The 54,867-nt window shown below is 64.7% G+C and carries 59 protein-coding genes; 27 read left to right on the top strand and 32 right to left on the bottom strand.

Annotation, left to right across the window (positions count from 1 at the left end):
* Positions 1–900: 900 nt before the first annotated feature.
* Positions 901–1,323: a GNAT family N-acetyltransferase gene (locus ACZ6DL_RS34955; protein WP_466057666.1), complete on the top strand. Its 423-nt coding sequence runs from the start codon at positions 901–903 to the stop codon at positions 1,321–1,323.
* An 865-nt stretch (positions 1,324–2,188) separates the two neighbouring features.
* Positions 2,189–3,118 (top strand): dimethylarginine dimethylaminohydrolase family protein, encoded by a 930-nt coding sequence (locus tag ACZ6DL_RS34950; protein ID WP_466057664.1) that lies wholly within the window; start codon positions 2,189–2,191, stop codon positions 3,116–3,118.
* Here ACZ6DL_RS34950 and ACZ6DL_RS34945 read toward each other — a convergent pair.
* Positions 3,047–4,189: a hypothetical protein gene (locus ACZ6DL_RS34945; RefSeq protein ID WP_466057662.1), complete on the bottom strand. Its 1,143-nt coding sequence runs from the start codon at positions 4,187–4,189 to the stop codon at positions 3,047–3,049. The genes ACZ6DL_RS34950 and ACZ6DL_RS34945 overlap by 72 nt on opposite strands.
* Positions 4,190–4,337: 148 nt before the next feature.
* On the opposite strand from ACZ6DL_RS34945, the gene ACZ6DL_RS34940 reads away from it, so the two are divergent.
* Positions 4,338–5,186, top strand: a complete 849-nt coding sequence (locus ACZ6DL_RS34940) for a TauD/TfdA dioxygenase family protein (protein WP_466057661.1) — start codon at positions 4,338–4,340, stop codon at positions 5,184–5,186.
* A gap of 47 nt (positions 5,187–5,233) precedes the next feature.
* Here ACZ6DL_RS34940 and ACZ6DL_RS34935 read toward each other — a convergent pair whose 3' ends face one another.
* The 7 genes from ACZ6DL_RS34935 to ACZ6DL_RS34905 form a co-directional block, all read right to left on the bottom strand.
* A complete protein-coding gene (locus ACZ6DL_RS34935; protein ID WP_466057660.1) occupies positions 5,234–5,617 on the bottom strand; it encodes a GFA family protein in 384 nt (127 codons plus the stop codon).
* 140 nt (positions 5,618–5,757) lie between these two features.
* On the bottom strand, positions 5,758–6,675 hold the full coding sequence (locus ACZ6DL_RS34930) for an amino acid--tRNA ligase-related protein (protein WP_466057659.1): 918 nt from the start codon (positions 6,673–6,675) through the stop codon (positions 5,758–5,760).
* Positions 6,672–7,775 (bottom strand): inosamine-phosphate amidinotransferase 1, encoded by a 1,104-nt coding sequence (locus ACZ6DL_RS34925; RefSeq protein ID WP_466057657.1) that lies wholly within the window; start codon positions 7,773–7,775, stop codon positions 6,672–6,674. Before ACZ6DL_RS34925 ends, ACZ6DL_RS34930 begins: the two co-directional genes overlap by 4 nt.
* A 56-nt stretch (positions 7,776–7,831) precedes the next feature.
* Positions 7,832–8,863, bottom strand: a complete 1,032-nt coding sequence (locus ACZ6DL_RS34920; protein ID WP_466057656.1) for a fatty acid desaturase family protein — start codon at positions 8,861–8,863, stop codon at positions 7,832–7,834.
* Positions 8,864–9,041: 178 nt separating this feature from the next.
* Entirely contained in the window at positions 9,042–9,194 is a 153-nt protein-coding gene (locus ACZ6DL_RS34915; protein WP_466057654.1) for a hypothetical protein, read from the bottom strand.
* 43 nt (positions 9,195–9,237) lie between these two features.
* A complete protein-coding gene (locus ACZ6DL_RS34910) occupies positions 9,238–10,062 on the bottom strand; it encodes a DUF3865 domain-containing protein (RefSeq protein ID WP_466057652.1) in 825 nt (274 codons plus the stop codon).
* Positions 10,059–11,363 carry a JmjC domain-containing protein gene (locus tag ACZ6DL_RS34905; RefSeq protein ID WP_466057650.1) on the bottom strand — a complete coding sequence of 435 codons (1,305 nt, stop codon included), beginning with the start codon at positions 11,361–11,363 and terminating at the stop codon, positions 10,059–10,061. Before ACZ6DL_RS34905 ends, ACZ6DL_RS34910 begins: the two co-directional genes overlap by 4 nt.
* 322 nt (positions 11,364–11,685) lie before the next feature.
* Here ACZ6DL_RS34905 and ACZ6DL_RS34900 point away from each other — a divergent pair, with 322 nt between their 5' ends.
* Complete coding sequence (locus ACZ6DL_RS34900) at positions 11,686–12,654, top strand: hypothetical protein (RefSeq protein ID WP_466057648.1); 969 nt, start codon at positions 11,686–11,688, stop codon at positions 12,652–12,654.
* 17 nt (positions 12,655–12,671) lie between these two features.
* Positions 12,672–13,553, top strand: a complete 882-nt coding sequence (locus tag ACZ6DL_RS34895) for a PfkB family carbohydrate kinase (protein WP_466057646.1) — start codon at positions 12,672–12,674, stop codon at positions 13,551–13,553.
* On the opposite strand, the gene ACZ6DL_RS34890 is transcribed toward ACZ6DL_RS34895, so the two are convergent.
* The 4 genes from ACZ6DL_RS34890 to ACZ6DL_RS34875 form a co-directional block, all read right to left on the bottom strand.
* Complete coding sequence (locus tag ACZ6DL_RS34890; RefSeq protein WP_466057644.1) at positions 13,534–14,208, bottom strand: nucleoside/nucleotide kinase family protein; 675 nt, start codon at positions 14,206–14,208, stop codon at positions 13,534–13,536. The two genes, ACZ6DL_RS34895 and ACZ6DL_RS34890, sit on opposite strands and share 20 nt — an antisense overlap.
* Before the next feature lie 493 nt (positions 14,209–14,701).
* On the bottom strand, positions 14,702–15,169 hold the full coding sequence (locus tag ACZ6DL_RS34885) for a hypothetical protein (RefSeq protein WP_466057643.1): 468 nt from the start codon (positions 15,167–15,169) through the stop codon (positions 14,702–14,704).
* A gap of 7 nt (positions 15,170–15,176) precedes the next feature.
* The gene (locus ACZ6DL_RS34880) at positions 15,177–16,001 is read right to left on the bottom strand and encodes an SAM-dependent methyltransferase (protein WP_466057641.1); all 825 of its coding nucleotides are present in this window, start codon (positions 15,999–16,001) and stop codon (positions 15,177–15,179) included.
* A 28-nt stretch (positions 16,002–16,029) separates the two neighbouring features.
* Positions 16,030–16,902, bottom strand: a complete 873-nt coding sequence (locus ACZ6DL_RS34875) for a helix-turn-helix domain-containing protein (RefSeq protein ID WP_466057639.1) — start codon at positions 16,900–16,902, stop codon at positions 16,030–16,032.
* Positions 16,903–17,221: 319 nt separating this feature from the next.
* Here ACZ6DL_RS34875 and ACZ6DL_RS34870 point away from each other — a divergent pair, with 319 nt between their 5' ends.
* The 10 genes from ACZ6DL_RS34870 to ACZ6DL_RS34825 all read left to right on the top strand — a co-directional run bounded on the left by ACZ6DL_RS34870 (position 17,222) and on the right by ACZ6DL_RS34825 (position 25,390).
* The gene (locus tag ACZ6DL_RS34870) at positions 17,222–18,706 is read left to right on the top strand and encodes a hypothetical protein (RefSeq protein WP_466057637.1); all 1,485 of its coding nucleotides are present in this window, start codon (positions 17,222–17,224) and stop codon (positions 18,704–18,706) included.
* Positions 18,707–18,710: 4 nt separating this feature from the next.
* Positions 18,711–19,616 carry an aminoglycoside phosphotransferase family protein gene (locus ACZ6DL_RS34865; protein WP_466057635.1) on the top strand — a complete coding sequence of 302 codons (906 nt, stop codon included), beginning with the start codon at positions 18,711–18,713 and terminating at the stop codon, positions 19,614–19,616.
* Between the two features lie 450 nt (positions 19,617–20,066).
* Positions 20,067–20,993, top strand: a complete 927-nt coding sequence (locus ACZ6DL_RS34860; RefSeq protein ID WP_466057633.1) for a hypothetical protein — start codon at positions 20,067–20,069, stop codon at positions 20,991–20,993.
* 71 nt (positions 20,994–21,064) lie between these two features.
* Positions 21,065–21,526, top strand: coding sequence for a hypothetical protein (locus tag ACZ6DL_RS34855; RefSeq protein WP_466057632.1), 462 nt, complete (start codon positions 21,065–21,067; stop codon positions 21,524–21,526).
* A 26-nt stretch (positions 21,527–21,552) separates the two neighbouring features.
* Positions 21,553–22,101 (top strand): hypothetical protein, encoded by a 549-nt coding sequence (locus tag ACZ6DL_RS34850; RefSeq protein WP_466057630.1) that lies wholly within the window; start codon positions 21,553–21,555, stop codon positions 22,099–22,101.
* Between the two features lie 237 nt (positions 22,102–22,338).
* Positions 22,339–23,211 carry a nucleoside hydrolase gene (locus ACZ6DL_RS34845; protein ID WP_466057628.1) on the top strand — a complete coding sequence of 291 codons (873 nt, stop codon included), beginning with the start codon at positions 22,339–22,341 and terminating at the stop codon, positions 23,209–23,211.
* Positions 23,212–23,261: 50 nt separating this feature from the next.
* Complete coding sequence (locus tag ACZ6DL_RS34840) at positions 23,262–23,432, top strand: hypothetical protein (RefSeq protein WP_466057626.1); 171 nt, start codon at positions 23,262–23,264, stop codon at positions 23,430–23,432.
* Between the two features lie 96 nt (positions 23,433–23,528).
* Positions 23,529–23,732, top strand: a complete 204-nt coding sequence (locus ACZ6DL_RS34835; protein WP_466057625.1) for a cold-shock protein — start codon at positions 23,529–23,531, stop codon at positions 23,730–23,732.
* Positions 23,729–24,343 (top strand): TetR/AcrR family transcriptional regulator, encoded by a 615-nt coding sequence (locus tag ACZ6DL_RS34830; protein WP_466057623.1) that lies wholly within the window; start codon positions 23,729–23,731, stop codon positions 24,341–24,343. The genes ACZ6DL_RS34835 and ACZ6DL_RS34830 overlap by 4 nt, the downstream gene beginning before the upstream one ends.
* 591 nt (positions 24,344–24,934) lie before the next feature.
* The gene (locus tag ACZ6DL_RS34825) at positions 24,935–25,390 is read left to right on the top strand and encodes an NUDIX domain-containing protein (RefSeq protein WP_466057621.1); all 456 of its coding nucleotides are present in this window, start codon (positions 24,935–24,937) and stop codon (positions 25,388–25,390) included.
* Between the two features lies 1 nt (position 25,391).
* Here ACZ6DL_RS34825 and ACZ6DL_RS34820 read toward each other — a convergent pair whose 3' ends face one another.
* From ACZ6DL_RS34820 to ACZ6DL_RS34780, 9 genes are all read right to left on the bottom strand, one after another.
* A complete protein-coding gene (locus ACZ6DL_RS34820) occupies positions 25,392–26,864 on the bottom strand; it encodes a B12-binding domain-containing radical SAM protein (RefSeq protein ID WP_466057619.1) in 1,473 nt (490 codons plus the stop codon).
* Positions 26,830–27,633, bottom strand: coding sequence for a DNA glycosylase family protein (locus ACZ6DL_RS34815; protein WP_466057617.1), 804 nt, complete (start codon positions 27,631–27,633; stop codon positions 26,830–26,832). The genes ACZ6DL_RS34820 and ACZ6DL_RS34815 overlap by 35 nt, the downstream gene beginning before the upstream one ends.
* Entirely contained in the window at positions 27,630–28,274 is a 645-nt protein-coding gene (tmk, locus tag ACZ6DL_RS34810) for a dTMP kinase (protein WP_466057615.1), read from the bottom strand. The genes ACZ6DL_RS34815 and tmk overlap by 4 nt, the downstream gene beginning before the upstream one ends.
* Entirely contained in the window at positions 28,271–29,389 is a 1,119-nt protein-coding gene (locus tag ACZ6DL_RS34805) for a hypothetical protein (protein WP_466057613.1), read from the bottom strand. The genes tmk and ACZ6DL_RS34805 overlap by 4 nt, the downstream gene beginning before the upstream one ends.
* 13 nt (positions 29,390–29,402) lie before the next feature.
* Positions 29,403–30,653: a cytochrome P450 family protein gene (locus tag ACZ6DL_RS34800; protein WP_466057611.1), complete on the bottom strand. Its 1,251-nt coding sequence runs from the start codon at positions 30,651–30,653 to the stop codon at positions 29,403–29,405.
* 304 nt (positions 30,654–30,957) lie between these two features.
* Positions 30,958–32,664 (bottom strand): FAD-dependent monooxygenase, encoded by a 1,707-nt coding sequence (locus ACZ6DL_RS34795; RefSeq protein WP_466057610.1) that lies wholly within the window; start codon positions 32,662–32,664, stop codon positions 30,958–30,960.
* Positions 32,665–32,975: 311 nt separating this feature from the next.
* Entirely contained in the window at positions 32,976–33,773 is a 798-nt protein-coding gene (locus tag ACZ6DL_RS34790; RefSeq protein WP_466057608.1) for an SAM-dependent methyltransferase, read from the bottom strand.
* A 70-nt stretch (positions 33,774–33,843) separates the two neighbouring features.
* Positions 33,844–34,722 carry an SAM-dependent methyltransferase gene (locus ACZ6DL_RS34785; RefSeq protein ID WP_466057606.1) on the bottom strand — a complete coding sequence of 293 codons (879 nt, stop codon included), beginning with the start codon at positions 34,720–34,722 and terminating at the stop codon, positions 33,844–33,846.
* A gap of 58 nt (positions 34,723–34,780) precedes the next feature.
* On the bottom strand, positions 34,781–35,464 hold the full coding sequence (locus tag ACZ6DL_RS34780) for a histidine phosphatase family protein (RefSeq protein ID WP_466057703.1): 684 nt from the start codon (positions 35,462–35,464) through the stop codon (positions 34,781–34,783).
* Positions 35,465–35,720: 256 nt separating this feature from the next.
* Between ACZ6DL_RS34780 and ACZ6DL_RS34775 the strand changes: the two genes are divergently transcribed.
* The 3 genes from ACZ6DL_RS34775 to ACZ6DL_RS34765 are packed head-to-tail and all read left to right on the top strand — an operon-like array spanning position 35,721 to position 37,391.
* Entirely contained in the window at positions 35,721–36,047 is a 327-nt protein-coding gene (locus ACZ6DL_RS34775) for a hypothetical protein (RefSeq protein WP_466057605.1), read from the top strand.
* Positions 36,025–36,555 carry a DUF6879 family protein gene (locus tag ACZ6DL_RS34770; protein ID WP_466057603.1) on the top strand — a complete coding sequence of 177 codons (531 nt, stop codon included), beginning with the start codon at positions 36,025–36,027 and terminating at the stop codon, positions 36,553–36,555. Before ACZ6DL_RS34775 ends, ACZ6DL_RS34770 begins: the two co-directional genes overlap by 23 nt.
* Positions 36,552–37,391, top strand: coding sequence for a helix-turn-helix domain-containing protein (locus ACZ6DL_RS34765; protein WP_466057601.1), 840 nt, complete (start codon positions 36,552–36,554; stop codon positions 37,389–37,391). The genes ACZ6DL_RS34770 and ACZ6DL_RS34765 overlap by 4 nt, the downstream gene beginning before the upstream one ends.
* Before the next feature lie 179 nt (positions 37,392–37,570).
* Here the strand turns inward: ACZ6DL_RS34765 and ACZ6DL_RS34760 are convergent, their stop codons facing one another.
* Positions 37,571–38,065, bottom strand: coding sequence for a hypothetical protein (locus tag ACZ6DL_RS34760; protein WP_466057600.1), 495 nt, complete (start codon positions 38,063–38,065; stop codon positions 37,571–37,573).
* Between the two features lie 625 nt (positions 38,066–38,690).
* On the bottom strand, positions 38,691–39,446 hold the full coding sequence (locus tag ACZ6DL_RS34755; protein WP_466057598.1) for an HD domain-containing protein: 756 nt from the start codon (positions 39,444–39,446) through the stop codon (positions 38,691–38,693).
* Between the two features lie 579 nt (positions 39,447–40,025).
* On the opposite strand from ACZ6DL_RS34755, the gene ACZ6DL_RS34750 reads away from it, so the two are divergent.
* Complete coding sequence (locus ACZ6DL_RS34750; protein WP_466057597.1) at positions 40,026–41,048, top strand: tyrosine-type recombinase/integrase; 1,023 nt, start codon at positions 40,026–40,028, stop codon at positions 41,046–41,048.
* Positions 41,049–41,246: 198 nt separating this feature from the next.
* Here ACZ6DL_RS34750 and ACZ6DL_RS34745 read toward each other — a convergent pair whose 3' ends face one another.
* Positions 41,247–41,693: a hypothetical protein gene (locus ACZ6DL_RS34745; RefSeq protein WP_466057595.1), complete on the bottom strand. Its 447-nt coding sequence runs from the start codon at positions 41,691–41,693 to the stop codon at positions 41,247–41,249.
* Between the two features lie 396 nt (positions 41,694–42,089).
* Here ACZ6DL_RS34745 and ACZ6DL_RS34740 point away from each other — a divergent pair, with 396 nt between their 5' ends.
* Positions 42,090–42,560, top strand: a complete 471-nt coding sequence (locus ACZ6DL_RS34740) for a phosphotransferase (protein WP_466057593.1) — start codon at positions 42,090–42,092, stop codon at positions 42,558–42,560.
* A gap of 38 nt (positions 42,561–42,598) precedes the next feature.
* Here the strand turns inward: ACZ6DL_RS34740 and ACZ6DL_RS34735 are convergent, their stop codons facing one another.
* Both ACZ6DL_RS34735 and ACZ6DL_RS34730 read right to left on the bottom strand, forming a co-directional pair.
* Positions 42,599–42,829 carry a hypothetical protein gene (locus ACZ6DL_RS34735; protein WP_466057591.1) on the bottom strand — a complete coding sequence of 77 codons (231 nt, stop codon included), beginning with the start codon at positions 42,827–42,829 and terminating at the stop codon, positions 42,599–42,601.
* 146 nt (positions 42,830–42,975) lie between these two features.
* A protein-coding gene (locus ACZ6DL_RS34730) for an IS5 family transposase (RefSeq protein WP_466057590.1) occupies positions 42,976–43,792 on the bottom strand; the annotation gives its coding sequence in 2 pieces (ribosomal slippage) (positions 42,976–43,630 and positions 43,629–43,792; 819 coding nt in all).
* 140 nt (positions 43,793–43,932) lie between these two features.
* Here ACZ6DL_RS34730 and ACZ6DL_RS34725 point away from each other — a divergent pair.
* On the top strand, positions 43,933–44,376 hold the full coding sequence (locus ACZ6DL_RS34725) for a hypothetical protein (RefSeq protein ID WP_466057588.1): 444 nt from the start codon (positions 43,933–43,935) through the stop codon (positions 44,374–44,376).
* 199 nt (positions 44,377–44,575) lie between these two features.
* Here ACZ6DL_RS34725 and ACZ6DL_RS34720 read toward each other — a convergent pair whose 3' ends face one another.
* Complete coding sequence (locus ACZ6DL_RS34720; protein WP_466057587.1) at positions 44,576–45,595, bottom strand: DUF6615 family protein; 1,020 nt, start codon at positions 45,593–45,595, stop codon at positions 44,576–44,578.
* A gap of 31 nt (positions 45,596–45,626) precedes the next feature.
* Entirely contained in the window at positions 45,627–46,355 is a 729-nt protein-coding gene (locus ACZ6DL_RS34715) for a trypsin-like peptidase domain-containing protein (RefSeq protein WP_466057585.1), read from the bottom strand.
* A gap of 402 nt (positions 46,356–46,757) precedes the next feature.
* Between ACZ6DL_RS34715 and ACZ6DL_RS34710 the strand changes: the two genes are divergently transcribed.
* Genes ACZ6DL_RS34710 through ACZ6DL_RS34700 form a run of 3 tightly spaced genes read left to right on the top strand, consistent with a single transcriptional unit; the run spans position 46,758 to position 47,436 of the window.
* On the top strand, positions 46,758–46,910 hold the full coding sequence (locus tag ACZ6DL_RS34710; RefSeq protein ID WP_466057583.1) for a hypothetical protein: 153 nt from the start codon (positions 46,758–46,760) through the stop codon (positions 46,908–46,910).
* Positions 46,907–47,278 (top strand): hypothetical protein, encoded by a 372-nt coding sequence (locus ACZ6DL_RS34705; protein ID WP_466057581.1) that lies wholly within the window; start codon positions 46,907–46,909, stop codon positions 47,276–47,278. The genes ACZ6DL_RS34710 and ACZ6DL_RS34705 overlap by 4 nt, the downstream gene beginning before the upstream one ends.
* On the top strand, positions 47,275–47,436 hold the full coding sequence (locus ACZ6DL_RS34700; protein ID WP_466057579.1) for a hypothetical protein: 162 nt from the start codon (positions 47,275–47,277) through the stop codon (positions 47,434–47,436). Before ACZ6DL_RS34705 ends, ACZ6DL_RS34700 begins: the two co-directional genes overlap by 4 nt.
* Positions 47,437–47,575: 139 nt before the next feature.
* On the opposite strand, the gene ACZ6DL_RS34695 is transcribed toward ACZ6DL_RS34700, so the two are convergent.
* The gene (locus tag ACZ6DL_RS34695) at positions 47,576–47,923 is read right to left on the bottom strand and encodes a hypothetical protein (protein ID WP_466057577.1); all 348 of its coding nucleotides are present in this window, start codon (positions 47,921–47,923) and stop codon (positions 47,576–47,578) included.
* Between the two features lie 454 nt (positions 47,924–48,377).
* On the opposite strand from ACZ6DL_RS34695, the gene ACZ6DL_RS34690 reads away from it, so the two are divergent.
* The 3 genes from ACZ6DL_RS34690 to ACZ6DL_RS34680 all read left to right on the top strand — a co-directional run bounded on the left by ACZ6DL_RS34690 (position 48,378) and on the right by ACZ6DL_RS34680 (position 49,805).
* Positions 48,378–48,614 (top strand): hypothetical protein, encoded by a 237-nt coding sequence (locus ACZ6DL_RS34690; RefSeq protein WP_466057575.1) that lies wholly within the window; start codon positions 48,378–48,380, stop codon positions 48,612–48,614.
* Positions 48,615–48,792: 178 nt separating this feature from the next.
* Positions 48,793–48,921, top strand: coding sequence for a hypothetical protein (locus tag ACZ6DL_RS34685; protein ID WP_466057573.1), 129 nt, complete (start codon positions 48,793–48,795; stop codon positions 48,919–48,921).
* Between the two features lie 89 nt (positions 48,922–49,010).
* Positions 49,011–49,805, top strand: coding sequence for a hypothetical protein (locus ACZ6DL_RS34680; RefSeq protein ID WP_466057571.1), 795 nt, complete (start codon positions 49,011–49,013; stop codon positions 49,803–49,805).
* 541 nt (positions 49,806–50,346) lie between these two features.
* On the opposite strand, the gene ACZ6DL_RS34675 is transcribed toward ACZ6DL_RS34680, so the two are convergent.
* The 3 genes from ACZ6DL_RS34675 to ACZ6DL_RS34665 all read right to left on the bottom strand — a co-directional run bounded on the left by ACZ6DL_RS34675 (position 50,347) and on the right by ACZ6DL_RS34665 (position 53,880).
* Entirely contained in the window at positions 50,347–52,182 is a 1,836-nt protein-coding gene (locus ACZ6DL_RS34675; protein ID WP_466057570.1) for a DUF3732 domain-containing protein, read from the bottom strand.
* 119 nt (positions 52,183–52,301) lie between these two features.
* Positions 52,302–52,784 (bottom strand): three component ABC system middle component, encoded by a 483-nt coding sequence (locus ACZ6DL_RS34670; RefSeq protein WP_466057568.1) that lies wholly within the window; start codon positions 52,782–52,784, stop codon positions 52,302–52,304.
* The gene (locus ACZ6DL_RS34665; RefSeq protein ID WP_466057567.1) at positions 52,771–53,880 is read right to left on the bottom strand and encodes an ABC-three component system protein; all 1,110 of its coding nucleotides are present in this window, start codon (positions 53,878–53,880) and stop codon (positions 52,771–52,773) included. Before ACZ6DL_RS34665 ends, ACZ6DL_RS34670 begins: the two co-directional genes overlap by 14 nt.
* Positions 53,881–54,867: the final 987 nt, after the last annotated feature.

Here is a 54,867-nt window from a genome sequence, read left to right as displayed (position 1 = left end):
ACGCCTTCCACGATGCCCCAGGCCTCCCTCACGAATTCCACTTCGTCGTCGTAGGCGATGCCGTGGGAGACATTTACCGACAGCAGCACGATCTGTCGCGGATCAGATTTCGCGGCAACGACCGTGGCGACACCGGCTCTGGGCCCTTCCGGATACCAGCCCAGCTCCCAATGAATGACTTGCTCGGTCCGCCGCGCCGGATCAACCGGTCGAGCCGGAACCACCGGTCGCAGCTTCCATCCCAGCGACGACAGCGCGGACTCGACCTCAGGAAAGCTCTATCCGCCCATTCGCAGACCAGCGAGCTGTTCCACCAGATCCCGGAAACGTCGCTCCGCCGACCAGTACCGGTACTCGTCCCGCTTCACACACGCAGGGTATCGGTCTCTGCGCACCATGCAGCGCCGCGTTCGCCTCTCGTCGCGCCGAGGTCGAATGCTGGATCGGTTGTTGGGAATGCTGGGGCAGACACCGCCTGTGGATCCTTCGGCACCGTGCGGTTACAGAGCCGCGCGTGTCGGGGCGCGACCGGGTGCGCGCGGTGCAGCTGAGCGTGCACGTCGTGCGCGGTGGACTGGAATCGACGGGCGGCTGGCGCATGGTCGTGCGCAATTGGTGCGTGTGCTGCGGCCAAACCGTGGGCGAGAAGAGAGCGGGGCGCTGTCGAGCGCACAATGCCGATATTCAGAGGGACGGGACGTGAGCTGGCGGCTTCTCTCCCTGGCAGGTGGAAAGTGGGTGGTGGAGTGGCACCGCGCGCGGTGCGCACGCTCCTCGCGCGCTGTGCGCGGGGGAGTGATCAGGGTGGGAGCTGCTGGCTGGCCGACAGGTCGGCCCCGGCGCCGCTCGTTGCTGGCGCGGTGAGATGGTCGAAGCGTGAGCGAGGATCTCCGCATCGAGGTGGTGCACGACGTATCCGAAAACGAGCTGCCGCTGCATGGGCTACTGGAACAGCTGGATCGTCGGCATCACCTGCGTGACAGCTCGTTCCTGCGATCAGCTCACCATGCCAGCACGCCGGTGCTGGCTGTTGTGGCGGCGCGGCGAGGAAAGCTGGTCGGCTGGCTGGCCGGAAACCCGTCCACTGGGCACATCGCTCTGGTGGGAGTTCTCGAAACCCGGCAAGGCGTCGGTTCCGCTCTGGTGGGCGATTTCGCCGTGCGCGCACGCCGCGCGGGCGCCGCCGAGCTGACCGTCACGGTGGACACCGAGCCTGCCGGCCGCTGGGACCGGCGGCGATTTTTCATCAGACACGGGTTCAGGCCCGTCGGTCGCAGCGCTCTGCACTTCGCGCGCCCTCTCGATAGCACTCCGTTTCGGTGACGTCTGCCGCGCCGGCGGCGGAGCCGTAGCTCGCTTACTACGGAACCGCAGCAGGTTCGGTCACCGCCACTGGCCTTGGATGTTCAGCAGAATCGCGGCGACGAGTATGCCGCTGATGACAATCGGGATAGATATCTCAGTTCTGTCCAGAATCCCCACCAGTGCCGATGCCACGACCGCCTCAGTGATACCAACAGCACCAACAGCGGCAGGTTGGAAATGACGAGCCGCGCGGACTGATACCCGACAACATCGCCATCCAGCCAAATGACGTCCTAGGCGCCGTCGAAGCGCTGTGTGCAGAGACCGACGGTCCGGTGGGTCAGGTGCGGGCCTCTTCGAGGCAGCCGACGCAGCTCTCGCTGTCTACCTCACCCGCCCGGTGTGGACAGCCGGGCAGCCTTCGTCCACGCATGGCCTGCCGTCCAAGGCTGTCTGGCGCTCCGGCGAAGCTCACGGCGCGTAGAGCCGGTGGGGGGCACGCAGGACAGATCCCCATGCCGGGAATCGGTGAGCGCCGGGGCATGGCGTCGGCCGGTCACCTCGGCATTTGCCTCAGCGCTGTTGACAGCCCAGTCGCGGGGGTGGTGCCGGTGGAAGGCGCTCGATATGGACCCGCTGGTGACCCGTCGGCACACGAGCCGCGGTAACCATCCATGGCAGCGAAACAGCGCCGCTTCGACGGAGTCGACATGGCGCTGTTTGGCGATGACTGAGGACGGCCGGGCGCCGCGATTCCGGACGGCACGCGTAACTAATAGCGCTTCGGGCGAAGTTCCTAACGGCGTAGATTCCGTCGTGTCACGAATTACGATATGCAGCAACAGCATTTGAGTGTAGGAGTGCTTACGTGAGACCAGTTGGGGTGGACACCGAGTTCGGCCAGCTGCGATCGGTGCTGATGCGCCATGCTGGACCCGTAGTGCCAGACCTGTCGGGCTCGCTGGATCCGGTGCTCACACGGCAGCTCGCGACCAGCCGGTGGGAGACCTACTCGGTCGAGCGAGTGCGCGCACAGCAATGCCGGTTCATCGACTTAATGCGCGGCCGGGGTGTAGAAGTGGTGCTCGCCGCTCAGGTGCCAGGGTGCTATGCCCAGCACTACACCCGTGACCTGGGATTCGTCGTCGATGACGTGTTCGTGGTGTCGCGGTTGAACTCGCCGCGGCGGCAGGGAGAGTTCGCAGGGTTGCGGCGGCTGTGTGAGCAGATCGATCGGGTCGCCTATCTCGATGCCGGGACAATTGAGGGTGGTGACGTGATGCTTCACGACGGGCACGTTTTGGTCGGCTTGAGCGAAGAGACCTCGCCGGCCGGGGTGGAAGCGCTGCGGTACCGGCTGGACCAGCTCGGCGTTGAGCGAGTGGTGACGCCGATCGAGTTCGTCTGCGACGGGATCGTGCACTTGGACGACCACTTCAATATCGTCGCGCCCGAGGTAGCGTTGGTTCATCGATCGGTATTCGACGAAGCCCAGATGCGCTGGTTCGGTGAGCACTTCGACCTGATTCCCGTCACCGACGAGGAAGCCCTGGCGGTAGAGGTGAATGCCTTCGCGCTCGCGCCGGGGGTGGTGGTCGTCGCTGAGCGCAGCGAGCGAATCGCGACCGAGCTTCAGGTGCGCGGGATCGAGGTGATTCCCATCGACTACTCCGAGGTGACGAAGATACCGGGGTCTTTCCGCTGCTCTACGTTGCCGCTCGCCCGCTCGAGCGCGGCGCGGTCAGGAGTCAGCCGCGGACAGCAGTTCGAAGGCGGTCTCGGCCACGCGGGTGCCGTTGATCTGGATGTGTAACCGGCTGGGACCGGGGACGAGTTTGCGGCTGGCTGTTGAGCGCAGGGACTGAGACCGGGTCATGTGGCGGATTTCGCCGGGCGACAGCTCAAGGGTGGTCCATTTGAACACTGCTTCGCCGTGCCTGCTGCGGGCGCGTGGGTATTGCAGGACGTAATCGATGATGACGCTTTCGGTGTGGGCGCCGGTCGACTGGATGATGAGGTTAAAGCCCAGGTTGTCGCCGATCGTAACGGTGTGGGCGTCCACTTGCAGGTTGGTGACCTTGACCATGGGTGTGGTGGACAGGCCGAGGAATTCGAAAGCGCCGGGATGGCCCTTTTTTACCAGTGTTCGCAGTGATTGGTTGATAATGAATGCAATCTCAGCTGGGCGCTGATTGTTCGACGTCCGCCACTGGTCCAATATGGACAGCGCGAGGCCGGGGTCGGTGCGGGTGATGTCGTTGACGTGGTTGGCCACCGATTGTGTGACGAATCGCGAGGTGTCGCGGTAGAGGTTGTCCAGTACTGGTATCGCGGCGTCGATGGGCAGAGTGATGCGTGGTGACCAGGGCAGGACCGGGCGTGTTCCTTCGCTGGCCAGCCTCCGTACGTGGTAATCGGGGTCATGGCTCCATGACCTGACAGTGTCCATCGTTTCGTCGGGGAATGCGTTGATGAAATACCGCAGCGCGTCTTCGGCGGTGAAGTGTTTTGTCAGTTCTTTCAGGGCATTCAGTGATGATTCGAGGTTTCGGCGTGTGCAGCCGTAGCGGGCGATGAAATCTGAGTACGGTGCGTAGGTGTAGAGGCCGAAGTCGCTTCCGGTAAAGGTGGCATCGTCGTGCGGAGGCAGTGCAGCGAGGATGATCGCGGTTGCGGCACCGATGTCGGCGGGCAGGTGGGTCGCCAAAGCTTCTGCTACGCAAGTGATTCGAGCCTTTAGCTCCAGGTGTGGAAGTTGCGCCATGACGTCCGCGATGAACCTTCTGGTGTCGAAGCTGGGCTCGACGCGGGACAGATCGGCGGCCAATGATTCGACGCGTGATCGGTTCATGGCAGATTCTTTCAGCGGAATCCCCTGGCTCATGCCGGAATGATAGCTCACGCACTGGATGGACAGGTGCTAGTTCATCTGGCCAGCGCTACAGCGAAGTCGGTTGTGGCGCTTCGTATCTGGGTAATTGACACATGCGAATTGTGTCAAGCACTGGGCGCGGCGGGGCTAGAATTTGATGGTGAGCCGCTATCGAACCGACCCGCTGAATAGCTCCTTTGGAGCGCATGTTTCTGGCATCGATCTCTCCCAGCCGCTGGACGCATCCGAGGCGAACCGCCTTGTCGAGGATCTATTGAACTTCCGGGTCCTCGTCGTCCGGGACCAGGACCTTTCCCACGATGATCATGTCCGTGTGAGTCGGTTGTTCGGTGAACCCGAAATCCATGTGCAGGATCAGTATACGGTTGCCGGGTCTCCGCAGATCGTGACAATCAGCAATATTCATCGCGGTGGTGTGCCGATCGGGCTGTACGACGGCGACAACGAAGTGGAGTGGCACACCGATCTGTCGTGGAAGCCGCAGATGAGCGCGGTGTCGTTGCTGTACTCGGTGATTACACCTGAGGTAGGCGGTGAAACACGGTTTGCCGACACAACCGCCGCCTACGACGATCTACCGGCCGAGCTGCGCACTCTGGTCGACGGGCTCAAGGCGGTGCATTCGATGGTGCACTTGTTCGAGCGGCAGGCTGCGGACAATCCGGCGAAGGTGCCGTTGACCGACGCTCAGCGTGCGCAGGTGCCGGATGTGGTGCATCCGCTGGTGCGGGTGCATCCACTGACCGGTCGTCGGTCGCTGCTGCTGGGCGACATGATCATTCGCGGAGTCGTCGGCGTCGATGAAACCCGGTCTCAGCAATTGCTGGATCAGCTGCACGTCCACGCCACCGCCGACCGGTATGTGTACTCGCACCGCTGGGCGGTGGGTGATCTGGTGATCTGGGACAATCGGGCCACGATGCACACCGCCTCACCGTGCGATCACACTCGTCACCAGCGCCTGCTCTACCGCACCACAGTGATGTGATTCGGGATCGCCGCGCCGGGCGGTGTGCTCGGCGCGGCGATCGGGGGTCAGGCGCCGGCGTCTGTCGTTTCGATCACCGGCAACCACGGCACGGCGTTGTCTTTACTGCCCTGGTGCACCGGGGTCAGCGCGCTGTGGTCGTCGAGGGCCATCATCGTGATGCCCATCGCGGTGCCGCCGTCGTCGAACGCGGCGACGAGCGAGCCACAGTTGGGACAGAATCCGCGCTTGGTGGTCGGCCAGGTGTTGAACCAGGTCGGCTCTCCGCCGACGCCAGTCCAGGCGAATGTGTCGAGGGAGAAATCGACCCAGGCCACGACTGGGGCTCCGCCGAGTTTCTGGCAGTGCGGACACGAGCACAGATGCGGCCAGATGGCCTCACCGTCGGTGCGGAAGCGGATCTGCCCGCACAGACAGCCACCCTCATACATCGGATTCCCCTCTCATTCGGAATTAGCTGTGACAGAAGCTGATTAGTGCGCGACGCGGACGTCTTGACGCCAGTCCCGGTGAGCGTAATGCAACGCGACGGGCCGAGCCGGGACTTGCTGGGCGTGCCGTTGCGTGCGAGTCAGAACACCGCGGACTGCTGAAACAGTCTGATGTCGAGGGCCCCGGTGGCGGCCATGCAGAGGCGTTCGATGCCGATGCCGAGGCCGACACTGCGGGCGGGCACGACACCGTCGTTGATCACCTTCTGCACCAGCGATTGCTCGCGGTTGTAGAGGCCGATTGCGCTGGCGCGGGCGATGAATGCTTCGGCGTCGGTTTCATCCTCGTAGCCGTGCACGACCTCGACACCGTCGATGAACACTTCGAACCGGTTGAGGACTGCGGCGGTGCCGTCACGCAGTTTGGCGCATGGTTCGTTGCCGCCCAGCGGCATATCGACCAGGAACGTCGCAGCTCCGGCGCTGGTCGGCTCGAGTTCGGTGGTGATGTAGGTGTCGAGTAGGTCGTGCAGTGGGGTGTCGGCCGGTTGATCGAGGTGGCGGGCCAGCGCGCCGATGTAGGGGTCGAGGGTTTCGCGGGTCAGGTCCACGCCGAGTGTGGCGCCCAGATGCTCGGCGACCGAGATTCGGCGGGGTGTACCGACGTGGGCAAGTCGCACCAGGTGCTCAGCGAGTTCCAGCAGGTAGTCGTAGCTGGATTCGGCGGCGTAGAGATCCAGCATCGTGAACTCGGGTATGTGGGTGGCGTCGGCAGGGTCGTTGCGGAAGCAGGCGCCGATCTCGAACACCTTCGGTGTGTGCGCGAGTTGGTAACGCAGGGCGGGGCCGATCATGCTGCGCAGCCAGCCGTCGCGGCCGCCGACGGCGGCGGTGGCGCGTTTGCCGGTGAGGTCGTCGGCCTGCCGGAACGTCGGTGTGACGATCTCGGCGAAGCCTCGGCTTCGCAGCAGGCTTCGGATACCGAAGAGAAGTTCGGATTTGACCTCGATGGCCTCGCGTGCGCTCAATGCCGACTGTGCGGTCGTGGCGGCGCTCATGCGAGGTAGTCCTCGCAGGAGCCATCGCGCACGGTGTCGAGGGTGAAGCAGTGGAACCCTCCGCCGAACAGGCGGCGGTGGCGGTGCTGGACCGGGATGACAGTGAGGCCCTTCTTTTCCAGGGTGCGCATCAGGTCCGGGCACAGGCTGTTGACCACGACGGTGTCCTCGTCGACCGACAGGACGTTGATGTCGATGTAGCGGCTGGCCAGATTGAAACCGAAGCTGCTGTAGTCGGGGAAGGCGTCTTCGTCCTGTTCGGGCGGGATGACGATGTCCCAGCTGTGCAGCGGTTCGGGCAGCGCCTCGAGGTAGTGCATCGAGCGCAGCATCAGCAGGCCTGGCCGCAGCGGCACCACGATGCTGTCGATGTGGCTGTCGGCAATGGCGTCGAGCCGGTGGAACCGCAGCTCGGGGAAGGTGCGTCGCAGCCAGGTGAAGCCCAGTTCGTGGTTGGCGTTGGCGACGTTGACGAGGATGTCGCGGCCGAAGCGCATGCATTGGGCGCCGTCGAAGATCAGCTCGTGTCCCAGCCCCGGCAGTTCGCGGGTGTCGGTGTCGCCGGTGACTGCCGACAGGTCGAAGGGCTGGCCGTCGAAGAAGCTCGGATCCAGGGACCGGAGCGCCAGCGCGGGCCGCGGCATCGCCATCCATCCGGATCCGACCTGCAGGTAGCGGTAGAAGTGTGGTTTGAGGTAGTCGTTTTCGAAGACGCGACCGCGGATGTGGGGCGCGGTCTCGATGATGGTGTCCCCGAGGATGATCGTTTGATCGCGCACGTTCAGCGGCGGCGTTTCCCGCGCCGACCACCAGGGCGAGCCGATCATGGTTCGCTCGGTGACCGGTGCGGGACGCAGAACCCGCACTCCGGCTTCGGCGAGAGCTCCGCAGAGCCCTTCGACGTCTTCTTCGAGCTCCTCGACCAGCGCGTGCGGAATCGCCAGTTCCCGACTGCCCTCGGCGGCGGTGGGGGTGACGTTGTCGAGGTAGAACAGCCGGAAGCTGGCATCGATGTCGTGGGAGCTGTAGCCGTGTGGCTCGCCGACGATGACTTCACGCAGCCGCGTCCATTCATCGAAGCTGTTGACGGGCAGAGACATTCGGATCGGTTCCTGTTCAGGTATGGAGCTGTCGGCGCGGGCGATGTGCCCGAAGGTCAGGTGTTGGGCTGATGTTCGGCGAGCTGGTGGTGCAGCCGGGTCACGATGTCGTCGAGCACCGAGGGGATGTGCGGGGTGGCGCGGCGGCGGAAGAAGAACCCGCTGCACCAGGGCACGTCATCCCAGCGGGGATAGTGCTCGCGCAGGATCGCGGCCGCTTCGGGAAGCTCACGCCAGCCGATGTTGGGGAACCAGTGGTGGATCGGGTGGAACATGTCGTCGTTGTGGCCACCGAGCAGGTGCCGGGTCAGCGGCTGCGAGTTCCAGCCGCGGGTCTGCCGGATGACGTCGGCGTTGTGGATCAGGCCGGCGTGGTTGCCCAGGTCGGTCAGCCAGGTGACGATGGGGCGGACCACGATCAGCGGCAGTGCCCAATAGAGCGCGAAGTCGACACCGTGCCCGAGCATGGCTGCCGCGGCCGCGGCGGCGGTCCATACCGCCCACCGGGTTATGGCGGCTTTCCAGCTCTCGTCACCGGCTTTTGCCGCCAGGGTGAGTAATCCGTATTTGGGCAGCTGCCACAGCGAGTTGCGGAGGATCACCTGGGTGACGAAGGCCCGCTTGTCCGGCCAGGGAGCGTGCGCGCGGCGGGAGATGTAGGAGCGCAGCATCGGGTCTTCAGGGCTGCCGAGTTTGGCGTGATGAATCCGGTGGCCGCGCCGGTACGGGGTGAACGGCTCCCCGAGTGCGAGGCAGTTGAGATGCCCGAGAATCGTATTCGCGCGGCGGGAGCGAGTGAGCTTGGTGTGAATCGCCTCGTGCGTCAGATTCGACAAATGCCGCTGGCGGATGCCGATGTAGACCACGCACACCACGGTCAGGACCGGGTGCCCAACAGCGCCCCCTACCGTGGCGGTGACGATGGCCGCGAGATAGTCGCGTGCCAGATCGAGTGGGCCTTCGGTGCGACCGCGCGCGCACAGCGCGTCCATGCGCGCGATCAGGTCGGGGCCGAAGGCGCGCCGCACTGGGCCGGATGCTCCTGCCGAGGGGCGCCGGTGGGTGGACTCGCGCGCCGCGATGGTCATGCTCACTCTCCACGCTGAGGTCGGACGAGGGACGAGGGACGAGGGCTCGGTGGCGCGAGCCGGAGCTCGCCGCGAGCAGACGCCTCGATCGGGTCGGATCGGGGGGGCGGGGCCACAGGACGAGCACAAAGGTGCCGTCGCGTGGCCCCACCAGGGTTTGCGGTGTTGGGCCCAGACCTCAGGAGGCGTCCGGGCGCGCACCCGCCTTGAGGGCGTCGGGCCGGACACCGGACTTGAGCGCGTCGGGCCGGACACCTGCCTTGAGGGCGTCGGGCCGGACACCGGCCTTCAGCGCGTCGGGGCGGACGCCGTTCTTGAGCATCGGCGACATAGTGATCTCCTTCTTCTTGATGGGTTACTGCGGGACAGGGTGCTCAGGGGAGGGTGGCGGCACGGGTGGCCAGCTGCGACCACCAGAACGTCATGCCCTCGAGGATTTGGAGCCAGCCGTCGACGATCTGCGGCAGGTCCAGGCCGAAGGTGCGGTATTCGCGGATGAACCGGGCGATGCCTTCGATGTGGGCGGCCTCCACGCTGAGGCCTTCGACGGCCGCGGCTTCGTGGCCTTCGTCCAGGTGCAGCGAGTAGTAGTAGTCCAGGTTCGGCAGTTTCGCTTCGGCGCCGACGGTGAGGGCGGCGTAGCGGTCGGTGATTTTGCGCAGCAGTTCGGTCTCGTCGATCGCGACGCCTTCGGTGGCGTAGTAGCCGCCGCAGATGCGGCTCACCGACGAGCCGATGACCAGCCAGTCGTGCAGCGACACCAGCGTGGCGGTCTCCGGCGCGGGGATGTGCCCGTTGACCAGCAGCCCGAGATCGGCCAGCAGCGCCCCGGAGTAGAGGGTGTAGTGCGCGGGTACCTTGCCTCGCTCACCGCCCTCCTCGAGGTGGTTGCGACGGAACTCGTGTGCCAGCTCCATGCATCCGCCCTGCACGGTGTCAGCGGCCTGGCGCAGGAAGTCGGAGTTGTAGCGGGCGAACACGCTCAGCTCCTGGATGTAGAGCCCGGCTTGGTCTTTCGTCAGCGTCTCGGGCGACACCTCGGCGGTGATTTGCTCGAACAGCGCGGCGACCATCGGTGTCATGTGCTTGTCGACCAGGTCGTCACCGCTGACTGCGGGCTGGTTGAGCAGAATGCTGGTGATCGCGGCTTTGGTGTCGGGGTGCCCGTCGAGGTACCGCTGGACCTTCGATGTGCTCATTCCGTCTCCTCGGTTTCGTCGTTGGTGAGGACCTGGAGGCCGCCGGTGTTGAGCAACAGCGCCAACGTGTCCCCTCCGAGCTCGTCGGTGATGCGCACGGTCTGACCGTCGGCCAGCGCCGCCAGGGCACGGCCCCAGGCGGGGGTCTCCGGCACATGGAGCACCAGGCCGCGGACGGTGACACCGATGCGCAGGCTGTCGTCGATACCGGGATCGGTGTGCAGCGCGAACGGCGGCGCGACCCGCAGGTAAGTGCCTCCGGCGGTGAGGGCGGCCACGGCGGCGCGGGCGGCATCGTTGCGCGCGAGGTCGTGTTCGGCGAACTCCCAACCGCCATTGCTGAGCAGGGTGCGCCACCGCGCGCTGACCTGCTGGGCCACCTTCTCTTTCAGCTGCGCCGACACTGCGGTGAGCATGTCGGTCGCCGCCTCTGTCAGCGCCGCCGCGATCGGGCCCGGACCGGCGGTGAGGGAATGCATCGGCGACGGCGTCGCGTCGGCGTCGGCTGCGGATTCCAGGAGTTCGGGCAGGACCGACAGGGCCAGCATTCGCGTGTCGGGGTAGGTGTAGAGCGGGACAGCCACCGAGATGGAGAACTCGTCCTGAACGCCGACATGGAACACCCGCCGCGGCAAAAACAGAACGTCCCCGGGTTCGAGGTCGAAACGCTCGCCACGCTTGAGCAGCGCGGCGTAGTCGCCGAAAGTCGGAGCATCGCCACCGGTCAACTCCCGGTAAAGATCACCGGACCAGCAGTAGAAGTGCTTGACGCCCGGTCCCAGGTGCACCAAGAAGGCGTCCTCGTAGCCCTCGTGCACACCGAACGCGGTTCCGGCGTAGTTCCCCGCGAACGCGACCTGCTCGCTGCCGCCGATCGGCACGCCCCACCCGGCGAACGCGGAACCGATCAGCTCGCCCAGCACCGACGACAGCCGCGACGAGGTGGTCTCCAGGTTGTTGATCACCAGCGAGAACCGCTCAACGCCGATCCGATTCTGCATCCAGGCCACGAAGTCCTCATCCGGCCGCCAAGGCGCCAACAGCACAGTGTCGACGACCTCGTCGCGGCGTTCCTCACCGACGTACACGCGGGTGCGGGCGCTGGTGGGCTCTCCGTCTGAGGCGGCGCGACGCAGTCGTCGCAGCCCGTCGAGAACATCCGTCGGGCCGAGCTGATCGGCCGGCACGATGCTCTTGAACAGGTACGGCGCGACCACGCCAGCTGTCTTCTCAGGGAACTGGCTCGACCAGAACTCCGGTGATGGCGGCCAGGTGATGACCGAGTCCGCGGCGGTGGTCATGATGTCGGTCCCGCCGCCGGTGCGGACATGTAAGTGTTCAAGGTTCTCTCCTCTCCGCTGCGCAGCCGCGCGGTCGGCCGGCCGACAGCCTGCGGAATGGGTGGCTGCGGCTGACGACGTCTTCGGTGCCACGCAGCATGCGAAGTCGCTGCCCGATGCGACGTACGAGAAGTGTTGTCAGGCAACGGGTCTAATCGCATCGCCATAGCGGTCCGATCTAGTCCACTTCGGTCTGATTTCGTCCACGGGACCGATAGGATCGGGCGCTAACTCGCTAGCTCGACACCTGGAAATGGGGAAGTGGTTGGGGACCGTTCTCAAGATGCTGCTGCACGAACGGCATCTGACAAGTCACCCGGATTTCTGCGCCGAATACCGCAAGTGCGCTGCACAGCTCGACACCGCGGCGCGAAGCGAAGCGCCATCGAAAGCGCAGTTCTACAACTGGATGTCCGGGGAGATGAAGGGTCTACCGCAGAACACTCATCGCCGTGTCTTGGCACGGATGTTCCCCGGCTGGTCGGTGACCACACTGTTCTCGATGGCCGACGCCACAGCCTTAGCTCCGAATGCGCCCGCAGACGACACCGCCGACCACGGGATCGCAGCGTTCCTGGGAATGGAAATGGTCGAAGTCGGCGCCACGCTGGTCGTACCCACCTTCGAGCTGGCCAACCGCTCGGTCGAAGTTCTCGAATCGGCGGGCATCCCCAGACAGCACATCTTCAGCAAGCGGGCGAGCGTGTTCAACGCTGCCCACCGCATCGACGTTCCCACTGCGCTGGCAGAAAACGATGTGCGGGGAATGCTGTACGTCATGTCCATGTTGCAGCGCCACGACGGGATCGCCGTAGAAATCCAAAGTGACCGCGAAGTCGTGCTGGCCTGCGACCGGCCCTACATCAGCTTCGGGCTCTCCAGCAACGACTGCACCCACATGTACCTACAAAGCACCGACAAGCCCCTCTTCGCCATCCAGGACAACCCGCCCTCCAACGGACCGTATCTCGAACACCTCGAACTCGCCGACGGTCAGCACTACAGCTCCGACGACAGCCGCAACATCGGCATCATCGCCCGGATCCGCCCAGACCCAGAACTACATCCGGATCGCTACTGGTTCTTCTGCGCCGGCCTCGGCGCCCGCGGCACGACCGGCGCCAGCTGGTATCTGGCCAAACACTGGCGAGCCCTGCAGGAACGCGCAACCGAGCGGGAATTCGTGGCCGTCATCAGCGTGCGCACATTCTCCGACCAGACCGCCACCCTCGAACACATGCTGACCAACTGACCCGAAGGAGACGTCCAGTGACCGCAGCACTGTTCGTGGGGCTGGCCACCCTCGACATCGCCTACGCCGTTGACCATTACCCCGATGAGGACACCAAGATCCAGGCCTGGGACCAATTCCTCGGCGCCGGCGGGCCCGCCGCCAACGCCGCGGTCGCCTGCGCGATCGTATCCGGCCAGCCTACGACGCTGATTACCGCGCTCGGCCGCCACCCGCTCGCCGACCTGGTGCGCCACGATCTCACCAGCCACCACGTCACGGTCATCGACGCGACATCCGAGCGGACCGACAAGCCGCCGGTGTCCTCAATCGTGGTCGCGCTCGACGCACAATCCCGCACGATCGTTGGCCTCGACGCAGCGCAGATCCAGGCCGCGTTCACCACCGAACTCGCCGGACACGTCGACCAGGCGTCGATCGTGCTCGTCGACGGTCACCACCCCGAGCTCGCGGTCGCAATCGCCGGTCGCGCCAACCAGCTCGGAGTTCCGGTCGTACTCGATGCAGGCCGCTGGAAGCCGATCCACGACCAGCTGCTGCCACTGGTCGATGTCGCGATCTGCTCCTCGGCCTTCACCCCGCCCGGATTCGACGGCGACAGCCACGCGATGCTGGACTACCTGCGCTCGGCCGGGCCAAAGTATGCAGCCGTCACGCGAGGTGCGGCCCCCATCCTCTACACCCTGGAAGGTCGATCCGGATCGATCGACATCGCGCCGGTCGCTCGTGCGGACACGCTCGGCGCTGGCGACATTCTCCACGGTGCGTTCTGCGCCTACTACGGGTCCAACCCCGACTTCGTCGACGCACTGTCGCGCGCCTCCACGGTGGCCACACTGTCGTGCCGCTCATTCGGCACACGCAGTTGGGCCAGCTTCCTCAGCGAACTCGGCAGATGAGATAGTTCCCGGCGGCTTCGCGCAGCACCAGGTCGGCGCGGTCGCGAGTGCCCGCAATCAAGCGTGCGTTGGGCATATCACTGTCGGCGATCTTGATCCGGGCCTGTTTGGCGGTCTTGCCTCCGAGCAGGTGCCGATCGGTCAGGCGGCGCTCGATGACGCTGCCCTCAGCGTCGAGGTACCACACCTCGTCCAGGTGGCTGCGTACCTCTGACCACCCGGGCTGGTCGAGCAGAAGGTAATTGCCTTCGACCACGGCAATCCGATGATGATCGAAGGTGATCGCATCGGATACCGGATCGTGCAGCGCGCGGTCATAGATCGGCCAACACACAGGTTCACCGAGCGGTGCTTCGCGTAGCTGCTTCAACCGAGCGACGAACCCGACCACATCGAATGTGTCGGGCTGGCCTTTACGGTGACGCGCCCCAACGGCATCCAGCTCCGCCGATGTCATGTGGAAGCCGTCCATCGGCGCAATCTCCGCTGGGATTGCCTGTGCCGCGGTGATCGCGGCGGCAAGATTCTGTGCCAGCGTCGACTTCCCAGCGGCTGGCGGACCGGCGATGCCCAGCACGTACCGGCGCTTCATGGAGACTCGGGTAGATACCCACGCCGCGAGGTCATCGACACGGACTTCGCTGCCTGAACGCATCCGGAATCCTCTGCAGGTGAAACGAATCAGTGGGCTCACCGTACCAATGCATTGCATTGCCACCGGCCAAGGACATGGAATCATCGTCGGCCGTGGCTGAGAACGACGCGCTTCGCCCCGCGCAGCGCATCGGCACGTTCACCGGCGACATTGCGGGCACGTTCGAACTCCGCCTACTCGCGCCGCTGGGTGAGGTCAACATGGTCCACCGGGCGAAGTCGAACTTCGGCACGGTGCCTCACGTGCGAACGACGGTGTTGGCAGACTCTCCAGGCCGACCGGCGCGCCTCTCCCCCCGGAGGCAACGGCAACTGCAGAAGCAGCGCGTTCAAGGCGGCGGTGTCGGACGCCATCGACCTGCCGTTGCGGAGGCTCGTCGAGGCCAGGTAGCGCGGTGGTGGCCAGACACCTCTGATATTCCGGCACGGTCGGTTTCGGCCGTGGTGTTCGGCCAGCTTGCGCTGTGTAGCGGATCGCGGATCGACTGCGCGGCTTATGCGGCGTTTGTGTATTTAGGGAGGTCGAACTCGTGGTTGCGGATGCCGGTCACGAATGCGCGGTATTCGGCATGGTCGAAGTGGAGTTCGAGGGCGCTCATGGGTTGATCGGGGGCGGCCGAGCGGAAGACATATGTGCCGTCGTTGCGGAGTGTGATTTCCAAGCAGTGGCCAGTCGGGTTGCCGGACCGAATGGCTTCTTGGAAAGCATCGAACTGGCTGTGGCTGAAATAGAGGCATTCATCTCGAGGAACGACAGCGTCGGTTGTGCTGTCGTGATGACGGAGTTTGTCGTCCCACACCACCGTCCAGTTTTCGTCACGGCTGATCATCACGCATGCCTGTTGTGGTGAACTGGCAGCAGCTTTGCGGAACTGACCTACGGTGAAGGTCGGCAACATGTCGGTTTCCTTTCTTCCTGCTGCGGCCAGCGCAGAGAGCCGGCGGCAGAGGTCGGCGATCATTCGATTACTACAGGTGGCCGAGGGCAGCGAAGTTGCACAGGCGGGAGGGGTCCTCATTGTCGACCGGTCGGTCGGGACGCCAGTCGGTCGCATATGTAACGCCCGGGTCGACCAACGACCATCCTTCGAAGAAGCCTTGGAACTGGCTGCGCGTACGAAGGGTGACAGGGTCGAGTGCGTCCACGAAAAGCGCGGCGGCGGAAGCTACCCGGTCCTTGGTGTCCGCATCGGCGTCTTCGAGAGAGACGTGGGTCATCGCGATGTGGCTGCCTGGAGTGAGGGCCTCTCGCAGTTGCGAGACCAACTCGGCCGGGCGATCAGTGTCAGGCAGCCAGGGCAGAACTGATACCAGTAGCACACCCACCGGTTCGGAGTAGTCGAGAAGCCGGAGGGTGTCTGGGTGTTCGAGGATGCCGACGGGGTCACGAAGGTCGCCAGCGACCATCGCGGTGCGGTCGAGTGCAGCCTGTTCGGTCAGAAGATCGTGCGCGCGTGTGATGGCTTCCTCGTCGCTGTCGACGTACACGACCCGAGCATCGGGTGCGGCTCGACGCGCGACTTCGTGGGTGTTGCCGCCGGTCGGTAGCCCGGATCCGATATCCAGGAATTGGCGGATACCTGCCCCGACCATGTACTGCACGGCGCGGGTGAGGAAGGCGCGGTTGTGGCGCGCCCAGATGGGGTAGAAAGGGATTTCGGCGTATAAGCGGTCGAGGAACGGCCGGTCGCTCTCGAATATCACTTCCCCGGTGACCATGTAATGGTAGATACGCGCCGAACTCGGCTTCCTGGTGTCGAGCCCGCGCGGTTGGAAGTAGTGATCGGAGGCCATGGGTCGTCCCTTCGAGTGGTGTGCATCGTCATGGGCGGATGGTCGGCCGGCCACGCAGACTCCGGGCGATGTGGTGCATGAACTGCCGGGAGTCCGCTTCGCCCAGCGCGGTCGCCGAGAGCCGGGTGAAGATTTTCTCTCTGGTCGCGATGGCGGGTTTGTCGTCGATGTAGCGGATCTCGCCCTGTGCCTCGACGACTGCCATTTCGAGGTCGCCTGCCGCTCCGGGAGAGGGCACGCGGATGAGGGTGTAGCGGTCCTCCATGCCTGCGCCGGGTGCTTGGTGCGTGAACGGCATGACCTGCAGGATGATATTCGGCCGCCACGACACCTCTATCAGATGATTGATCTGCTCGAGCATCACGCCATCCCCGCCGTAGCTGCGGCGCAGACACGATTCGGACAGGATCGCGTGGAACTCCGGCGGGCGGGGCTTGGTCAAATTCTGCTGCCTGGCCAGCCGTGCCTGGACATAGTCTTCGACGGTCACCGCGTCCGGATCGGTGATGTCGAGCTGCAGAGGCTCGTGCAAAGCACGGATGTAGTTGGGGTGCTGCAACAAACCGGGAACGATCTCGGCGCCGGTTTCTCGCAGCCGATCGGCCTGGTTCTCGAGGTCGACCAGCAGGCGCAGTTCATCCATGTAGGCGCGCCGATGTCCGGTGGTCCAGAAACCACGCTTGTGATTGTCGCGGTGGAGCTCGAGCAGAGTGGCGATATAGTCCGAATCCGTCACGCCGAGGCCATGAGCGAGGGTTTCGAGGGCATCAGGCGTGAGGTTCCCGGTCCCCGCGATGACCGAGGCGATGCGTGACTGGCTGACTTCGATCAGCTTGCCGGCGTCGGCTTGTGTCATCCGGGCGCGACGGATCATCGCGTCGATTTCGCGCCCCAGCAGCACTTTCCGTGCAGTCCTAGCCATAGCTCCCCACCGTATCGGGTCGGACTCCTCCGTTCCGCCACCCGAAACCTGATTATCAGGTTAGATTATCATGCAAAGTTATCACGCCTACCAGCTGCGAGCGCCGAATAACGGGTTACGCGCGCTGGCAGGCGCGGGCGAGCCTGGGACCCAGGACGAGTCCCGTCGGTCAGTAGTCCTGGGTGCGGTGAGCCGAGACGATCCTCGCCATCGGGCCAGCCACCCAGTCGGCAGCGCAGCAACTCGAGTTGCCTCACGGGCAGCTCACCGGATTCGGTTAGGAGCAGGGGGAGCGAAGATGAACGCAGCCGACGTCATCCGCACCGCTCGACCAGGCGGCGCGGCCGCCGGAGTCGCCGGCGTCGACGCGAACGACTGGGGCCCTCGCCTGCGGGAGTACCGGAGAAACAAGCTCGACCTCAGCCGCAAACACTTCGCCGAACTCCTCAACGCCGCAGGCGCCAAACGTAACCTTAACGTCGCGTGCGATCAACGACACGTCGCTCGCTGGGAGACCGGCGCGGTGCGCAGACCAACTGACACATACATACAACTACTTCGGGACGTCGGCGCACCCGACCCGGACAGCCCTGCCCACTCGGATGACAAGTCCGCTGCCCACCCGGATGACACTGCGATGTCATATCTTTCGGGCTCCCCACTCGATACTGTTGACGATGTGGGAGGTCTGACTCTTCTCCAAGCGCTCGCCACGGCTGTAGTCGGATCGCCCGAGCTACTCGCGCCCTGGCTGCCCCGGTACAATGGTCACGTGCGCGGGCCGATCACCGGCAATGTGGGTGAGGCCGATCTCGAGCTCATTCGTACAGTGACGGCCGGACTGCGGCAGCTCGATCAGCGACACGGCGGATTCGCAATCATCGACCCGGCACAAGGGCTGCTTAGATCGGCAGTTGGACTGCTGGCAGGCTGCCGCGACGAACACACCGAGCGGGCGATGACCGTTGCCGTCGCCGACCTCGCCCGACTCGTGGGGTGGGCCTATCACGATATCGGTGATCAAGACCAGGCTCGTCAGCACACAACCCTCGCGCTGGTGTTCGCGCGACGAGCAGATGTGCCCAGTCTCGTCGCCTCGACGTTGTATGTGTTGGGGCGCATCAGTTTGATCGAGCGACAACCTCAGCAGGCGTTACGCGCGTTCCAACTCGGCCAGCTGCCCGCACAAGACGCGTCGAACTGTGGGGAGTCCGCACGGCTGTACGCGAACGAAGCATGGGCCCACGCCATGATGGGTGCCGAGACGCAGATGAAGGTGGCCCTGTCACGTGCAGAGGAGGAGAGCAGCAGGGTCGGCGAAACAGTCGATCCGTGGACAGCGGTGTTCTACACCCCTGGTGAGTTCACCGGGATGCGCTCAGTCGTCTACAACGAGCTGGCACTGACTGTTGATTCGAGCACGAAGGCCGAGCGATACACCATCGCGGCGGTCGAAGGCGCTCAAACGTCGCTACGGGTAGGCGCGCCTCATCGTCCCGCGCGCAGTGTCCTGTTCGACCAAACCACGCTGGCGACAGGTGCTTTCCGCCTCAACCATCTTCCGGCAGCCATCGACTCGGCGGTCCATGCCCTCCAGATGGCCGAAGCGGTGCGAAGCGCACGAGCGGTCGACCGGCTGGTGCGAATGACCGAGGCTGCCGAACCATTTCTGTCACAGTCCGGAGTGAAGGACATCTGCCATGAGGTACAGCGGTTAGCAGAGAATGTATCGAGTACAAGTGCTGCTGCGCGCTCGTTGATGGCCGACCTCAAACTAGGATGACTCTTTGGCGACCGACCTTTCGCCCTGCCGCGCTGCGGAGCTACGCGCAGCTGTGGACCAGGCATGCGACCACATCGCTCTCGATTCCACCGACGCCGAACTCATCAAGTACACCGTCAACGCAGTCTTCCGTTTGAAGACATCGCCGGTGATCGTGCGAGTAGGCACAGGCGAAGCGGGCGAGATCCGCGGAGCACGGATCGTCAACGTGGCACGGTGGCTGGCCAGTCACGGCGCTCCCACCGCACCGCTGCTCGATGTACCTCAGCCATTGCACCTGCCCGGACGTTTCACAGTCACGTTCTGGCGTGAACTGGACAACAGCTCGCCCTGGACGGCGACCGAGTTGGCTAGTCCGCTCAGAGAACTTCACCAGATCCACCCAGGTGACGCGTTTGACACACTGCCGGTGTGGAACCCGTTCGAGAACGCGCGTGGACGACTGGCCGAGGCCGACGGAGCTGTGACGTGCACAGATCTCGATTGGCTTCACGACGCTTGGGCGGCGGCCGAGACCGAGTACAAGCGGTGGGAACCAGAACTTCCCTTGGGGATCATTCACGGTGACCCACACACCGGTAATCTGCTGCGGGATCATTCCGGCGAGGTCGTACTGTGCGACCTCGATGAAGCCGGTATAGGGCCGCTCGTATGGGATCTCGTTCCCCAAGCTGTGGGTGCCGTGCGATTCAACCGTGCCGATTTCTACCAGCAATTCGTGGCAGCCTACGGTGCCGATGTCCGCGACGATCCCTTCTGGCCTGTGTTGGCACGCGTGCGCGAACTGATCATGGTGACCAGTGTTCTACCTGATCTCGGGCAGCGTCCCGCTGTCGCCGCCCAGCACGCACATCGCCTGAGGACTTTGCAAACCGAGCAGGCCGACGCGACCTGGAGCCTCTACAGATAACGGCCCTCAACCGAGCACGGCATAGGGAACAGCACCATCGGCCTCCACGCGCCCTGCACCCGTACCACGCGGTCGTCGTTCCACCGTAACGCAAGTCGCTCGTGTCAGAGCATCGGCGCCGAGGACGTATCGGGGCTGGCCCCCGGTTCTCCCGCGTCGGCCGCCCGAAGTGGCGTAGTCATGCCAACAGTCTCGGCCGAATTACCCACGCACGCGACTGTTTTTGATTCGTGACTTCAACAACAGATGGCGATGTCACCCTGGCGTGTCCGGTTGTCCGACCAGTTCCTGCCCGGTCAAATGCCCATTTCTGCCCTAGGGGATGTCATTGTGCCGCAACGCCTTCAGCGATTGACTCGGTGCATGAATGCAGGCGAAGTACCTTTCGCCGGCGACGTGATGGCGGTCTCGCCGAGTGAGGACACGCCTGCGCTCGACGATCAGTAGGGGATGAATCTGATGTGGTTCGGATACGCGCAAGAAGAACTGCTGCCCACTGCGCAGGCGCGCAATGCAGTCGTACGGGCCATGCATGACTATGCGGCGGCCTTCGCGTTCGGCCCGGGTCTGGTTGTCATCGAGCCGACTGCTCCGGAGCGGCTGTTGCGGGCGATCGTGGAGGATGTCGATCGCGCTGAGCCTGCGCTCGCGGTGATGCGGCGGTTGGAGTATGCGGCTGCGGCTCGGAACCTGCCTTTGGAGCAGCTGTTGGATGTGGGTTCGCCTCGCACGCAGTTGCTGTGGCAGGTGATGGAGGAGATCGAAGGCTGCGGTGGCGGTCATCTGATTGTGCCGTCACGCGAGCACTTGTCCGGTCTCGGACCGTCCGGCAAGGCGGTAATTCGGCGGCTGACGTACATGCCGCGAGCGCGCATCTACTACCTGCAGACCGCTGTCTCCCGCGACCGCGCCAGCGGGGAGGCACCCGATGCCGTTGTTCCCGGAGAGCCATCTCGGATGGGCGATCGGGTGCTGGCGGAGTCGACCGTTGGGGCGATACCGACGGTGACACGGTTCGACATCATCGAGGAGCTGACTCGGCGGGGCTGGCCGGAGTTGATGGATCCGGTGGACAAGCTCTATATGGCGTTGGCTGATGACGCCAACGCTGCGGCGAAGGCCGCTGGTGAGCTCGGCATCAGCCCCTTCGGCCACCAGGGCACCATTCGGCTGCTGCACCGCGAGGACGGTCGGTTGGTGGTCGAACTCCAGGAATCCCGCCACCGCGACGACCCGCCAGCCGAAACGCTGGCCGCGCTGTGCGCGCGTATCGAACGGTTCACCCACCGTGGTCGCACCGTCACCCGCTGCACGCTGTCTTCGGAGTACGCCCGACCAGTGACAGTGCCCGCCGCAAGCTCAGAGGGCCGATTGTGAACGGCGCGACGCGGCCGGGGCAGGCGGTGGTGTCATCGCACGCTGGCGGGCACGGTGTATCAGGCCCGGCGATGTTGTTGGCGCCGGAGCAGCTGCTCGCCGCGATCGCGGGACACCTCGAGGATGAAGCGCCGTTGATCGGGTGGGCGCGAGAGCTCGGTGATCTGCATGCCGTGCTGCTCCCCGGAGGTGCGGATTCACCGCGGCCGCCGGCTGATGCCGATGAAGCGACCGTGCGCACGGAGATCGCGGACATAGTCGAGCAGATCAATTCGTGGGCGGTGTTTCACCTGCCGCGTCCGAGCGGGTCGCGTAGATACACCCATTCTCTCGGCGAGGTGATCAGTCATGTCGCCGCGACGTACGCCGCCGCGTGGTGGACGGTCCGCCAGACCGATGACGAGCAGCTGCGTCACGAGGCGTGGTTCCACCTCGCTCAGGTGCGGGAAGGCTACGCCGATCTGCTGGCCGATATCCATGCCCGTCGTGTGGAGCTGCCCTTGGGTTGGCGCGGCATCCACCCAACACCATGACCTTGAGAACAGGAGCGACACGACCGGTGGACGCGCATGTCCCGAGCCTGGCTGGGCTGCCGCCCGCGAGCGAGTGGATCACCCACTTCGCCGCGCAGCTGCCCGTGCGGCACAAACCCCACCATCTGCGGGCCGTCCTCGCTGCGGCGGGGCTGCGCGCGAGAGCGTGGTTACGCGATCGAGGGTTCAGGAACGGTACTGCCGCTGCGGGCAGCCGAAGGCTGGAGTGGGTGGCGATGCTGTCCGCCTCGATGGTGGACGCGCATCAGCGCCGGGTCCAGGCCACCGAGCCGGACACACATGTGATCGACCGCGAGATCGCCTGGTGTGTCAGGACCCTGGACGCGAAGATCGCTGCGCTCCTCGACGTGCCCGCCGGACAGGTCGATGTCGGGCGACTGGTTTCCGCGATGGCTGCGCGGTGGGTGACCTACGCACGACACCCGCAAGACGGGACCGCCATAACGGGTGTGCTCGCCGCGCAGCGCGCCTACAGCGCCCGGGTATTCGCCGTCAGCCTCGCCGCCGCACTGACGGTATGCCGCCGGTCGGGCGACCTCGACGCATCGAACTGAGAGCCATTCCCCGCCGCGATGGCAGCGGACGGTCCTCGCTCCGTGTTCGCCCCGGTCTGACTCACCCTGATCGGCCACCTCACAACCCATCACCGACCTCAGCGGCGCCTGCGCAGGCGCCGCCAGCAAGTCACGCCCTCAGCACATTCGAAAGGATTCTCTTTGCGCACGTCACCTCACCACGGCTGTCTGGATGCACCATCGTCTCGGTCCGCCGCGCAGCCAACTGGTCCTGCGGTGTTCGATCGCCACACGGTCGTGTTCGACACCGATATCGGTCACGACCTCGATGACGCGCTGGCGCTGTGGGTCGCGGCCGAACTCGTCGCGAACCTGATCGTGGTCACCAACGACGAAACCCCCAACCACGACCGCGCCCGCTACGCCCGCGCATTCCTCGACCGGATCGGCCGCACCGACGTCCCCGTCGTCGCCGGCAGCACACTCGACGGCTCCGAAGACCGGTTCGTCATGCACGGCCACCTCCCCGAAGCGCGGCCGGTGCCCACCGACGTCGTGAACTTCCTCTCCCACGTGTGCGAAACCTCCACCGACACCATCATCTGGGTCGGGTGTGGGCCTGTCTCCAACGTCGCCGAGTTCTTCCTCACCTGCCCACACCACATCGAGCAGATCGAGTTCACCATGCAGGGCGGCTGGCTCGACCACTACCGCAACCCCAGCCGCGCCAGCCACAACCCGCGCATGGACCCCGCAGCCTTCGGGCTCGTCCTGCGCGCCGCGCACCGGCCCCGCTGCGTGCTGTCCACCCACACCAACACCCCCGAACTCGCCGTCGGCCCCGACTCCCACCTCTACACATGGCTGACCGCTCCCGACGCACCGCCGTGGGCCGGGCTCGTCGCCGCCAACGCCACCGAATGGTTCGCCCACCGGCCCTCGAGTTGGATGAACGACCCGGTCACCCTCGCCGCCGCCCTCGGCGTTCCTGTCGCCGAATTCGGCACCGAGACCGTGCGGATCGCCGCCGACGGCCGCATCTCCCGCCACCCGGATGGGCGCGTCATCGAGGTCTCCACCGGCATCGACTACCCCGCCGCCCGCGCCTGGCTGTCCGAAGTCCTGCCCCTCAACCCGCCACCGCAGTAATCCGGCCACCGGAAAACAGCGACGACTGCCCGGAAAGGAATCCCGAGACCATGCCCCTCCGCTCCGCCCTCACGACCCTGTTCTACTCCCTCACCGCGCTTTTCCTCTACCACGCCATCACCAGCCTTGCTCGTCGACGCACTGCCGCCGCGACCCACGACGTGCTCACCCACTACGGCACCGACCACCACGACACCACCCCCGGCGTCCCCCACAACTGAAACCCCAGGCCGTCGCGGCGTCGCCGGCCATACACCTGGGCTGGATCAAAACAACCACCCACCCGCCAAAGACCTTCAACGTCAAGGAATCCGATGATGGAACACGGAACCGTGAAATGGTTCGACAACACCAAGGGCTACGGGTTCATCGCCCGCGACAACGGCGGTGATGACGTCTTCGTCCACCACTGCGACATCATCGCCGACGGCTTCCGCAGCCTCGACGCCGAGCAGCGCGTCCAGTTCTCGATCGGACAAGGCCGCAAAGGACCCACCGCGCAGCAGGTTCGACCGCTGTGACCACCACCAGCACACCCCATCCCAGCACCGAGACCATCACGCCGCCACGCGAGGTGCGCAAGCACCGCACGCGCCACCGCTTGCTGCAGTCAGCCACGAAGCTGTTGCTCACCGACGGCTACCCCGCCACCTCGATCGACCGCATCGCCGAGAACGCCGGATACACCAAGGGCGAGTTCTTCACCCACTTCGATCACCTGCAGCAGATCGCCCACGACGTCGCTGACACGCTGACCCGCCATGCCATCCGAAGGATCGGCTACTTCCAGCCCCGTGACAGCGACCAGCTCATCGCCACCCTGGCCAGGTGGGCGTCCATCCTCATCACCCGGCCCGGCTGGATCCGGCTGGAACTCGACCTCGCGGCACTCGACCCATCCAGTCGCACCCAAGTCATCTGGCGGCGCAACCAGCTGCGCGATGAGGTCCGTGATCTGCTCACCAGCGGCACCGGCCCACAGGATCCGAGTATCGATCTCGACCTCACGATCTCGCTTCTGCTCTCGATGATCGTCGGCATGGCCACCCCACACACCGGCGACCTCCTCGCATCCCGGGCCACCACCCGCGACAAGGTCGACCTCGTCCTGCGCAGCGCCGGAATCGCCTGAAACCACCCCTGCGTCCGGCCGTTCACCCGCGGGCACGAGATCCCGATCACGGCTGCGCCGCTGCCCAGCCAGCGGCAGTCGCCGGCCGGAAAGCACCAACCGTCCGTGACCCGGGCCTCGGGGAAGCCGGCTTCGAGAACACGCGGGCCGCCCTCATAAGCGGGGGGCAGGGGGCAGGGCGATGCCGCCCCAGATTTCTTGGAAGGCCACGGGCCGGTCGATCTCCGCAGCGGGTATCCCGTGCTCGAGCCATACGTCCCGATAGGGGCGGAGATCCTGGCAGGGCAGATGCATCGCGTGCGTTTCAACGAAGTCCCGGGCCCGGCTGCTCAGGCTTTCCGGCGTTCGAGGGGCAGCGGCGCTCGCGCGACACTCATGAGCCGATAGCGAAGGCCGAGTAGCACGAACAGAGGAATCCGAGACCAGCGATCATGATGCGAGCCTAGATCGTGAATCACGGCGACCTGCAGCAGTCGGTGTTCGAACCTGCTGTGCATTGATCGGCAGACACGTCCGGGGAGAGTCGCCCACCTGCGGGTGTGGTGGCGTAGTGTTCCGCGCGACTACCGAGCACCCGAGGAGTTGCATGCGATGGCGGATCGCCACTTGATCGATGTCCATGTCTTGCTTGTCGAGGATGATCGGCTGTTGCTGACTCAGCGCGCCGGCCAGGATGCGTTCGCGGGCCGCTGGCATTTGCCGTCGGGCAAGCTTGATGGGGGAGAGCCGATCACGGCGGCTGCGGCGCGTGAGGCGTTCGAGGAGGTCGGTGTGGTCATCGACCCGGCGGATCTGCGTCCGGTTCACATCGTGCATGTAGCTGGTTCGGGCCCGGAACCGCGGCTGGGTGTGTTTCTGCGGGCGGTGCGCTGGTCAGGGCAGCCGGTGAATCGTGAACCGGAGAAGTGCGCGGCGGTGGCATGGTTTCGGCTCGATGAACTGCCTGATGACATCATCGAGTATCCGGAGATCGGGATCCGGGCCTTCCTGGACGGGGCGAAGGCGTCGTTCAGTGAGCACGGCTGGCCAGCGCTGACCACCGTGTAGCTCACCGGTAAGTACGGGCGTACTGCGCGCGGCTGAGCTCGGTGAGTTTGTCGCGGACGTAGTCGATCGGTGCGTTCGACAGTTGGATTCCGACGGAGAAGTTGAATTCGTCGCGGCCGTACATGGTTTCGTCGACGCCGCCTGAGGTGAGGTCGACGGGGGTGTAGTCGAGGAGTTGCTCGGGGGTGTAGCGGCCGGTCGCCATGAGCCGGGACCATTCCGGGGTGCCGGGGTAGGGCCGGAACTCGAACACACTGGCACGGAACTGTCCGGGTAGATCGTCGGTGGCGTCCCAGAGTTGGTGTATGAGGGTTTCGGTGTCGGTGATTTCTTGTGTTGTTTCGCCGGGGAAGCCGAGGATGAAGTAGCCCTTGACGTTGATGCCGCGCTCGAGCAGCCGCCGCACGACGCGGGAGGCCATGTCGGGGGTGATGCGTTTGTCGATGTAGCTCAGTACGCGTTCGTTGCCGCTTTCGATGCCGAGCGCGACTTCTCGTAGTCCGTTGGCGGCCAACACGTCGAGCATCTCGTCGGAGGTGTGGTCGAGGACGTTGATGCGGCCGGTGGCGTCCCAGCGTGCCCAGTCCCCGACCCGCTCGTGGGTGAAGGCGTCCATCATTGTCTCGATGACCTTTTTCCAGCCGAGGAACAGGTCGTCGACGAACCGGAACGCCTGCACGTCGAGCTGGTCACGCAGCAGGGTCATTTCCTCGATGATGTCGTGGGGTTTGCGGACTCGGATGGTGATGTCGGGGTTGGCGCTGACCGCGGCGCCGCAGAACGAGCAGTTGTAGGGGCAGCCGCGGGCGCCGACCATGTTCGCTTCCCAGCACCCGGCCTCGAAGTGCGGGTCCTGGCACAGGTAGGTGCGGTCGACGAACGGCAGCGTGTCGATGTTCGGCGCGAGGTGATGGTGCATACCCGGGATACCACCGGTCACCGGGGTTTTCATAATCGGGTCCAGCCACATCACCCCGGGCAGCCGTGCTCGGTTGCGGTGATCATCGAGCAGTTCGACTACCCGGGTTTCGGCTTCCCCGATCACCAGGGCAGCGCAGCGGCTCATCCGAGGGTCGGTGAGGATCGGTGTCGGCATCGCCTTGGCTTGGTGACCGCCGAGCATGAGAAGTATTTCCGGGTCCAGCCCTGCGGCGATGGTCGCGGAGATCGCGTAGGTCGGCGCGAGCAAGTTGAACCCGACCCAGCGCGGTCGTGCGGTGTTGACGAGCGCGATCGTGTCCGCGATGCCGAGGCCGTGGGCTTCTGCGTCGAGAACTCCGACGTTGTAGCCGTGGTGGGCGGCGTAGGTGGCGATGTAGCCCATGCCGAGCACGGGCAAGGTGAAGTCGTTGACTCGGGGCCGCAGCGCGTAGTCGCGTAAGGGCGCGTTCACCAGCAGCAGATCGAACCGGTGTCGCGGGTCGCCCCCCGCGATCAGGTCAGGAGACGCCTGCGGGTTGGAGTGTTTTTCCATTGTTGATCCCCCATGCCAGTGTGAGAAGAGTCCACGCGGACAGCTGATCTCCGGCCAGCTCCTCCCACGCGGCTTTGAAGGCCCGTGCGTCTTGGGGCCATTGCCGGTCGGGATTGAGCCGTCGGGCGGCGGGCTGGACGGCGATGTCGGAGTAGTCGTAGAAGGCGAAGTCGTTGGTGTAGTCGGCGACCGCGGTCCGCGCGGTCCACGGACCGACTCGGTCGATGGCTTGCAGCGTGGTGACCAACTCGGCAGGCGGCAGCTTCTCCCACTGCGATCCGTGGGTGAGGAAAGCGCGGGCGGCCGCGCGCAGAGCGCACTTGGGAAACGCTGCACCGACCTGCCGGAACTGTTCATCGGACAGGTCGAGGATCCGCTCGGGCGAGGGGAACAGCGACGCTGTCAGCCCGTCCCGGCCGACCGGCTCACCGTAGGCGGTGCAGAACCGTACGTAGCGTGTGCGGGCATGACCTGCCTGGATCACCTGCCGCATGATCGCCGCTGACAGCGCGTCCCACAGCGACGGATTCGCCACCCGCGCCACGGGGCCGGCGGCTTTGAGCGGCTCGACGAGGTCGGCGGGCCCGGCCAAGCACAGGGCAGGAACGACATTGACCATGCGGTATTCCCCGCCGCCCACACTGATCATGTAGTCGCCGGCGTCATCGCAGGCGACAGTGATCAACGCAGCTGATCCTCGGGCGGCGAGGGCCCGGTAGGCGATCCCGTCGTCGGTTCGCAGCCATCCAGGGTGGTCTGTCATGATCATGCAGTTGTCCCTTCGTTCGTCTGTTCATCCAGCAGGGGTACGACCAGGTCGGCGACGATAGCCGCGGTCTGGTGCGGCCCGAGATCGGTGCAGTCGATGACATGCACCGGCCATCCACGTGCGCGTAAGTGCTGCGCGAGGTCATCGAACATCTTCACCTGCTCGGCGGTACTACGCGCGGGATCGCGTTCGAACCGGTCGTGCGCGCCGCGCGCAGTCAGACGGCGGGCGATGGTGTCCGGATGCGCGCGCAGGAACACCGCCACGTCCGGCACCCGCACACCTTCATTGAGCTGCCACACCTTCTCAGCGGGCACACCATCGAGGACTTGCAGCACCAGACTCGAAGGCAGATGCCGGTCGCACACCACCACCTTCCCGGCTGCCAGTGCGGGGTCGATCTCCGTGGCCTGCTGGTGATGCCGGTCCGCGGCGACCAGGCAAGCCAGCACCATTCCGGTGTAGGTGTCGGCATGAGCACGCACGTAGGAGCCGAGCGCGGTGGCGCTCGGTTGGCGGGTGGAGTAAACCGAGATACCCGAGCGTTGCAGGTAATCGACGGTGGCGTTCACCGCGGTGGACTTGCCGACTCCGCCGGCTCCATCGAAGGTCACCAATCGTCCCGAAATCAGCTGTTTCATCGCTGCGCCCCCGCCCCCTCGTTGTGGAAGTGGCTCGTTCCGCCTACACCAGTGTGTAGCGCACACCGTTGACGTTTGTCTGTACCGCGACATCCGAGGTTGGAGTGCGGCAGCGAGGCTGGGAGGTAGATGCTGTTCGGGAGCCGGGTCAAGTGTGCCTTTGCGCCGGTCACGACCGCGGCCTTCCACGGTGTTGGCAGATGCGCCAATTGCTTTCCCAGCCAAACGGCCACATTGCTGATTTCTGTTGTGGCCCACCGTCGGTAGCCGCTGGCCGGATCGACGATGATCTGTCCGGACTCGCTCACGACCACATGCCTTTGCGTGAATTCGAACGGCATCAGGAGTCCTGCGGCTGTTGTCGCGATGGGCAGCACAGAACACACCGGGTGGGCAGGCCAGCGGTCCAGATGTGCCCCGAGCGCGGGGTCGGCCGGTAGGCCACATGCTGCCAACAGCCCGTCGTGCACGGTGATCTCCGCAGCCGACACCGTCTGCGATCGTACGAGCACCAGATCTTCCACGTACTCGACAACCATCGCCGCGTCAGCAGGGAAGTGAGGAAACTCGGCGGCGGACAGCGTGACCGCAAGAAGCCCCCGCAGCTGCGCGTCATGCCGAAGCACGCCGGCGATCGTGGTCGGTGAGCCGGTGGCGATCCAGCGCACGGCCGGAGAGGTAGTGGCGCATACCTTCCGGACCACAGCGAGAACATCCGCACTCGGATCCTCGACATCGGCAGCAGATGAGCCGTCGCTGTCGTGCTCGTGGTGTTGTTGCGGCGGTTGCGCCTGCGCGACGACGGGGACGTCGTCGCGCCCGACCGAGTCCAGGACGTAGCGGGCGCTTTGCAGTGCGTGGCTGCCGGCGTCACGGCTGATGACGAGTGCGAGATCCTTCGAGGCTGCGGCGCTCAGCAGTGCCAACAGGTAGCCGGGATCACTGCTGATCGGCGCCTCGAAAATGACCGGAGTGCGGGCGAGATCGCGCGGCGGCGGTCCGGCCTCGCGAAGCTTCTTGGCCAGGCTGTCCCAACCGTAGATCTCGGCGCGCCACAACTCGTGGTAGTACCACGCGACGGGGTCGCAGCAATCGTCATCGTCGATATCACCCACAGCGAGGATCCCTTCACACCAGGCGGGAGGTAGGCCGTCGGGTCATCGCCGGATCACCAGCGAGCATCCCGGCGGGGTTCGGCGCTCCAGTGAACGACCACAGCCCCGTCTCCAAAGGCGGCGCCGCAGGGAAGACGACCGGCAGCGCGGACAGCGCCCGGTGAAAAGGTCCCGGTCGCCAGGTGAGTTCGTTCGCGGGCACCGCCAGTTTCATCTCGGGCAGGGCATCGAGCACTTGATCGACAGCATGCTCCACGACGAGATAGGCAACGGACTTCGCTGGGCAGACGTGCGGTCCCGCGCCCCATGCCAGATGCGACCGATTGCCGGTGCGATCTTGGCCACTGATCGCCGGGTCGTTGTTGCAGCCTGCGAGGCTGATCACCACGGGGTGGTGCACCGGGAGCCACACCCCGTCGACCAGCGTCGGCTGACGGGTGTACCTGATGCAGAAATTGGCCATCGGCGGGTCGGCGAACAACACCTCATCGAGCGCATCCCGTGTCGAGAGGCTCCCACCGAGAACATCGCCGTGAAACCGGGAGTCGGTCAGCGTCAGCAGCACAGTGTTGGTGATCAGATTGCGCTGGGCTTCGAAACCGGCACCATACAGGCTCGCCAGCTGGGCGGACATCTCCTCGTCATCGAGGTCGCTCGGGTGTCGCACCAGCCGTGAGGTGATGTCGTCGCCTGGGTGGGCGCGCTCGAGGTTGATCAGCGCCGTCAACGCATCCCGCAGCATGGCCATGCCTCGGGCCGCATCGCCGCCGGAATCGAAACGCGCCGCCATACCTGCCGCGATACGGTCACCGATCTGCGGTGGGCAGCCGATCATCTCGTTGAGGACCCCGAGCACGAGCTTGGAGGCGTATTGCTCGAGCAGGTCGGCGTGACCGCTGTGGCAGAACTCGTTGATCAGCGGAACAGCCATTCGCTCGACGACGGCGGGAATGTCGAACAGATCCACCCCCTCGATGGCGTCGGCGGACGCCTTTCGAAGGCGCTTGTGGGCGTCCCCGTCGTTGAAGCGGGCGGCTTCCAGGTACCGCATCATGCCCAGAACGGGCGAGCCCGCCGGCACGGTCTGCTGCCAGCTGCGGGGGTCGGATCCGAAGTGTTCGGTGTCGTGCAGGATTTTCACCGCGGTCTCGTACCCCAGGACGAGCGTTGCGCGGACTCCACGCGCCAGCTCGACCGGCGCCAGCGAGCCGTACTGTTTACGCAGACTGCGGTAGAGGCCATGCGGGTCGGCGGCAAAGTCCAAGCCGTACAGGGGAACGCGCGGATCATCCGTCGGGAATGGAGACCCGTGCGAGACGGGGCACACTCCAGTCGTCGTGGCGGTCGGTCCCGGCGGTGGCGGTGATGGGGGTGTAGTCATTCGAGGTCGTACTCCACATGAGATCGAGGATGAAAGGAACGGACGAAACGGCGATGCGCGTCGCTCGGACAGACGCCTCCGGCCGCTCGGGCCGCTGGTTGCCATGACGACGGTTTGAGGAGATCCGGCAGGCGCGAGATCGTCGCGCGACCGGTGTGACGAGCTGGGTGCGTCACGGCTACCGCTGTCAGGTCAAGACAGCGCCGAGCTTGTTGAGAAGCGCGCCCTGCTCGCCTTGTAGACAGCGCATGTCGACATGACGGTCGGAGCGCAGCAGGCACAGAGAGTTCCGGCCGCGCACCCCGTAGACCTCGTGAAAATCGGTCGATTCGGCCATCAGTGTGTTGACCGGTGCGCGCGTGCGTACTCCTGGAGGAGTGACGAGTGTGAACCGAACCCGTTGTCCGAAACGTTCTTCGACCTCGCGTGCGAGCGTTGTCCATGCCGCGGCCGAGTCCGGTTCGTCTTGGACGCCGAGCACGGTGTAGTAGTGGTCTATCTGGTCGTGCACGCGTTGATTGCCTGTGATAGCTATGTTGGGGGCGCGGTCACCGGCAGCCAGTCCGTCCAGTGCCGTGAGCCCTGGGATCGGCCGAGCGGTGCCTCGATAGTTGATGCGATGTCCCGAAATCAGTCCCACCGCGTCGTCGTTGAGTTCGGCTGCTGTGGCGACCCGCTGCTCAAGCGGTGTGCGAGGGTCCATGATCACGCCATGGATGCGGCGGGCGATGTCGCCGGCCTGGACCGCGGCCTGGCGCCGTTCGGACTCGTAAGCCTGCAGGAGCGAGGGATCGGCGAGTCCCTGCACGACCATCGACAGTTTCGCTGCGAGGTTGATCGCGTCCTGCAGGGCAAGATTCAAGCCCATGCCACCAGCGATGGTCTGGGTGTGCGCGGCGTCGCCGCACAGGATGACGTTCCCGCTGGGGTGGATGAAACGAGACGCCAGCCGCTGCCCGAGTGTGAACTCGGTCGGCGCCGACGCTGGCTCACCGACGATGACCGCACCGTTGAAGTGCACGTCGAAGGCCGACTGAAACAGCGCATGCGTGGTTTCGGTCCGGGGACCGCCGCTGCCGAGCTCGCCCACAATGACTCGAAAGAGCGGAGTCTTCGGATCCCCAGGCAGTGCGGCGAGGAATATCAGACGCTGATCGCTAATCAGGTAGTGCAGACGGTCGCGGGGCAGGGGAAGCCCCCACAGCACGGTGTCGGTCATGCGCAGATCGTTGTCGTAGGACATGCCGACGAACTCGATGCCCAATTGGCGGCGCACGGTGCTGTATACGCCATCGCAGCCCACCAGCCGCTCAGGACGGATCACTTCCACCTCACCGCCAGGCTTGACCAACGTCGCGGTGATGCGACCGTCCTCATCACAGACGAGGTTCTGCAGTTCGGTGCCCCAGAGGATTTCGCAGCCGAGTGATTCGAGGCGCTCGCGAAGGATCCGTTCGGTTTCGCACTGGGGGATGTTGAGGATCTCCGCGTAGTCGGTCGGGTATGTAGGCGGTTTCAACCGAGTGAAGTCCAGCCGCGGACCGGCTTGCCCGCCACCGGCGGCCTTCGCGTGCTTGAAGTGATAGTCCATCGAGTAGCTCGGAATCCCGGCCGCATCGAAGTCACTGCCAAGGCCGACCGCGTCGAGGTCTTCACGCGTGGCCGAATGCAGCGTGATGGCACCCGAAAACGGTGCCGGGCCGCGCCTCTTGTCGATCACCACACAGGGGACGCCCCATCGCCACAGCTCCCAGGCAGCCATCAATCCAGCAGCACCAGCACCCACAACGACAACCGGATAGTCCGACACAGAAATGGCAGACATGAATAACTCCTGATCCAGCCTTGACGACCACCGAACAAGCCTCGAAATCGGCGGCTCCAGCAACAACATGGAATATGCACCTGGCTGCGCAACTACGGCGCGAAACAGAAACTATGTGAAAGGTGCCCACCATTGCGGGGGCAAGGTGGCAGCGCCGGAACGGACGGTAGAGCTGGCGGTCTGAAGCTCTAGTTTCCGGACTGCGTCAACGACCGCGAACAAAACATTCGGCGCAACCCTTTTCGAAATGGTCGCTCGCGATCACAGCGGTGGTTCGAATGACCCGACTCGATAACAGTGGTGGCAACGCATTCCTGCAACTGTTCGCACCACGCAGGGTGCCCGAGAAAGTCTTGGATCATCGGCGGCAGTCGATCACGCTACGGTTTGCGTGCCACTGCGCCGTAGGCGGAGATCGGCCGGACCTCGCCCACCTCCGTGTCGCCCGCGCGCCACTGCGTGATGGACACGAAGCCCGGCTCCACCAGCTCCAGGCCGTCGAAGACCGCCTTGATCTGCGCTTGCGGGCGGGGGACATAAGGAGTGCCGCCGGTGCCGGTGTAGTTCTCGCACAGCGTGGCGTACGCCTTGCTGTCGTCGGTGCCGTCCCACAACGCCAGGTAGCTGCCCGCGGGCACGGCGTCGAGCACCGTGTGCACGATCCGCAGCAGTTCGTCGTAGCTCTTGGCGTGACCGAGCACGCCCATGAACATCACGCCGATGGGCTCGTTGAAATTCAGGACGTGCTTGGCATCGGAGATGATCCGCTCGGGATCGTGGTAATCGGCGTCGATGTAAGTGGTGACACCCTCGGCCGTGGTTGAGGTAAGCAGCGCTCGCGCGTGCGTGAGCACCAGCGGGTCGTTGTCCACGTAGACGATCCGCGACTCCGGCGCCACGCTCTGCGCAACCTCGTGAGTGTTTTGCATCGTCGGCAAACCCGTCCCCACATCGAGGAACTGCCGCACTCCGGCCTCGCCGGCGAGGTAGCCCACCGCGCGGATGAGGAACTGGCGCGACTGCACCGCCATGGTGGTGATGTCCGGATCGACCTCGATGCCGGCGTCGCCTGCGATGCGGTCGATCTCGTAATAATCCTTGCCGCCCATCCAGTAGTTCCAGATCCGCGCGGAGTGGGGAATGTCGGTCCGGATGAGGGGGCTGTGGTCTTCGGGCATAGAGGTGGTCTCCTGAACAGATGTTGCGAAAAGGGGGTCGCGCTGGCGGCAGTGCCTCGCAGCAGGGGAGTCAGCGACGTAGAAGGGGTGTCACGTTGCCGTTTCGGAAGGATTTGCGGCCGACTCCGCCAAGCAGGAGACGTTCCTCGGTCATGCGCGGGCGTATCGCGGGGCCCATCGGCCACCAGTCGTCGAGTTCGACCAGGCCGGGCTCGATCAGTTCCAGATCACCGAAGTACGAGGCGATCTGCTCGCAGGTGCGGTACCAGCCCGAACCCAGACCCATTTCGGTGAAACGCCGTTCCAGCTCACGCGCCATCTCGTGGGCTTCATCGCCGTCATCGGGGTCGTAGAAGTGTGTGATGGCGACGTAGGAGCCCGCGGGCAGCGCCTCGATGTACTGACGCATGATCCCGGCCGGATCGAGGTCGTCGTCGGCGTGATGCAGGATGCCGCACAGGATCAGCGCCAGCGGGCGGGTGAGGTCGAGATGCTGGACGATCTCGTCGTGCGTCAGCAGGGTCTTCGGCATGGTGAGATTCGCGGGCACGAAGCGGGTGTGTTGATCGCGCTCGAGCAGGACGCGGCCGTGGATGTTGCACACCGGGTCGTTGTCCACGTACACCACGCGCGCCTGGGGATTCTGCTGTTGGGCGATCTCATGGGTATTGCCGACGGTCGGCAGCCCCGCGCCGATGTCGAGGAACTGGTCGATGCCGACGGTCCCGGCCAGATAGCGCACCACGCGGTGCAGCCAGCGGCGATTCATGCGCGCCACATCGCTCTGCCGCGGCGCGACTTCGGCGACTTTGTCGCGCACGTAGCGGTCGACTTCGTAATTGTCCTTGCCACCGAGGGTGGCGTCGTAGACGCGGGCGATGCTCGCGCGTGTCGTGTCCACGCCTACCGGCGCGCGAACACCGGTTTGACGAGGCGGATCGATCGTCAAAGCTGCTCCTGAACGAGAATCGCGTGCAGTGCGACGGCTAATCGGCGGCATTGCGAAATCAATGGGGACACAACATGCTGCGTGGGCACGTCTCGGGGTGCGCCGCACGGCCTCGCGTGGTCGGGGTAGGGCACTCGGCCAGCAGTATGCTGCGCGGGGTGACGAGCGAATTCGGTAGATGTGCGAGGCTGTTGTGGCGTAACACCGTGCCTTGCCATCTCTGCAGCCCGGGCTTGGAGTCGCTTTGCGGTGTCAGCATCCACTCGGTGAGGCCGGTGTTTGCAGTCCGCCGTGTCTGTGCGATGAAAGGCGAGTCGCCGCAGTAGAGCTGGAAGCTGGCGGCAATTGTGTCCTCGTCACAAACGACAAGCACAGTGTCGCCTAGGTGTCGGCCCAGGATACCGCCGAGTTCGCGGCCTACGGCGGCGGTCAGCGTCGTCCACGAGTCCGCTCCCAGGGCAAGGGGGCGGTCGGGCGTCTGTTCGAGGGGCGGATCGAATGCCGCCAGAACGTCGTCGACCAGAGCACCGTCGGCAGCTCCATAGTTGCGGCATCGGAGGCCGGGCATTGTCGGTGGCCGCCCGAGGCGAGCCGCCACTATGTTGGCTGTGTCTTCGGCCCGAGCGATATCGGTGTGGTAGATCGCCACAGGAACGAGCTGCTCGTCTGCGAGTCGCTCACCCAGCAATCGGGTCTGCTGATGGCCCGTACTGTCCAGACCGCGGCATCGCTGTGGGCCCATGTACTCGTTGCGGCCGTCGGCAGGTGAATGGCCGGCGCGAACGAGGAGCATCCGCACAGCGGGCGTGTGTGTGCCGTTGTGTGCCAACGTGACTCACTTCCTTCTACCTGTCGCGGTTCTGGTGTCTCGACGGTATGGGGCGTGGGTGAGCGGCCACCATGAAAGTGCCAGAAAGTGCCAGACTGGTTGACCTTCAACTTGTTAGGCTGCAACGATTCGATCGCCCCCACACTCAACTGCAAAGGTGGTGCCCTGCATGAAAGTACGGTTCATTGGTGGCGAGTCCGGTGGTGACGGCTCGCCTCGGCTGTATGCCAGCGACCGCGAAACGCTGGTGGTGCAAGGATGGAAGACCGACAGCGATGATCGAATCGAGATCCCTCATCGCCTGCTCGCCTACAGCGAGCCTGGCACCTGTCTGGTCGGACTGACCGATACCGGCCATGGAACCTTCATCCTGTCCGGCAAGCCGGTCGTCGACCCCGAGGCATTGGAGCAGATGAAAATCCCCGCTCACGAGACCGCAGTAGAGATTCCCATCGGACAGGAGGTGCGCCCGGATGCGGCTACTGCTGGGTGCTGAACCATTCCGCGCGGTCCTGGCGACGGCAAAGCAACGCGCGTTCCATCTGGAAACCAGGGACGACTACCTGACAGAGAACGAGGAACCGTCCCTGGCGGCGTTCCGTGAGGACGAGACGACCGACCCGGGCGGCGAGTGGTTCACCGGATGGCAAGAGCAGGTCACCGCCGCGGTCGCCCGTGGGGTGGTGATGCAACGAGCCCGGATCGTGTCCGAACCACACACCCTTTACACGAGGTATCTGCTGGCGCTGACGCGTCACAATGTCGCGGCAGGCGAAGACGTACGGTACTTGCCGCGGCAGGATGCAGATCCTGCCGACGCCGCGGCCGACGACTTCTGGCTCATCGATGACGACCTCGTCGCCTACAGCCTGTTCGACGAACGCGACTACTGGGTTGGTGCAGCGTCTACCGACGATCCCGTCATTGTCTCCTACGCCGCCGAGGTTCGAGACCGCGTGTGGTCGGCCTCCACTCCCTACGTCGAGTATCTGCAACGCCGGTGAACGACGTCGCCCGTGGCAGGCAGGCGCTCGGAGCGCGACTGCGTGAACTTCGCAAAGACGCAGGCCTGAACGGGCGGCAACTCAGCGCGGCCGCTGGCTGGCACTGGTCGAAGGTCTCTCGGTTCGAGACAGGCGAACGGACTCCCAGCGAGTCCGACCTCGCGACCTGGTGCCGGATCTGCGACGCAGAATATGCACTCCCAGACCTCGTGGCGTCACTGCGCAATCTTCGGGCGCAGTGGTTGGAATGGAAACGCGTGACCGCCGGCGGACATGCCCGCCGACAACGCCGCGGCGTGAAACTGGACACCGACGCGCATGCGGTGCGCCTCTATTCCGCCGTGCTGGTGTCGGGCTTACTGCAGACCGAGGCATACGCACGCGCAGTTCTATCCACCTGTATCGGGTTTCTCGGCACATTCGACGATCTGGACGCGGCCGTCGCCGCACGGATGGAGCGAGGCAGAGCATTGCGCCGGGGCCGCACGAAGTTCTCGGTCTTGCTCCACGAACCGGTTCTCTACACCCAAGTCGGCGACGACGAGACCCGCGACGGGCAACTGCGGCATCTGCTCGAGATCGGATTCGGCAACCCGCGCCTCGTGGTCGGCATCGTTCCCACCAACTACCGATTCGTCTACACCACGACAAGTTTCGCGCTATACGATGCTCGACTTGCGCTCGTAGAGACATTGAGCGCCGAGCTTTCGGTGACCACACCCTCTGAGCTCGTATTGTACGAGAAAGCCTGGGACGGCCTTCGCCACCAAGCCGCATATGGAGACGACGCGCGGGAGCTCATCAGCCGAGCACGGCGGCGCGGAATGACTCAATGATGAGTCGAGCCCGCCGAACAGCCGACGAAGAGTGCACCACCGACACAGCCGACCTCGGTCGACAAGTACTCGCGAGTTAGAAGTCGAGGGACACGCCGTCTCACCTACCCGAGCACCAGAAGGCGCGCCCCGCCGAGTCATGGTTCGGCGACCACGCTTGGAGGAGGCGGGTAGGACACCTACCCGATGATCATGAAGGAGAGCTGGTCGTCGTGGACGAGTTGCTGCCACTCTCGGGTTGGGCTGGGGGAGCGGCCGAGGATATCGAGTCCGTCTATTCCGGCGTTGAGAACTCGATTCATTGTTTCCTCGGCGGTGAAATAATTGCCTTGCATGGTGCGGCACTGCGGGCAGTGGACGGCGATGGTGGTCGCTTGCAGGGTTCGGCTGTAGACGGGGCGGATGGTGGCAGCGATGTCGCGGCGGCCGATGGTGGCGAGCAGGCGGGCTGCGGCGGTCATCGCTGTCCCTGGTTCGTCTTGGGTGGTGATCAGTTTTCGGTAGCCGATGCCGGGCCGGTAGGGAAACAGCCCGGCGACGCAGATCACTTCGATACCGCAACGCCAGCATTCGCGGGGAAAGCCGAGAACGGCGATCGTGATCACCTGCGCCGCGAAAGGGGTGGATGGTCGAATCCCGGCGTGCGGATTGTACTCCAGCGCCAGGCAGGTCATACACCACACGATGGGGCCGTCGAGCGGGTCGTTGCGCAGGATGCGGCCGTCAGGGAGGACAAGCACCGAACATTGTGAGCATTCGGCGGCGTAGCGGTTGCGGATCGCGAACCGACCGGTCATCGCGTCTTGTTCACTCATCGCCGCCGACCCCTCCCGGCGTTGCCGCTGTACGTCCACAAGTGCCCCCGTGCGCGCTGCGACTCGGTCAAGATCGGCCGCCTCTACCGGCGGCGAGGTCCGGCCGGGCGTCTGCGGTAGCGGTCCGGTCTCGTGTCGGCGGCGCAACCGGTGCAGCGGGAGGAGAGCCGTGAGGTCGACGTCGCGGATCCCACGTCATCGCTGCCGCAGCGCCCGCCAGCAGAGCAAACACGATGACGACGATCAGGCACCAGATCAGCATGGTTCGCCTCGTTCCCCCTTGCACTGGTCCACCCTTGACATCCGCTCTGACATCCACAGGGAGACAGTCGTTTTCGAGTCACAAAAATCGTAGTCTCGGATGGCCGCCAGCGTGATACCGCCACGCCGATACCGGAGGGCTCCCGCGAGGCGGCTCCGGAAGAGATTCGTGGCCGCGGAGCCGAAGGTGTGGTTCGAGTCGGTTGCTTGCAGGTGAGCTCAGTTACTCGGGGAACGGAGCAGTGCGGACCATGAGGTCGAATCCGAACCTGTGCAGCAGAGCGGTCCGCCCGTCGGGGACAGCGGCGACCTCGCCGGCGACGGCGTCGATGACGACGCGCTTGAAGTCCAACCGCGGATGACGTGTGATGACCTCTGCGACCCATCGCGGGTCGAGTTCTTGCAAGCGATTGCCGAACAGATCGGCGCCCGCGCCGGCGGACAGGGCCCCGGCCAGGTCGGAGAGTTCGGAGTCGACTCCCAGCGTCATGTGCCCGGCGATGCCGTCGCGGACGAGGGCGACGCGATCGTCCGGCATGTCGAGTTCGGTGAGAAGTTCGGTGGCGTGCTCGGCGCCGCGGACCGCGAAGCAGCGGTTCGGTTGTGGATGTTCCAGCTCGATGTCGTGCAACATCGAGGCAGTGAAGAACAGTTCGTCGTCGAGTTCGGCGTGGTGTGCCTGCGCCAGCGCCTTGCCGAACGCCCAGACCCTATAAGAGTGTTCGAGCATGCTGGGGCTGAGCACGCTGCGGGCTTCTCGCTCGACCGCCACCGCTACGGCTGTGTCGGGCAGCCGCAGCGCCGCCTCATCGAGCCTGGTCGTGGGTACCCGGGCCCCGAAGAACGACGCGACGCGGCCGCCCAGCAGTGTCGGCATCGTGAACAACAGAATTCCGATCAATTGATTCATCTGCCGCCGAGTCAAATTGCCTCCACTGGTGACAGCCCAGCTCCAGTCGAATCCCTGCGGCGGTGCCATCGCACACCTCGATTTCGTGATAGCAGCGGAAACGTGGGCGTGCTTGAACATTACGCTCGACCGGTCCGCTGAATGTGACATGCCTCCCTCTCAAAATTGATATCGACGGCGTTTAATGTCAAGAGACGACGCCGACCCTCTTTGTACGAACGAGAGAACGCAGACACCCATGGTGGGTGCAATTCGGGCGATGCCGCGAGACCGCTCTGGTGGATGACTGTTGTTGTTCGGTTGAAATATTTTCCTAGAGTGAATCGTTGCCGCCCTGACCGAGGTCCGCCGGCACGCGGCAGGTTCTGCTTTTGCGATATGGCAGCGCTCGCAGGCAGTAGGAAATTCTGGTTGTGATCGGTCCGGAGTCGAACAGTCGTGCGCCGCTCGGGTCGCTTGCGGGTACGCCCGGGAATTATGTGCTTGACGCCGTGCTTGATCCGGCTCTGGCCCTTCGCGGCGCTCATTACAATTCTATCCATAATTAGTGCCCGTCGGGTGCGCCCGGTTGGGCACTAATTGTCTTCAGTGGCGCGTTGTCGGTGGCGGGTGGGATCCTCGACGGGCGGATCGTGCCAGGAGGTGAGTATGGGAAGCGCCGTCACCGCGGTGGTAAAGAAGGCGTCGACGAGGAAGTCGGCGCCGCGGTCGCTATGGGCGCGTGAGCAGTTGGATCGGTTCGAGACGTATTTGGCAGGTCGAGACGATCTGTCACAGCGGACTCGGGAGACCTACTGTGAGCGTGTCGCGGACCTGTTGAGATGGCTGGAGACTCGGGCGGATCGTCAAGAGGCGCTTGATGCTCCGGCCGCTCGTGATCGAGTCGTGCTGGCGTACCACGACCATCTGATCACGGAGCGGCGGGTGCTGCCATCGACCGCCAACCTCGCCCGGGCAGCGATCAACACCTTTTACAGGTGGCGCGGCGTAGGGCCGACCACGCTCGCGCGGGTCAAACACTCCTCGCGCACATCGCGCACTCTGACCGCAGGCCAGCTGAGTGCACTACTGCGCGCCGCCGCGGCACACAGCCACCGCGACCACGCAATCGTCGGGCTGCTGCTCAACAACGGCTTGTCGCTGTCGGAAGTTCGCCTGTTGGATGTGGCTGGGCTGGAGCTTCGCGCTGAGTCCGGTCATCTCGAGGTACGTGCGCTTTCTGGGACGACGCGGACGGTTGTGCTGGCGGCGAGCACTCGTCGGCTGCTGGAGCTGTGGCTGGCCGAACGGCGCGCCATGCTCGGCGCGCTGCGCCCGCGCGCACTGTTCGTCTCCGAGCGCCGGCGACGCATCTCCTCGAGCTCGATCGACCGCATCGTGCGCACCATCGGTCGCGAAGCCGGGCTCGAACTCTCACCCGGCACCCTGCGCTACACCTTCGATACCCGCATGCTGGAATCCGGCATCGAACCATGGATCGTCGCGCAGACCATGGGACTGACCCGCCCGAACCCGCAGCGCCTGCATGCACTGCAAATGCCCCTCGAGCCCCGCCTGGCCAGCAAGATCGCCGAAGCAATGGCCGTACCGCACACCGTTCCGCCTGGCCGTAACCAGATTCGCTTGGAAGCAGCCCGCGTGACCGCCCACCAGTTGGCCTTCGACCTGTGACGCTGACTACCGGTGCGCACGGTGGGTCGGTGGTCGGGGCGGGCAGTCCGGACTCGCGGATGGCGCGGGCGATCACCGCGCACCGCACGGTGATAGTGCTTGTGGCGACGTCGTCGCGCTCGGCCGCGAGCAACAGGTAACGCTTGACGGTGGCTGAGTCGGCGGGCAGGGTGGACAACCCGCTCGGGACATAGAACATCAGCAGAGCCCGGTCACGATGCGTTTCGCATCGAGGCGAACAGCTCGTGCCAGAGACTGTCCGGGATCGAACGGGGTTGCACCTTGGGGACTCGCTGACGCAAATGTGCTCGGCGGACGATCGGTCGGCTCGAGTGGGTTGCAGTGTGCCAGTGCCTGGCGACGTTCGGGCGATTCTGGGACTGGGTTGATCATGGGCCCGCGGCCGAAGTGGCCGTGGTAGGCGTAGAGGCCCCAGATCACGGAGAGGCAGTGGTTGATCGTGCGGGGCGCGTACCCCTTCTTCGACACCTGCTTTCCAGTCCGGATGTTGACGGTCCCGGCGGCCGCGGAGCCCGGTCGGTGCCGTCGGCGCTGCGGGTTCGATGCACTGCGTAGCCAGCCGAGCATCAGCGAGACACCCGCGTCGGTCGCGCGATTCCACTCGATCTCGAGCAGCCACGACATCCTTCTCTGCACTTGTCAAGCGAGCGGCTGTGAATCCGTTAGATCTTGCTGGCTGAGCGTGACCGCCTTCGCGCCAGCGATAAGTCAGGCCACGTCGGTGGTGATCCCCGCGATAATGGCCGTGGAGGAGATCGAGGTCGTCGTAGCCCATCACGAGCGCGCGACCCTGCGTGTTGGCGCCGTGTTCCTGAAGATCGACACTGACCAGAGGCGCACCGACGTTGAGGTCGAGGCGATGGCACTGGCGCCAATCCCGACGCCGGAGGTCCTGTGGCGGAAGCCGCCTGTGCTCGCGCTCGCCGCCCTCGGGACAGCACTCGGCCGCCTCGGCGAGCCCTCGGCCGCGTCGTCGGCGGCGTGGGCAGCGGCGGGTGCCGCCGCACGGATGCCGCACGGATGCTGCACGATGCGCCGCTGCCGCCGTGGCCCGGCCGGAGCCTCGACGAAATCGCCTTGGAGCTCGACGGCGAATGCGAGTGGCTTGTCACAAATGGCGTCCTTCCCACCGACGTGGTCACGCGCAACCGCAGGCTTGCCGAGGCTGCGCTGCGGCCATCGGCACCGGTGTTCATGCACGGCGACCTGCAGGTAACCCACGTGTTCGTCGCCGGTCACGAGATCGTCGGCGTGATCGACTGGTCCGAGGCGGCCCAGGGCGATGCCTTATACGACCTCGCCACCTTGACGCTCGGGCATGAGGAGCGCTTGGACGACGTCGTAGCTGGCTACGGCACCGACGTCGACCTTGACATGATCCGCGCGGGGTGGTCGTTGCGAAGCTTGCTGGGAGTCCGCTGGTTGGTCGAGCACGGCTTCGACCCGTCCTCGCCAGGCTGTGAGGTCGACGTGCTGAGATCCCGGCTGTGAGGCTGCCCCGAGTTCTGCGACAGCTGTTCTGGCCGTGCCTAGTTCGGTTTCGGGGGCGGCGGTTCGAGGGCGAGCATCGTCGGGCTGTCCGGGGTGAATCGTGCAAGTCGCTCGGTTTGGTCTCGCTTCTGTCGTAGGAAGCCCAGTGTCAGATCGATGCCTTCGATCTGGCCGAGCCAGTCTTCGCGTTCGGCGCGATCCCGGCGGTCCAGAAGGTCTTTCTCGATTTCGTCGAGCCGGAACAGCATTTTCGGATTGATGTTCAGCATCGGGCAGCGGATACAAGCTTCTCTGAACTAACCTGGCCACGCCCAACCCGGTGACCCCGACCGCACGCTCATGCCGATGAGCGCGCGTTCGCTCGAGCAAGCTTGAGACTTGCTGTCGCGGTATCCAGGGTGCCTTAGAGCATGTCTCATGTCGCTGATTTTGCGAGTTTCTTGAAGCAGGTGAGTGCCGCAGCGAGGGTGAGGAAGCCGAGGAAGTGTGTGGCTTTGCGGTCGTAGCGGATGTTGAGCCGGTGGTAGCCGGTCAGCCACGATATTGTGCGTTCGATGACCCAGCGATGGCGGCCGAGTCGTTCAGACGATTCGATGCCTTTGCGGGCAATCCGTACCGCTATGCACCGATCGCGCACCCATTGTCGCAGCTCGATGGAGTCGTAGGCCTTGTCTGCATGCAGTTTGGCGGGCTTGCGGCGGCGCGGACCGCGCCGCGACCGCACGGCAGGCACTGCTTTCACCAGGGGTTTGAGTGCTTCGGCATCGTTGGTGTTTGCTGCCGAGATACCAACGGACAGTGGGATTCCCGCGCGATCGGAGAAGACATGGATCTTCGATCCGGACTTGCCCCGGTCGACCGGGCTGGGCCCGGTCATAGCGCCCCCTTTTTTCGCTCGCACCGAGGCCGCGTCGATCACCGCCCGGGACCAGTCGATCAAGCCCCGGCTACCCAGTTCGTCGAGCACCGCACGATGTAGACGACGCCACAGGCCGGCCTCGGTCCATGCGGAAAACCGGCGATGCGCCGTAGGCACGCTGACACCGAACGACGGCGGCAGCATTCGCCATACAACCGCTGGTCAACACGAACACGACCGCGGTGAACACCGCACGCGGGTCGGACGGGGCCGTTCCGCCGCCCTGCGGGCGCGCGGCGAAGCGCGGCAGTAGCGGCTCAACCAGTTCCCACAGCTTGTCGGGCACAAGACGTTTTGAGAATTCGCCGGTCACGAATCGAATATCATGCGGCACAGTGGTTCATTCACCACGTCGGGCGTCGGTTTACCACCAATATCGAGCGCATCCGATGTGTCGGGAAAGGGTGATTCGCCAATCCTGAGACCACCAACTCCTGACGGTAGGGTTGTCGAATGGAGGCGAAGAGCCCGAGCGAGTGTCCCCTACACGGAGCGGGCGTACATCCCACGTACCTGATCGGCCGACGCCTCGAGCGCGTGGTTGCATCGTGGCACCTCTATGATGCGCAGGCTCCGTCAGGCCCACTGGATGTGTGGCTGATCGACAACGAGGACTGGTCCACACACGTCACGACCGGGTCGGACTGGTGTCTGATCGTCGACACCTCGGTCCCCTACATGGGATACGACATGCAGGAGTACGGACGAGTTGAAGTGGCGCCGATCATCGACGAGACACCATTTGCAGATCACCTCGGCGAGACAGTTCTCGAGATACAGGAACAGACACACCCGCTCACAGGACGAGTCGCGCTGGAGATCATGTTCGGCTCCGGCGTCGTGCGATGCGAGAGCCGGTCCGGAGACCTCCGCCTCTATACCTGCCTCACCTGCTAGTGCGGTGTACAAGGGCCGGACTCCACTCGTTCCGATGCACCCACGTAAGACACCGTCTTAAGCGACTAATGCCTATGAGTACGTCTAGCGCAATGCCAACCAGGGCAGGGCGAGGCATGATCCAGCGCGGGTGCGCCATGCGCGAGCCTGCCTCTAATTCCGTCAGTTCGCGATTGTTAGCCGCCGATCCGGTCTCACCTCAGAGGAAGGTGTATGGCCCTGGATCTGCTGCGTTGAGGCGGCTGAGGTCCATCACGATGACGTAATTGGTCGGTATGTCCGAACTCTGGAAGTAGTCGTTCTGCTCGTCTAGAGTCTGGTTCTGGAATTCGAGCATCACCTCTACATAGTGGGGGAGTCTGGTAATGCGCTGACGCTCAAGCGCCGCAGAGTCGAAGTTGGGAAAATCAGGTGCCATCGTGTCGGCAGCCGGTTCCAATCTGGACGGCGCATCGACGTGACAGGAGTCTTCCAGCAGGCGCCAGTGCACGACGTCGATGAAGTCGCTGATCCCATCGGGGACCTCGCCGCCGATTGGGCGTGAGAACAGCATCGACCACGGCATTGCGTGCCGCAGATAACGGGGCGCGTAGTACTTTCGGTACCGCACGTCGTCCATCAGTCTCGCCACACGGTAACTCGATAACGCTGCGCATCCCCACCACCGCGAGTTCTTTGCACCCAACCGCACCACTTCCAACGACAAGCGGTTACCAAGGTTTTGGGCCAGAAGAGGTGGCCACGAGTGGTGTGGGAAATACGGGTTGTCGCACAACGCTTTCTGGTCGTAGTACACGCCGGAGCGGAGGAACGCTTCCTCGTCCCACCCGTTGTAGAAGATGTGGTACGGGAGGTAGCCAGGCCTATTGCATCCATTGAGAAGGAGGTCGATTTGACGGGCTTGAGTGCTCTCGACCTTGTGTGACAGTTCGGGGTAGGTGTGATGATAGATCCGTTTGGCCTGCACTCTCAGGCACAGCCAGCCTGTTGCGCGAGAGCCCACCCACCATTCCCAGTCAGCCCCTGCTGTTGACTCCTCATGCCCGTTTGGTTTACGAACGAGGATCGCTGGAAAGCGTTGATTGAGTTCGAACAGCACGTGATCGGTGATCGACTCTTCCTGTGGCGCTAGGCCGCTTGGTCGTCCGAGCTCGATGCGCCGCCATGTGTCGACCGCCAGAGCGTCCATCGTCGCTGCCAGATCCGAAGCCGGTTCCATGTACGGATCATGGTTTGTCGGCTCAGTACCGTTACAGCCCCATCTCATGCTTCACGGTACTGTGCGGTCCAGCATCGGCGTGCGCGACCACGGTTTCCAGCCAGTTTTGAACTTCAGGACCAACCAGCAGTGCCGCGATACCATACGAGACAACCCGGGTGATCTTTCCACGCGAGATCATCCCGTCGCGTTCCTCCTCTTCGTAAGAGTCGATGACGAGCGACGAATCGTGGTTCGCTGTCACGATTGCATCCAGAACCTGCGGCCGGTGTGCATCTGAAACGGGTCCGCCGCTCAGTCCGGCTGGTGCCGGGATGCTCAACTCTGCTGCAAAGTAGGACTGGCCGTTGGGCGCTTGATATGGAAAATGCCGCTGGTAGTGCCCCTTGAACAATCGCGGGACGCTGGTACTAGTTTCGGCGGGATACCCGAACGCGATGAAGTCGCCTCCGTCAACGAGCTGATCACGGACCTCTGAGTAGACGCCTGTCTGGGGCATTTTGGCGTCCTTCGATATAACGAGGGCGGCAAGGTCGATTGTCGAATGGCGGATGACCTGCTCCACTACGCGGGCGTCCTGTTCTATCGGTGAGCGGAACGCGAACGTGGCGTTGGCGACCTCGGGTACGCAGTGCGCCGCAGTCAGGATTACATACGGGCGCATGTACATTGCGCCCGTCCCGCTGAACTCCCATATCCCATTGGGAGGCGTGAAGTAGACCATCCCAGTTGCGAATCGTGGGAAGAAGTCGAGCGACATGGCACAACGCTACTCTTATCTCGGCTGAGACCCTCAGACAGTCGCGGTCATATGGGTGTTTGTACCCAGCAGCTGCTCAAGGCCGCGGAACCGACGCCGTTGCCCCGCCTACCACCGGGCACTGGATCCCTCGGCCGCCGCAGCGGGCGAACGCGCACTTATGTTGTACACCGATCGCTTCGGCCCTTTCAGAGAGTGTTCCCGGTGAACGGATCTGATCTCACCAGCGAGGTGCGTGTCCGCGGGCGTCGGCACCTTCTCGGCGTTTGTGCTGCGCTGGTGAGGATGCATCTCGGCGAGAGCCGTATTGGCGTCGGCGAGACCTGCGTAGCCACCACCGCGGCACGCAGACTCGCACAGTGATCTGCGGTAGACAGGGGTAGAGAGCGGGAGACTCCAACTATGCGACGAGTGGACGTGGACAACATGGCGGCGCTGAACGAGATCCAAGCCACGCCCGTCGGCGGAATCTTGGGTGATGAGGACCTGGCCGACCGGCTGCGCGAGGCGGGCTGCTGGGAAGTCGCGCGCGTCGTCGACGAGGTGCGGCGGTGATCACCGCACCCGATCTGGATAGCCTGCTGGCGCAGTGGGTCCGCGACCGACGCGGACCTCTGCTCGCGCATGTCGACGGGGCGCGGGCCGCGGTCGCTTCGGCACCGAGACTGCCCGGCGCCCCGGGCAGGCCGGTCGCGGTCTGCACCGACCGGTGGTTGAACTCGCTACCGGCACATACGCCCGAGGCGCCGGCCCCCTACGCTGTGTCGCGCGACGGCGACCGGCGTCTCGTGCACGTCACGGCCCCGACCGGCGAGTGGACCTATGTCGTCGACCCCGAACATGTCATCGATCCCGGATTTCTGCGGCAGGCAGACCTCTGCGGCTGGACGCTGCGGCGGCTGGACTGGGCCGTGCGAGGATGAGCGCGAGCAAGGCTGCGGTGGGGTGGGCAGAGCTGAATTTCCGTCATCGGCTCTATCTGTCGACGATCTACGACTTCGACCGGGCCGTTGAGGCTGAGGTCGAGCGGCAGTCGGCGCGCTCGGCTACGTTCTCGATGCAGCAATCCGACCATCCGTGACGCGGCGAGCAGCGGGCATGGTGCGGGCGCGATCGCCACGTGCCGCCGCGTCGACGCGGCGGCGGCACGTTTCGTTCCCGCACCGTAAACACCCTCTACTCTTCGGTTTTAGATAGGGCTCAATTTCTCCGATCACCCACTACAAACGCTGCGATGCAACACGTGTCCACGACGGTTCATTCCGAAGAAAGGGCGGCCGGGAAGCCACCTTCACGCCGGTGGGGCGCTCGTAGATGACGATCGAGTCTGCTTCGATCAGCCAGCGGCCACCAGCGATCGGCGCATCGGATGTCTCCATGTAGATCTCGATAGCGGCGCGCGGGTAGGTGGCGTCGGACGTCGTTTGTGCGGCTTCGCCGACGGTGCCGGTCGACGATCGCGGGCCCTGTACGGACGGGTCGGGCCATCCGCTGTGCTCGTGGTCGCCGGTCTTGCGCGCGGTGCGCACGCCGCGCGCGGATCTGCCCAGTGCGGTGAGCGCGGCCACGTTGCCGCTGACCTCCTCGGCATGCGGAAGCACCGCCAGGCGCCGGTTCGCGCGCCGGACCAGATCCTGCTCACTTCATACACGTTCGGGGACGGGACTCCTTCGTATCAGGAGCCCGCAGTGTCAACAACCTCCGTCAGGTTTAGAGCTAGCGGCGCTCATAGTCGACCCCCGCATCGCTGATATGAGACCAGTGCAAGACCCGGCTGCGACGCGATCATTTTCTCGCGACTGAATCCGGATCGCGATTGTTGTAGTACAGCGTGTCGTGCACTCGCAGGGCTTGTCGCAGGGAGGGGCATGTCTGTGCTTTCCCAGCCACAGGACAGGCGGTAAGTGCTCGGTCATGGCCGAGCAGCCGCATCCAGCCGCAGTCCGCTCCGTACTACCCGACAGTCTTATCGTCTCCCGATTATGCCCATGTAGTTGCCGTACTCGGAGCAGCCGTTGTTCGTTGCGGCTGCTGTTCGCGGTTGAATCAGGGGGGGTGGTGGATTCTGCGGTGGTAGCCGTGCTCGCGCCGTTCCAGGCTTCTGGGCGGATCGATTTTGCGGCATTGACCGATTACTTGCAATTGATCGCGTCTGCGGGGGTGGGCACGATGACCGGTCGGCGCGTGCCGCCCCCGGGATACACCGGTTCGATGTGGCCGTTCGGCACGGCCGAGCAATGGGAATGGGCGAAGCCGTAGCCTACGCACTGCGCGAGCAACCCACCGACACCGCGCCCAAGCCGGGTCCCGGCGTGGCACTGACCATCCGCCCACACCGTGCGCGCCTTGGACCGCCTCGAACGCGTCCACGTCGACCAGGACGTGCTCGGCTGGGTGTTCGCCAAGATGTCGGGCCGCAGCAGCTGATGCCTTTGGTATGACTAGCCCCGCGGCGATATCGCGCAGGCTGTCGTTGTTGCTGCGCAGGTGCAGCGCCATGGGTGGCGTCGTCGACGACGACGACGGCGCCGCCGCCGCCGCCGATTTTTGCTGGCGCACTCAATAGCCCATAAAATTAGACAGCATCGCGAGATTGTCATCGCTGGAGGTACGGTTCGTTCTGCAGCACAGTCTGATTCGATGAAAAGGTGTTCGATGGCAGATGGTAAGTTCTCGGCAGCAACTAAAGCGTTGGTAGCGGCGTGCGCTGGCTACATGTGTACCAACCCCGACTGCAACCGGCTACTCGTGGGCCCGGAAGTCAAGACCGGAGACACGCTGCTCAAGAGCAACATCGGGAAGTTCGCGCATATCCAGGGCAGAGAGCTCGGAAGCGCTCGACACAACGAGGAAATGACGGACGGACAGCGATGTGATCCGGCCAACGCGATCTTCCTGTGCGGTGTCTGCCACGATCTTATCGACAACAACGGCGGCCCTGGATACTCGGTGGCGCTGCTAACTCAATGGCGCGACGAGCACACTGCCAAGGTTCGACGGCTCCTTGCCAGTCCCCGCCTCCCCCTTTTGCCCGAACTGATGAGACTTGAGCACAACGCGAAAGTTGTTCAGCAGGTGTTCGATATCCTTGCCGACAAGCGATCGCTGCACTACTCGGTCGACATGGAATTCTGGGCCCACGTGATCAAGTCCCTGCGAGACTTGCGATCCGAGATGAACCGGGCTCTGCGCGAGACCGCCGACGACGATCGGTTGCGAAAAGATCTGGAAGCCATCCGTGCCGCAGCACGAAACGTCATGAAGAACGTGATCGTCGAAGACAACGGATGGCCGTGCAAAGGCGAGATTCACGCGAATCAGCACCTGGACGTCATGCGCGAAGAAATCGGCTCCATTGTGCACCGCCTCGCAAAGACCTACAACGTCCCGGTCCCCCATGAACTACAGCATCCAACCTGGACGCTCGGCGTCGGACTCGGCCGTCCCTGAGCTGCAGGCATTCCCGCGCGCGGCTGGGTCGTGGCTACGATCTCACTCGTACCAGTGAGGAAGGCTAGGCCGCCACGTCCGGCTTCGGTGCCTCAGACGGACGCTGGACACATAAAAATTCGGCGGCATAACTCGGAGCTGTAGCCGACCACAAGCACCTACGGCGCGGAACCCAGATGGGTGGCCCGCCACGCGTCGAGGGGTACGCCTTTCGCCTTGGCCGAACTTCTTTGCACTTTGCAAGTCGAAACGAGAAGTTCACTCCAACTACAGGTGGTTCCGGGTGGGGAGCACATCGACATCCACGCCAGCACCCGTCCAGCCTCGCAGGGGAGGGCCTCGTGCGGTCCATCCTGTGCTATGCGGCTACCGGATGGTCGGTTGTTCGTCGGTTTGCTGGTGTCTAGGGTCCGGTGTTGACCTGACCCCGTGAGGTCGGTCCGTCGTGAGCGGTCCCCGATGACGAGCCCACCCGGGAATCGAACACTACGTCGGCACGCTCTGACTCAGTGCCAGCCGAAGCTGAATGGCGAGTGCAGGGTTACTCGTCTTCGCCGTCGATCGGTTCAGTGATCCACTCGGGAGGCACGAGGGCCTGATTGTTGCTGTAGCGCCAGCGTTCGACGACGTGGTCACGGAAAAGCGGGTCGGCCAGGTCGGCGTGTTCGACGACGATGACCTGAAGGGCACCGTCGAGGGCCCGGGTGGTGTCGACGATGATCTGGTAGACCTTCAGCAGGTGGCTGAGGTCGCGCGTGGGCTCGCCGTAGTCGGGCGGGAAGTACACCTGGGACGGCTGGTCGAGGATGAGCATCCGCGGGACGGGGCTGCGGTGCTCGCTGAACCACTCGTGCAGGCTCAGTAGCGTGGCGACGTGGTAGCCGAGGTGGTTCTCGGCGCTGCCCATGTCAGCGAGCCGGACGGGGCCGTCGTTGGTGTCGGCGACGACGGTCAGCCGGTTGATGTCGAGACGGATGGGCGCGTCCGCGTGGTCGAGTTCCAGCGCGGCCGCCTTGGTGCGGATGTTCTGGCTGATCAGTGACAGATAGCTGGTGAGCCGGTCATCCTGGGAGTCGTCGCTGAGCAGGCCCTCCAGTTCAGCGATCTGCCGCTGGAGGTCCCCGCGCCGGTCCTCGACCTGTGGGACGCTAACGTGTTCGGCGGTGGTGTCGAGGTAGAAACTGATCCGGCCACGCACATGAGCGGCGCGCTGCGCGTCGTCCGGCTCCTGCTGCAGCGCGCGCAGCCCGGCGCTGATCTCGTTGATTTCGTCCTGGTTGCGGGAGAGAGCTGCGCGCAACCGCTGCAGTTGCTCCTCTTCCTGCGCGAGCTGCCGTTGCAGGGCTGGAGTGTCGCTGCCGATGACCTGGAGGTCGCCGTCGAGGCGCTCAAGGTCGTGCATGATGGCGGCCACCGTGCTGTTGGCCGAGGTGATCGGGCTCTCGCACACCGGGCAGTGGCCGGCCTGGGAGGCGTCCCGGTCCACCCGCATCAGCCCAAGGGACGCGAGGCGGGTGCGCTGCTCGCGTGCTTGTCCGGTGAAGTCGTCGTTCTCCTCGAGCGCGCGTTTGAGGTCGGCGATGCGAGCCCGGGACTGTCCCATGGCACGGCGCAATTGAGCACGGCGGCCAGTGGCGGCGGCCAGCGGATCGCCGTCGCTGTCGTTGCCCGCTCCGGGCTCGAGCTGGATCCTGCCTTCGAGGGCGAGGCGGAGCAGGCTGGGAACTTCCTCGGCGGTCGGCTCGCTGTCGCGACGTGGAATCAGCCCTGCCTCGAGCGCCTCGGTCAGCAGGGCTCGGGCCTGGCCTGAAGCCGGGCCGAGGGCGCGGCCTTGGGCGAGTTTGGCCTCGAGGTCGGAGAGGTCTCGGTGCAGCAGTCGCCACCGGTTGCGCAGCGCAGCCTGTTCGGGGTCGACGGCACCGAGGAAGTACGGGATCACACCGCGAATGGTGTTCGGGCGCCACTCCTCGCCCTGGGAGTGGAACAGCAGATCGGGGTTGGCGACCTCGTTCTGTGCCTGGAAGCAAAAGTACAACGCATGGCGGATCGAGGGGGCGGTGGTCTGGGCGCGGGCGACCGCGGGAACCCTGACGGTCCGGTCGATCCCGGAGAAGTCGCTGAGGAGGTCCTTGGCGACGTCCAGCGGCGTCGTGAAGGACAACTCCTCGAGCGGGGGAGGCGGGGTGCCGGGGGCTTGGGACAGGATGCACAGCACCGTGCTGACAGCTACTCCGCGCTCGGGAGCACGCCGAGCCACAAAGAGCTGCTGGCCCGGTTTGACTAGGGTGACGGCGTAAGTGCCCACATACTTGCGGACTTCGCCGGCCTTGACGGGGTAGTCGGAGCTGGCCAGGCAGTAGTCGATGATCGTCAGCACCGCGCTCTTCCCACGCCGGGAGTCGCCCGTGACGATGTTGAGGGTGCCGACGTGGAAGGGGACCGTGCGGACCTGTCCGGGCTGCTTGCCGTAGACGGTGACCGCCCGGATCTGAAAGGTCACGCTCGAACTCCCAGGAGCGTCAGAACAGTGCTGATGCTGCCGGTGCTGGGCAGCCAGCGGCCGAGTTGTTGAGCAGCCTTCTGAATCGCGGTGTGCTGTTCGGGGCCGTCCTCAACGGCCTTCACGGCCCGCCGTGGCACGGTCAGCCCGGAGCCTTGCAGCCTGAGCACCCCGCTCTGCAGGGCAAACAGCAGCCCCGGCCGTACGACGGTGGCGAGGGTGGTGGCGTTGAAGCCCATTGCTACGCGTACGGCCTCGTTCTCATCGAGCCAGCCCATCAGTCCCGTTCTAGTGGTGGCCGGTAGGACCGCTCGGATGGACGGCTGGAAGGCCATGACCGCAGCGGTGATGGCGACCGGAAGCGGGCAGGGGACGCGGTACTTCGTCTCGTAGCCCTGCACGGCCCGGACGCACACGAGTGCGGTGAAAGCCGGGTTGAACAGGGCGCGCTCCTCGCGACTGAGGTCAAGCTCGGCCATCAGCGGCTCCGGTCGGCTCCAGCAGAGTTGCCAGGCGGGCAGTGAAGTCCGGGTGCCAGCCGACCTGCAGCTCATCGGCGAGCATCTGGTATGAACCCTTGGTGATGAACACCTCTTCACAGCCGGGCCGTATCCGCATCCGGGCGTCGCGGTCGACCCACCGGTAGATCAGCTTGGCTTGACGCTTCATCTCTTCTTCGGTGGCCTCGTCGCCAAGGTCCTCGCGCATCTCCGCGAACCGTGACTGCCATTCCTCCACGAGCCTGCGTTCATAGGCGCCGATCTCCCCGGTACGCACCAGGTTCTCGTTCGCCCAACGGGAGCGCTGGGCAAAGGCCCGCACCCAGTCGCGCACCGCGTAACCGATCCGCTCCGCGCCCACGTCGATCAGCCGCAGCTGGTGGACGAAAACCTTGTCGGCAGCATCGACGGCAGCCGGGTCCGCATCTGTTAGCGCGAAGATGTCGGGGTCGATGGGCAAGTTGTGTTCACCTATCTGGTTCCGCAGATCGGTGAACAGCTCATCGAACTCGGCGCCGGTCACGGGATCCGATCCCGGGGAACTCATCTGGACGGACGCCCGCTCGAAAAACCAGCCCTCCAGGCGCTGAAGAAAGGACTCGGCGAAGCGCCGCTCGACAGCCAGACTCGCATAGCCCAGCAGATCGTCCCTGATCTCGTCCATGCCCGGCGCATCACCGATAACTTCTATACGGCTGATGAGCTCCGCCCGGCGTCGCTCGTCGAGAGCGTCGAATGCGTCGAACGCCTTGGCGAGAACCTGGCTCTTCGATGACCGCCGGGCCTGGAGGAGGAGGTCGTTGGCGGCCTGTTCGTCGCGGTGCCCGCTGGTCTCAGGCTGCAAAAAGAACCCCGCGCTGCTGTCAGGCAGCTCTGCGGTGGTCATCAGGTAGAGGCTTGTCTCGGCAAGGTCGATGCGCTTCTCGGTGACGGCCTGCGACCAGACCCTGATCGTCTTCCAGAGGTCCGGCGACAGGTCGGTCAGCCTCACGCTGTCGGCCCGCTTCTTCAGCTGGGTCAGCTCGGTGCGCGACCTGATGAGGGCCTGGACATCGTCCGTCGCCTCAATCGCCACACTCCACTCGATCCCGCCCCTGGAGAGCTCCACACACCGCTGGAGAGCCACACGCAGTTGGTAGAGGTAGCCAAGCGCTGACGCCGATGCCTCGAAGGGATTCCCAGGGCTGCTCATGCCACCACCGCCTCCCTCTGGTTACCGAATACAGCGATCATTCCATGAGCGCGCCACTGGTAGAACACGGATCGCCGAACTCGTCTCCTGTTGCGGGTGCTGGCCAGCCGCCCGTAATAGCGGCGCTGGCTGCGATGACGGCCCGCGAATCAGCGTGAGGCGGTAGCGGATCGGTGTTCAGATGTTCTCGATGCGATGATCACGCACCGACCATCGACACCACCTTCCCACCCGTCGAGGCCGGAAGCTACGCATCAGAATGGCTACGACATGCGAGGAAGCCCGACTCGCAACCCCATCCGGGATTCAAACGCCTCGCCGACCGCCGGAATGCCGTCATCCATTCGGGGGCGCGCGTTGAGCCCACGCAGGCGTGTGAGGCCGTCGAGGTGGCATATAGCATCGGACATCTTGCCATCGCATCGAACCAACGCGAGCGGTGCAGTTAGCCTGCCGCGCACGGTGATTCGCCAGGACGCGGGGACCAGACCCTGACTGAAGGCCCCGCACGGAACGATGCAGCCGCCGCACCGTAAGGGACCCGGGGGTAGGGCGGCATCGGTCGGACGCTCTCGCGCCTAGGTACATCTTCGTCGGGTGACGAATCGACCGCGCGGCCGGGGGTGTCCGGCCACTGCTGCCGGGATTGACACCGGCAACCGCTCGGGGCTGTCGACCAGCGATGGGTCCTCGAGGGACAGCGCCGCGGTCTCGCTGCGGCGCAGTGAGGCGGCGAAGGTCATCGCAAGCGCGCCGATGTCGCGGCGCGGCGGCGGTCCTGCTCGCACTACTGTGGGCCGCGCTGTGGCTGCGCACCCACACCTACCGCAGCGGCGGAACCCTCTACTACACCCACGCCCTCGCCGAAGG

The organism is Nocardia sp. NPDC041819 (assembly GCF_055590505.1).
The sequence above is the reverse complement of the archived record's forward strand: the minus strand, read 5'-3'. Positions and strand labels throughout refer to the sequence as shown.

Bases quoted from the DNA above. Each gene is read 5' to 3' on its own strand.
- ACZ6DL_RS34945 (WP_466057662.1), bottom strand. From the start codon at position 4,189: ATGAGCCAGGGGATTCCGCTGAAAGAATCTGCCATGAACCGATCACGC.
- ACZ6DL_RS34935 (WP_466057660.1), bottom strand. From the start codon at position 5,617: ATGTATGAGGGTGGCTGTCTGTGCGGGCAGATCCGCTTCCGCACCGAC.
- ACZ6DL_RS34930 (WP_466057659.1), bottom strand. From the start codon at position 6,675: ATGAGCGCCGCCACGACCGCACAGTCGGCATTGAGCGCACGCGAGGCC.
- ACZ6DL_RS34925 (WP_466057657.1), bottom strand. From the start codon at position 7,775: ATGTCTCTGCCCGTCAACAGCTTCGATGAATGGACGCGGCTGCGTGAA.
- ACZ6DL_RS34920 (WP_466057656.1), bottom strand. From the start codon at position 8,863: ATGACCATCGCGGCGCGCGAGTCCACCCACCGGCGCCCCTCGGCAGGA.
- ACZ6DL_RS34915 (WP_466057654.1), bottom strand. From the start codon at position 9,194: ATGTCGCCGATGCTCAAGAACGGCGTCCGCCCCGACGCGCTGAAGGCC.
- ACZ6DL_RS34910 (WP_466057652.1), bottom strand. From the start codon at position 10,062: ATGAGCACATCGAAGGTCCAGCGGTACCTCGACGGGCACCCCGACACC.
- ACZ6DL_RS34905 (WP_466057650.1), bottom strand. From the start codon at position 11,363: ATGACCACCGCCGCGGACTCGGTCATCACCTGGCCGCCATCACCGGAG.
- ACZ6DL_RS34900 (WP_466057648.1), top strand. From the start codon at position 11,686: ATGCTGCTGCACGAACGGCATCTGACAAGTCACCCGGATTTCTGCGCC.
- ACZ6DL_RS34890 (WP_466057644.1), bottom strand. From the start codon at position 14,208: ATGCGTTCAGGCAGCGAAGTCCGTGTCGATGACCTCGCGGCGTGGGTA.
- ACZ6DL_RS34885 (WP_466057643.1), bottom strand. From the start codon at position 15,169: ATGATCGCCGACCTCTGCCGCCGGCTCTCTGCGCTGGCCGCAGCAGGA.
- ACZ6DL_RS34880 (WP_466057641.1), bottom strand. From the start codon at position 16,001: ATGGCCTCCGATCACTACTTCCAACCGCGCGGGCTCGACACCAGGAAG.
- ACZ6DL_RS34870 (WP_466057637.1), top strand. From the start codon at position 17,222: ATGAACGCAGCCGACGTCATCCGCACCGCTCGACCAGGCGGCGCGGCC.
- ACZ6DL_RS34860 (WP_466057633.1), top strand. From the start codon at position 20,067: ATGAATCTGATGTGGTTCGGATACGCGCAAGAAGAACTGCTGCCCACT.
- ACZ6DL_RS34855 (WP_466057632.1), top strand. From the start codon at position 21,065: ATGTTGTTGGCGCCGGAGCAGCTGCTCGCCGCGATCGCGGGACACCTC.
- ACZ6DL_RS34840 (WP_466057626.1), top strand. From the start codon at position 23,262: ATGCCCCTCCGCTCCGCCCTCACGACCCTGTTCTACTCCCTCACCGCG.
- ACZ6DL_RS34835 (WP_466057625.1), top strand. From the start codon at position 23,529: ATGGAACACGGAACCGTGAAATGGTTCGACAACACCAAGGGCTACGGG.
- ACZ6DL_RS34825 (WP_466057621.1), top strand. From the start codon at position 24,935: ATGGCGGATCGCCACTTGATCGATGTCCATGTCTTGCTTGTCGAGGAT.
- ACZ6DL_RS34820 (WP_466057619.1), bottom strand. From the start codon at position 26,864: ATGGAAAAACACTCCAACCCGCAGGCGTCTCCTGACCTGATCGCGGGG.
- ACZ6DL_RS34815 (WP_466057617.1), bottom strand. From the start codon at position 27,633: ATGATCATGACAGACCACCCTGGATGGCTGCGAACCGACGACGGGATC.
- tmk (WP_466057615.1), bottom strand. From the start codon at position 28,274: ATGAAACAGCTGATTTCGGGACGATTGGTGACCTTCGATGGAGCCGGC.
- ACZ6DL_RS34795 (WP_466057610.1), bottom strand. From the start codon at position 32,664: ATGTTGTTGCTGGAGCCGCCGATTTCGAGGCTTGTTCGGTGGTCGTCA.
- ACZ6DL_RS34790 (WP_466057608.1), bottom strand. From the start codon at position 33,773: ATGCCCGAAGACCACAGCCCCCTCATCCGGACCGACATTCCCCACTCC.
- ACZ6DL_RS34780 (WP_466057703.1), bottom strand. From the start codon at position 35,464: ATGGGCCCACAGCGATGCCGCGGTCTGGACAGTACGGGCCATCAGCAG.
- ACZ6DL_RS34775 (WP_466057605.1), top strand. From the start codon at position 35,721: ATGAAAGTACGGTTCATTGGTGGCGAGTCCGGTGGTGACGGCTCGCCT.
- ACZ6DL_RS34770 (WP_466057603.1), top strand. From the start codon at position 36,025: ATGCGGCTACTGCTGGGTGCTGAACCATTCCGCGCGGTCCTGGCGACG.
- ACZ6DL_RS34760 (WP_466057600.1), bottom strand. From the start codon at position 38,065: ATGACCTGCCTGGCGCTGGAGTACAATCCGCACGCCGGGATTCGACCA.
- ACZ6DL_RS34755 (WP_466057598.1), bottom strand. From the start codon at position 39,446: ATGGCACCGCCGCAGGGATTCGACTGGAGCTGGGCTGTCACCAGTGGA.
- ACZ6DL_RS34750 (WP_466057597.1), top strand. From the start codon at position 40,026: ATGGGAAGCGCCGTCACCGCGGTGGTAAAGAAGGCGTCGACGAGGAAG.
- ACZ6DL_RS34745 (WP_466057595.1), bottom strand. From the start codon at position 41,693: ATGTCGTGGCTGCTCGAGATCGAGTGGAATCGCGCGACCGACGCGGGT.
- ACZ6DL_RS34740 (WP_466057593.1), top strand. From the start codon at position 42,090: ATGCTGCACGATGCGCCGCTGCCGCCGTGGCCCGGCCGGAGCCTCGAC.
- ACZ6DL_RS34735 (WP_466057591.1), bottom strand. From the start codon at position 42,829: ATGCTGAACATCAATCCGAAAATGCTGTTCCGGCTCGACGAAATCGAG.
- ACZ6DL_RS34725 (WP_466057588.1), top strand. From the start codon at position 43,933: ATGGAGGCGAAGAGCCCGAGCGAGTGTCCCCTACACGGAGCGGGCGTA.
- ACZ6DL_RS34720 (WP_466057587.1), bottom strand. From the start codon at position 45,595: ATGGAACCGGCTTCGGATCTGGCAGCGACGATGGACGCTCTGGCGGTC.
- ACZ6DL_RS34715 (WP_466057585.1), bottom strand. From the start codon at position 46,355: ATGTCGCTCGACTTCTTCCCACGATTCGCAACTGGGATGGTCTACTTC.
- ACZ6DL_RS34710 (WP_466057583.1), top strand. From the start codon at position 46,758: ATGCGACGAGTGGACGTGGACAACATGGCGGCGCTGAACGAGATCCAA.
- ACZ6DL_RS34700 (WP_466057579.1), top strand. From the start codon at position 47,275: ATGAGCGCGAGCAAGGCTGCGGTGGGGTGGGCAGAGCTGAATTTCCGT.
- ACZ6DL_RS34685 (WP_466057573.1), top strand. From the start codon at position 48,793: ATGACTAGCCCCGCGGCGATATCGCGCAGGCTGTCGTTGTTGCTGCGC.
- ACZ6DL_RS34680 (WP_466057571.1), top strand. From the start codon at position 49,011: ATGGCAGATGGTAAGTTCTCGGCAGCAACTAAAGCGTTGGTAGCGGCG.
- ACZ6DL_RS34670 (WP_466057568.1), bottom strand. From the start codon at position 52,784: ATGGCCGAGCTTGACCTCAGTCGCGAGGAGCGCGCCCTGTTCAACCCG.